Genomic DNA, 46,690 nt, shown 5'->3' with positions numbered 1-46,690 from the left:
GAGCGAAGCGAAATCGCGAAGCGACGCGACGCAGGAGCGCCCTTGAGGGACCGGCCCGACACGGAAGGACGATGGGACAGCCGGGAAACCCCCAAGGCCTCTCTGGTTCCGCCCGGCCTGGACCCCGAACCGTCCCCCGCCCCCGACGCACCGCCGAGGGGGCGGGTGGGCAGCCCCCGCCCCGGAGCGGGGCCCGAGGGGGCGAAGGCCCGCACCCGCATGAGCCCGTACACCCGCCCCCGCCCCCACCCCTCACCCCCGCGTGAGCGAGAGCGCGTAGCGGCGGCCGAGGTGGGTGCCGCCGGGGAGGAGGAAGGTTTCCTCCAGGGTCATGCCGAGGCGTTCCGCCACCGCGATGGAGCGGGCGTTGGTGTCGTTGATCATTGACACGACCCGGGGGACCCCCGCCGCCCGGACCCGTTCCAAGGTGGCCAGGGCGGCGGCGTACGCGTAGCCCTTGCCCCATGCGGAGCGGGCCAGGCGCCAGCCGATCTCCAGCTCGCCGACCGGGCCCCACGCCTTCTCCGCCGGCCACGGCTGGGCGCCGGTGAAGCCGATCACCTCGCCTTCCTCGTCAAGCAGCGTCCACAGGCAGTAGCCGAGCTGTGCGTCGTACATGCGCTGGCGCGCGGTGAACTCCTCGTACAGTGACAGCTCGGCCGGACCGCCGAGGAATTCCATGACCTCGGGGTCGTCGAAGACGCGGTGCCAGGCGTGCGCGTCCTCGTCGGTGGGCACGCGGAGCTGTACCACGGGGAGCGGCCGGGTCGGCGAGGTGGTCATCTGAGTCCTTTCGTGGATACGTCCGGCTTTAGCCGGGGGAGGAAACGAAACTCCTGCGCAGCAGGGCAATGGGCTGGGATTCGCCGCCAGGGCGGATCACAGCGCTCTGACCCGCAGGTTTGGTCTTTACCTGTTGTCGCACTAGTTTGTAATGCGTGCTGACCACCGACGTGAAGCGGGCGTTCAAGTACCGTTTCTACCCGACTGATGCGCAGGCAGCCGAGCTGTCGCGCACGTTCGGATGTGTCCGGAAGGTCTACAATCTGGCGCTCGCCGCCCGCACCGAGGCGTGGGCTCGTCAGGAGCGTGTCAATTACAACGCCACGTCCGCGATGCTGACGGCGTGGAAGAAGACCGACGGACTGGCCTACCTCTCCAACGTGTCTTCGGTCCCGCTCCAGCAGACGCTCCGGCACTTGCAGGGGGCGTTCACCAATTTCTTCGCGAAGCAGGCCAGGTACCCGCGTTTCAAGTCGAAGCGGAAGTCCCGGGCCAGCGCGGAATACACCCGCTCGGCGTTCAAGTTCCGCGACGGCCGGCTCACCCTGGCCAAGATGGCGGAGCCGCTGGACATCGTCTGGTCCCGTCCCCTCCCCGATGGTGTGGAGCCGACCACGGTGACCGTGTCCCGCGACAGCGCGGGACGCTGGTTCGTCTCGGTGCTGTGCGACGACCCGTCCGTGAAGCCGCTCCCCGCGGCGGACGCAGCGGTGGGCATTGACGTCGGCCTGGACCACCTCCTGACTCTCTCCACCGGGGAGAAGATCGCCAATCCCCGGCATGAACGCCGTGACCGCGCCCGGCTTGCGAAGGCGCAGCGGGTCTTGGCGAAGAAGGCCAAGGGTGACGGCGCCAACCGGCGCAAGGCCCGGCAGAAGGTCGCGAAGATCCACGCCCGGATCGGCGACCGACGCCGCGACCACCTGCACAGGCTGACCACTCGGCTCGTTCGTGAAAACCAAACGATCGTGATCGAGGACCTGACCGTACGCAACATGGTCAAGAACCGGAGCCTGGCCCGCGCCATCAGCGATGCGGCATGGACACAGTTCCGGAGCCTGCTGGAGTACAAGGCTGCTTGGTGCGGGCGGGAAGTGATCGCGGTCGACCGCTTCTTCCCCTCCTCCAAGCTGTGCTCCACCTGCGGCACCCTCCAAAAGAGGCTGCCGCTGCACGTCCGTACCTGGACATGCGAGAGCTGTGGCACGACCCACGACCGGGACGCGAACGCGGCGAAGAACCTTCTGGCCGCCGGACTGGCGGTGACAGTCTGTGGAGCTGGTGTAAGACCTCAACGGAGAACTCCGGGCGGGCAGTCGGTGACGAAGCAGAAACCCCCACGGCGCGAGCCGTAGGAATCCCCCTCGTTTACGAGGGGGAGGAAGTCAACAGGGCAGCCCTTCGGTTCGCGATCTCTCTCGCTGCATAGACTGCACATGTCCGGTGCCAATGGGCACCCTTTATCGAGTTATCGAGCCTTCGGGAGATCCCGCCGTGACCGAGCCCCTCTCCGAACACTCCGCGGACGTGATCGTCGTCGGGGCCGGGCCCGCCGGCTCGACCACCGCGTACTACCTCGCCAAGGCCGGACTGGACGTCCTGCTCCTGGAGAAGACGGCCTTCCCCCGCGAGAAAGTCTGCGGCGACGGCCTGACGCCCCGCGCCACCAAGCAGCTGGTGGCGATGGGCATCGACATCTCAGAAGAGGCCGGCTGGCTCCGGAACAAGGGTCTGCGCATCATCGGCGGCGGCCAGCGGCTCCAGCTGGACTGGCCGGAACTCGCCTCCTACCCGGACTACGGACTCGTCCGCAAGCGCGACGACTTCGACGAGACCCTGGCCCGCCAGGCGCAGAAGGCCGGCGCCCGGCTCTACGAGCGCTGCAACGTGGGCGAGCCCGTACGCGACCCCCGCACCGGACACATCACCGGCGTGCAGGCGAAGCTCGGCGAGGAGAAGACCCCGGTCACCTTCCACGCCCCGCTGGTCGTCGCCGCCGACGGCAACTCCTCCCGCCTCTCCCTCGCGATGGGCCTGCACCGTCGTGAGGACCGCCCGATGGGCGTGGCCGTCCGTACGTACTTCACCTCGCCCCGCCACGACGACGACTACCTGGAGTCCTGGCTGGAGCTGTGGGACCGGCGCGGCCCGCAGGACCGGCTGCTGCCCGGCTACGGCTGGATCTTCGGCATGGGCGACGGCACGTCCAACGTCGGCCTCGGCATCCTCAACTCCTCCGCCGCCTTCAAGGAGCTGGACTGGCGCGAGGTCCTCAAGGCCTGGTGCGCGTCCATGCCGGAGGACTGGGGCTACACCCCCGAGAACATGACGCAGCCGATCCGCGGCGCGGCCCTGCCGATGGCCTTCAACCGGCAGCCGCACTACACCAAGGGCCTGCTGCTCGTCGGTGACGCGGGCGGCCTGGTCAACCCGTTCAACGGCGAGGGCATCGCCTACGCCATGGAGTCGGGGCAGATCGCGGCCGACGTCATCGTGCAGGCGCACGCCCGGGCCACCCCGGCCCAGCGCGAACTGGCCCTGCACAACTACCCGAAGGTGCTGAAGGAGACCTACGGCGGCTACTACACCCTCGGCCGCGCCTTCGTGAAGCTGATCGGCAACCCGAGGGTCATGAAGATCGCCACGCAGCGCGGCCTGACGCACCCGGTGCTGATGCGCTTCACGCTGAAGATGCTGGCCAACCTGACCGACCCGACGGGCGGCGACGCGATGGACCGCATCATCAACGGCCTGTCGAAGGTGGCTCCGAAGGCCTGATCAGGGTTGTTCCGTGGGCCGGACCGGGTTTTCCCCCGGCCGGCCCGCTTCGGCGTCCGGGCCGTGGACCGTACGGACGCACCGGGCCATCAGCACCAGCCCGCACATCAGCAGCACCGCCGAGGCCGTCCAGCCGAAGCCCAGCGTGAGCGGGTGGCCCGGCTTCTGCCAGGGGCGGGCGGTGGTCAGCAGCCAGCCGCCGAACGCGAGGAGGCAGAGCCCGAGCGCGGCCGGAACGGCGGTCGAGCCGCCGGTGCCGTGGTACTCGTACGGCTTGGTGCTCACGGACCACCACCTCCAGGGTCGGGCTGCGGTCTGAGGGTCAGGCGCGCAGCCGCTATCTTCGCAGGGCCTCGGCCGGTTCGATACGGGCTGCCCGCCAGGCGGGATAGAGCCCGGCGAGCAGTCCGGTGACCAGCCCGGTGAGCGGGGCGGCGGCGACGGTGGCCGGGTGGATCACCGGGGTCCAGTCGCGGGCGAGGGAGACGGCGACCACGGTCAGCTCGCCCAGGGACGTGCCGACCAGCCCGCCGAGCGCGCCCAGGGTCGCGGACTCGGTGAGGAACTGGGCGGAGATGTGTCGGCCCCGTGCGCCGAGGGCCCGGCGCAGACCGATCTCGGCGGTCCGCTCCAGCACCGCGACCAGGGTGGTGTTCGCGATCCCGACGGCGCCGATGACCAGGCAGATCCCGGCGAGCAGCAGGAAGAGCGCGCTCAGGTCGGAGGTCACGCCGGAGCGCAGCATCCGCGGGTCGGGCGGCGGTACGGCCTTCAGGTACTCGGGATGGTCGGGGCGCAGTGCGAGCGGGGCGAGGTCGGCGACCTGGCGGGCGGCGCCGAGTTCGGTGGCGATCAGCATGCTCGCGGAGGTCGGCGCGGGCGGCCCCCACAACTCCTCCGCGGTGGCCCGGGGCACGAGCACCGACAGCAGGTTCTCCGGCTTGCGCTCGACGTCCGCGAGGATCCCGGCGACGGTGAAGGGCTCCTGGCCGATGTAGAGGGCGGGCCGGGTGGCGAGGGTGGTGATGCCGAGCCGTTGGGCGAGCCCGTCGCCGATGACGACCACGCGCTGTCTGCTCTGCTCGGCGAAATCGTCGTAGAGCCGCCCCTCCTGGAGGGTGGGGACGAGCGCGGCGACGGCACCGGGGGAGGCGGCGACGACGCTGATGCCGGTGGCGGCGTTGCCGCCGCCGGAGGGGAGGGCGCCGACGGTGGTCGTCGAGTCGAGCCGTACGGTCCACATGACGCCGGCACTGCGGATGCCCGCGACGGCGCGCAGCCGCTGTTCGGCGTCGGCCGGGAAGCCGGGGCCGGCGAACTCGTCCTGCCGCGTGGCGATGTCCTCGACGGTCACCTCGGTGGCGGTCAGGACGTTGAACCGGCTGTCGATCTGCGAGGAGATGGTGGCGGTCAGGCCGAGGACGGCCACGAAACTGCCGACGCCGAGCACCGTCCCGAGCGCGGTGAGCACGGCCCGCCCGGGGCGGCGGAGCATGCCGGCGACGGCCTCGGCGAGGGCGTCGCGTACGGACAGCCGGGTCGGCCGGACGGTGCTCACGTACGCAGCCGCCCGTCGCGGATGGTGACGGTACGGGCGCCGCGCCGGGCGACCTCGGGGTCGTGGGTGATGACGAGGACGGTCATCCCGGAGCCGTGCAGTTCGTCCAGCAGCCCCAGCACGGAGGCGGCATTGGCGGAGTCGAGGTTGCCGGTGGGCTCGTCGCACAGCAGGAGCGAGGGCCGTCCGACGAGGGCGCGGGCGATGGCCACGCGCTGGCGTTCGCCGCCGGACAGCCGCCCGGGAACGGCGCCGGCGCGGTGCCCGAGCCCGACCTGGTCGAGTGCCTCGCGGGCCCGTACGAGGCGCTGCGCGCGCGGTGTTCCGGTGTAGAGCATGGCGAGGGTGACGTTCTCCAGGGCGGACCGGTGGGGGAGCAGGTGGAAGGACTGGAAGACGAACCCGATGCGGCGGCCGCGCAGGGCGGTGCGCTCGCGGTCGGGGAGCGCGGCGGTGTCGATCCCGTCGAGGAGGTACCGGCCGCTGGTGGGGGAGTCGAGCAGCCCGGCGACGTTGAGGAAGGTGGACTTCCCGGAGCCGGAGGGGCCGACGACCGTGATGAACTCGCCGCGGCGGACGGTGAGTTCGCAGGGGTGGAGGGCTTCGACGGGGGGCGGGCCGGGGTAGGTGAGGCCGACGCCGCGGAACTCGATGACGGGGGCGTCGGGCTCCGGCTCCTCTTCCGCCCGGGGGCGGCGCGGGCGGGGGAACCTCACTTGGCGGTTCCCTTGCCCGGTCCCTTGCCCGGTCCCTTGTCCTTGGCCTCGTCCGTGGTCTTGTCCGTCCCCTTGTCCGGTCTCTTCGGGGCGGTGCCGATGACGACGCGCGCGCCGGGGGCGAGCTCGCCGCCCCTGAGGGGGACCACGGCCACGTAGCCGTCGCCGCTGGTGCCGGTCCGGACGGGGATGCGCCGCTGCGTGCCGTCGGCGGAGACGGCCGTGACGAGGGTCTGGCCGTCGGGGCTGGCGGAGACCGCGGTGACCGGGACCACGAGGGCCTCGCCGTCGGTGGCGGCGGACTCGATGGTCAGCCGTACGTCCTGCCCGGCGAAGGCGGCGGGCAGCGGCTGGTCGGGGTGGACCACCATCCGGTAGCCGAGGTCGGCGCCGCCGCCCTTGCCCTGGGAGCTCTCGCCCTGGCCGCTCTGCCCGCCCTGCTGTCCGTTCTGCTGCCCCGACGACTGGCCGGTGGACCGCTCGGTGGCGACCAGCGCCACCTTGCCGCGGGCGTCGGTGCCCGCGACCTCGGAGGAGACCACCACGGACATGCCCGCGCGCAGCAGCTGCTTCTTGTCCTCCTTGAGGTAGGCCTCGACGACGAGCTCACCCGCCGACAGCGTGAGCACCGACCCGGACACGGGGCCGCCGACGCGGCCGCCGACGGCGCTGACCCGGGCGGGAAAGGCGCCGAGGAACACGGTCTCGGAGGCGGGGAGCATCGGCCCGTCGGCGGTCTCCGCCGCCGTCAGCTTGGCCCGGGCGTCGTCGAGCGCCTGGCGGGCGCGCGTGAGGGACCGCCCGGAATCACCGGCACCGCCGGCACTCCCTCCGGCCGACTTCCCGCCGGCACCGCCGTCGGCGGCAGCGGCGCCGGGCTTGCCCCCGCTCGCGGTGCTGCCGGGCGAAGCGGTGGCCCCGGCTCCGGCCGCGGCCGCAGTACCGCCGGCCGTCCCGGCCGTCGTGGCCTGGCCGCCGCCGTGGGAGTTCTGGGCGTCGGCGGTGGCGTCCTCCAGGGCCCACTCGGCCGACCGTACGGCCTCCCGCGCGGCCTTCAGCGCCTCGCCGCCGTCCGCCACGGCGGGCAGCGGGTCGTACCCGATGGCGCGGTAGCGGGCGGCGAGCGCGGCCTTGGTGCCCGGGCCGAAGAAGCCGCTGCGGTCGGATCCGGTGCCGTGCCCGAGCTCCCGCAGCGCCTGCTGCAACTGCGCCACGTCGTCGCCGGTGGCGCCCGGCTTGAGGTCGCGGTAGACGGGCAGGGTCCCCTTGAGGGTGAACACGGGCCGCCCGGACACCTCGGCCAGCAGCTGCCCGGCGGCGACCGCGTCCCCCGCCTTGAGCGGCAGCTTGGTCACGACGGGCGTGCCCGCGCCTTCGCCGCCGCGGGGCTGCGGGGCCACGTCGACGCTCTGGTCGGCGACCACGGTCCCCCGCATCACCACCTTCTGCGCGAGCACCCGCCGCTCGACCTCGGCGGTCAGCGGCCCCTGCGCGGGCGGCCCGGTCTCGGCGGCCACCTGCGCGGGCGACTTCACCACGGCGGTGGCCAACAACCCCCCGACGGCCATGAGCACGGCCCCACCAACCACCCCGATCACAACCCGCCGGCCCCGCCTGAGCCCGCCCGATTCCGGCACGGCCTTCTGGTCGTCGGCGCCGTCCTGCTCGCCGCCGGTCACGTCCACCACGACGTCCTGCAGTTCACTCATCCGCCGAGGACCGCGTTGTCGGAGCCCCGGCTGGTCCTGCACTTCCTCATCGCGTCCATGTGCTTCGTCCTGAGTTCGACCGCCTGCTCAGGGGTGATGGCCTGCTCGTCGATGTTCCCCGTCACCAGGTCGGGGTCCGGGTACCAGGGGACACCCTGCCCACGCAGGCACTTGGACTCCGCACGGGCGGCGGCCAGCCTCTTCGGGTCGGCCGGCGGGGCGGAGGGCGCCGGCGGGACCTTGTCCTTGCACGCCTCCTGGGCCGCGGGGAGCTTCTCCTTCGCGGACGGATCGTCCTTGTCCACGCGGGGCGCACCGTAGTCGGTGTGGGTGAGCTTCACCCCGTTGTCCTTGAGGCAGTCGTAGTAGGCGATCTCCGCCGCGGTGGGCGGGGGGCTGTCACTGGCCTTGGGTTCCTCGTTACCGCCGCCGCACGAGATCAGCGAAAGGCAGCAGATGAGCAGCAGCGGTGCGAAATGGCGTGCGTGCACGACGAATTCCCTTGGGGCGATAGAAGCGGAAAATGCGCGACCGGCGCGGGGGTTGCGGACGGGCGGCGCCGCGGAGGGAGGATGGCGCGCACACGCGAATCGTGATCCTAAGGAGCGCTGCCCCATCCGAACAACCCCTGTCTCACGCTGCGTTGGGGCCGGATCCAGGGCCGGAGCCGGATCCCGGGCCGGGGCTATCTCGCGACCTTGCACTTCCTCAGCGCGTCCGTGTGGTCCCGCTTGAGGCTGGACCGTTGCTCCGGGGTCATTCCGGCATCGGTGAAATCGCCGGTGACCGGGTCGGGGTCCGGGTACCAGGTGACACCCTCGGCCCGCATGCAGTCGGTCTTCCGCTGCCCTGCCGCGATCACCTCAGGGGCGGCCTGCGAGGGGGAGGGCGGCGGAGGCATCTTGTCGGCACAGGCGTCCTCGGCCGCCTTGATTTGCTCGAACGGCTGAGACTTGTCCACGCGCGGCGCTCCGCCATCCTTGTGCTCGATCTTCAGGCCCCGGTCTTTGAGGCAGTCGTAGTAGGCGATTTCCTCCGCGGTGGGCGACGGGCTATCGCTGGCTTTTGGCTTGTTCTCGCCCCCTCCGCACCCGGTCAGGGAGACGCATATGAGGAGTAGAGGGGCCAGATAGTGCGCGCGCACGACAGTATTTCCTTGCGTCGGTAAAAGTGTGGCGGGACGCCCACGATGGAGTGCTGAGTCAGGGCGTCGGGCGATATTAGGTAGGCACAGTCGTGTTCCACAAGTCAACTGGTTGCCTTGGCATATGGCTGTCCATCAGGTGAGAAGTTGTTTGCCTGCATGCGCCTTGGGCTGTTGAATCCATGCCGGGCTGAACAGCCAGACCATCAAGTGCTGTTTGCCTGAGGTTTTTTCAATGAGACGACTCAAGGGGTAAATCATGAACAAGGCATTCCGCATGCTGGTGACCGGCTGCGCCGCCACGGTTTCGGCTGGCGTGCTTCTCCTGGCCGGCGCGGGACCTTCGGCGGCGTACGGCAAGGACGGGATCCTGGAAAACCAGGAGTTCGGCCTTTTCTACAACTCGGGCGGGGCGGGTTGTGTCTTCGACCTATACGGCGAGGACCTGAACTTCAACGACAACCATTTCAAGAGCGGATGCAACGGCGCCGGGCAGTCCGTGGACAACAACACCGCTTCCTACAAGAACTGGGACGTGTACGCCTGGAAGGTGGCCACCGACCCGAACATCGACGGCAACGTCGGCGAGATTCCGTCGAACTACGAGGGCAACGCCTCGTACAAGTTCAAGAACGAGATCAGCTCGTCCACGTACACCCTCCACCCCTGATCCGGATGGAGGGCCTTTCTGCCATGCGCGCCGCGTGGTACCGCCGGTTCGCCGCCGCTCCGGCGACCGTGCTGGTGGCCGTACTCGTTGCCGGATGCTCGGACTCCGGCGGCGAAGGCGGCAGGGGAGAGCCGGCACTCGGCCCCGTTGCCGTCAACCCGGCCACCGTCTCCATCTCGCTGCCCATGGACGCGTACACGGATTCCGAGGCAGAGGCCATCCGGATGGGCCGGGTCCAGGAGAGCCTGGTATCCCAGTGCATGGCCCGATACGGGTTCACGTACGAGGGGGTGTCCAGCTCCGAGTCCGCCGCAGGCGGGGTGTCGGCAGACCGGCATGCCTACCTCTTCGGGCTCGCCGATCCGGCGTACGCGGAGGCCCACGGGTATGACAAGACCGCGGGTCAGGGGCGGCCGGCCAAGCCGCAGGCTCCGAAGCTGAGCGGCGGCGCGTACACGGTCATGCATGGCGAACAGCCGGGAAAGGAGCGCGCCCCCGACGCGCTCAACGAGGAGGATGCCGCCAAGCTGGACAGTGGCATCGAGGTCGGCGGGCAGAAGGTGCCTGCCGGGGGCTGCGGGCGGGAGGGCTACCGCAAGCTGTACGCGCCGACCAAGGACAGCGTGGACCTGCTCTTCTCGTTCGGTCTGGCAGGGGAGGCGCACGACCGCTCCAAAGCGGACTCGCGCGTCGTCGAAGCCCTCCACCGATGGTCCGCCTGCATGGATAAGTCTGGCTATAGCGGGATCAAAAGCCCGTACGAGGTGATCGAGAAGCTGGGCCTGGAGAGCGACTTGGGCGGCCCCAAGGCCGTCACCGCCGCCAAGGCCGATGTCGCGTGCAAGCGCGAGGTGAACCTCGTCGGGATCTGGGCCGCCGTCGAGAAGGCGTACCAGGAGCGGCTCGTGGAGGAGCATGCCGAGACGCTCGCGCTGTACAAGAAGCAGCGCGAGGCCCGCTTCAGGCTGGCGGCGAGCCTGTCCTGAGCGCTTGGCGAGCGCTCGGCCTGAGCCCGGCCCGATGGCCTCGCGTAGGGCCGAGACAGCCCGAAGGGCCGGTACTCCGCCCCCGAGCGGGGGAGTACCGGCCCTTCGTGGCGCCCGTGGCGGCCGCGGGTGGCTCAGAGGACGCGGACGGCGCCCGTCGGCTTGTCGTAGCTCAGCGAGCGCTCGACGATGCCGGTGCTGGGGTTCTGCGCGCCGACGAACTTGCCGCCGCCGACGTAGATCGCGACGTGGTACGCGGAGCCGCGGGAGCCCCAGTACAGGATGTCGCCGGGCTGCAGGGCGCTCAGGGAGACCGAGGTGCCGGAGGAGGACTGCGCCTGGGACATGCGCGGCAGGGAGATGCCGGCCTGGCGGTAGGCGGCCTGGACGAGGCCGGAGCAGTCGAACGAGGACGGGCCGGTGCCGCCCATGACGTACGCCTTGCCGACCTGCGCGCGGGCGAAGTTCACGATGGCCGCGGCGGAGCCGGTGGCCGGGGCCGCCACGGAGGCGCCGGAGCCGTCGCTGGAGGTCGCGCCGGAGGACTGCGTCGACAGGGAGGCGCGGGCGCTGGAGCGGTTGGCGCGGTCGGCCTCGGCCTTGCGGGCGGCCTCCTCCTGCGCCTTCTTCTCGGCGTCGGCCTTCGCCTGGGCGTCTTCCTTCGCCTTCTTCGCCTCGGCGGCGGCGCCGGTACGGGCGCTCTCCTCCTGGGCGGTCAGTTCGCCCTCGACGGCGGCCGCGCGGGTGTTCTCGGCGGCGGTGGTGACGGCGGAGGAGACCTCGGCGGCCAGGTCCAGCTTGAGGACCGGCATCTCGAGCGTCGTCTCGGCCACGGGCTCGGCGGACGGGGACGCGCTCGCGGTGCCGGCCATGGCCAGGGTGCTGAGGACGCCACCGGCAACTCCGGCGCGGACCGCGAGCTTCGAGGCGCTGCGGCGGGGCTTCCGGTGGCTGGGTATGTGAGCGGTATGGGACATGAGGACAACCGCTATCAGGGGGTCCGGGGTCCCTTCAAGAAACGTGGTCTGCGCCACAGTTGTGCGCGAAGGGAACGAACCGGGCGCGCCGCGCTTCTTATTGACGCCGTAACGGGCGAAACGGACACGCCGTCACAAGGCTGTGATCATGGGGTTTCCGCAATAAGTCCGAATTGATCCTCCGCCTACCATCCCTCCGCACAGATGGCCAAGCCCTCTTTCGTCGCGGTGAATCGGGAGTGGCGCAGGTCACAGGAGAGTCACGCTGTGCGGGTGCTGTGGCCCGGTCGTGATCTCGCCGTGAACTGACCGTCGGGATTCGTGAACGGATGCACACGGGTGGCGGCCCCTCCGTCCCCTCTTCTGCCCCGCGTCCACCTCCGTACGCACCCCCTCCCCCGACCGGGCGACGCCGGTCCCTTTATCATTTCCGCACCCGTGTCGCCAATTTGCCTGCAAGGGCCACGATTTGATAGGGCGGCACCCCTCCTACCTGGGGTAACGAGGTCGGATGTCACCTTTGGTGATCATGTGGATGCTTCACGTACGAAGATCACCACTCATCGGACTTCATGATCGTTCGTCAGGTGGTGGAGATCACAAACTCGTTGTTGTAACCCGTGTCGCAGATCACAGAGCGGCGGGCATAAGATGCGCAGCAGTCCGGCTTGTGAACTGCCTCACATGCGCCGGCGGCGGTCCAACGGTCAAGGACGACTGGAAGGAGCGAGGAGCGTGAATGCGTACGCGCCCATCCTCGTGCTCGGCGCCCTCGGCGCAGGGTTTGCGATCTTCTCCGTGGTCATGGCCACGCTGATCGGTCCAAAACGGTACAACCGGGCGAAGCTTGAGGCGTACGAGTGCGGCATCGAGCCCACTCCGGTCCCGGCCGGCGGCGGCCGCTTCCCCATCAAGTACTACCTGACGGCGATGCTCTTCATCGTCTTCGACATCGAGGTTGTCTTCCTCTACCCCTGGGCCGTCACCTTCGACTCCCTGGGGATCTTCGGGCTCGTCGAGATGCTGCTCTTCGTGCTCACCGTCTTCGTCGCCTACGCCTACGTGTGGCGCCGCGGCGGCCTGGAATGGGACTGAGGGGCTGAATTTTCCATGGGACTGGAAGAGAAGCTGCCGAGCGGCTTTCTGCTGACGACCGTCGAACAGGCCGCGGGCTGGGTGCGCAAGTCATCCGTCTTCCCCGCGACCTTCGGCCTCGCCTGCTGTGCCATCGAGATGATGACGACCGGAGCGGGCCGCTACGACCTGGCCCGCTTCGGCATGGAGGTCTTCCGCGGTTCCCCGCGCCAGGCCGACCTGATGATCGTGGCGGGGCGGGTCAGCCAGAAGATGGCGCCGGTGCTGCGGCAGGTGTACGACCAGATGCCCGCTCCCAAATGGGTCATCTCCATGGGGGTTTGTGCATCTTCAGGCGGAATGTTCAATAACTACGCGATTGTCCAGGGCGTCGACCACATCGTCCCGGTGGACATCTACCTCCCCGGCTGCCCGCCCCGCCCCGAGATGCTGATGGACGCGATCCTCAAGCTCCACCAGAAGATCCAGGGCGGAAAGCTCGGCGTGAACCGGGAAGAGGCGGCCCGTGAGGCGGAGGAGGCGGCCCTCAAGGCCCTCCCCATCATCGAGATGAAGGGGCTGCTCCGGTGAGCGAGACCCGTGAACCCAACCCCGACAAGGAACTCAGCCGCCAGAACCTGCCCGGCCAGCGGGGGGACCACGGCGAGGAGGTCCGCGTCCAGCGCGGCATGTTCGGCGCCCGAAACGGCGGCGACACCTCCGGCTACGGCGGCCTCGTGCGCTCCGTACGCCTGCCCGGGGCGGCCGTCCGCCCGTACGGCTCCTACTTCGACGAGGTCGTCGACGAGCTCGAAGGCGCCCTGGAGGAGCAGGACCTGGTCCCGGAGAACGTGATCGAGAAGGTCGTCGTCGACCGGGCGGAGCTGACCCTCCACATCGCCCGCGAGCACCTCGTCCGCGTCGCCTCCACCCTGCGCGACGACCCGGCCCTGCGCTTCGAGCTCTGCACCGGCGTCAGCGGGGTCCACTTCCCCCAGGACAAGGGCCGCGAGCTGCACGCCGTCTACCACCTGCGCTCGCTCACCCACGGCCGGATCGTGCGGCTGGAGGTGTCCGTCCCGGACCGCGACCCGCACGTCCCCTCGCTCGTCCCCGTCTACCCGACCAACGACTGGCACGAGCGCGAGACGTACGACTTCTTCGGCCTGGTCTTCGACGGGCACCCGGCCCTCACCCGGATCATGATGCCGGACGACTGGCAGGGCTTCCCGCAGCGCAAGGACTACCCGCTCGGCGGCATCGCCGTCGAGTACAAGGGCGCCCAGATCCCGGCTCCCGACCAGCGGAGGTCGTACAGCTGATGTCAACGTCAAACCACGCCTCCTCCCGGGAGACCACCGAAGGCCTCGTCTACACCGTCACCGGCGGCGACTGGGACGAGATCGTCCAGTCCGCGGCCAAGGCGGACGACGAGCGGATCGTCGTCAACATGGGTCCGCAGCACCCCTCCACCCACGGAGTGCTCCGCCTGATCCTGGAGATCGACGGCGAGACGGTCACCGAGGCCCGCTGCGGCATCGGCTACCTCCACACCGGCATCGAGAAGAACCTCGAATACCGGAACTGGACGCAGGGCACCACCTTCGTCACGCGCATGGACTACCTGACGCCGTTCTTCAACGAGACGGCGTACTGCCTCGGCGTCGAGAAGCTCCTCGGCATCACCGACCAGATCCCGGACCGCGCCACCGTCATCCGCGTCCTGCTGATGGAGCTCAACCGGCTCTCCTCCCACCTGGTGTGCATCGCCACCGGCGGCATGGAGCTGGGCGCGACCACGATCATGATCTACGGCTTCCGCGACCGCGAGCTGATCCTCGACATCTTCGAGCTGATCACCGGCCTGCGCATGAACCACGCGTTCGTCCGCCCCGGCGGCCTCGCGCAGGACCTGCCCCCGGGCGCCGTGGACCAGCTGCGCGACTTCGTGAAGACCATGAAGAAGAACCTGCCGGAGTACGACAAGCTCGCCACCGGCAACCCCATCTTCAAGGCCCGCATGCAGGACGTCGGCTACCTCGACCTCACCGGCTGCATGGCGCTCGGCGCCACCGGCCCGATCCTGCGCTCCGCCGGCCTGCCGCACGACCTGCGCAAGTCGGACCCGTACTGCGGCTACGAGACCTACGAGTTCGACGTGCCGACCACCGAGACCTGCGACTCCTACGGGCGGTTCCTGATCCGCCTGGAGGAGATGCGCCAGTCGCTGCGGATCGTCGAGCAGTGCCTGGAGCGGCTGGAGCCGGGCCCGGTGATGGTCGCCGACAAGAAGATCGCCTGGCCGGCGCAGCTGGCGATGGGCCCGGACGGCCTCGGCAACTCGCTCGACCACATCCGGAACATCATGGGCACCTCCATGGAGGCCCTCATCCACCACTTCAAGCTGGTGACCGAGGGCTTCCGGGTACCGGCCGGGCAGGCGTACGCGGCGGTCGAGTCGCCCAAGGGCGAGCTCGGCGTCCACGTCGTCTCCGACGGCGGCACCCGCCCCTACCGGGTCCACTTCCGCGACCCGTCCTTCACCAACCTGCAGGCCATGGCCGCGATGTGCGAGGGCGGCCAGGTCGCCGACGTCATCGTCGCCGTCGCCTCCATCGACCCCGTGATGGGAGGCGTCGACCGATGACCGACATCTCATTGGGCATGCCGCAGCTTCCCGCCCCCGACTTCCCGGCCGACGTACGCGAGCGGCTCGAAGCGGACGCGAAGCAGGTCATCGCCCGCTACCCCGACAGCCGCTCCGCGCTGCTGCCGCTGCTGCACCTGTGCCAGTCGGAGGAGGGCTACGTCTCGCGCACCGGCATCCGCTTCTGCGCCGAGGTGCTAGGCCTGACCACCGCCGAGGTCACGGCGGTGGCGACCTTCTACACGATGTACCGGCGCAAGCCCTCCGGGGACTACCAGGTCGGCGTCTGTACGAACACCCTGTGCGCGGTCATGGGCGGCGACGCCATCTTCGAGGAGCTCAAGGAGCACCTCGGGGTCGGGAACAACGAGACCACCCCCGACGGCAAGGTCACCCTCGAACACATCGAGTGCAACGCGGCCTGCGACTTCGCCCCCGTGGTGATGGTCAACTGGGAGTTCTTCGACAACCAGACCCCCGAGTCCGCCAAGGCCATGGTCGACGACCTGCTGGCGGGCCGCGAGGTCGCGCCGACCCGGGGCGCGCCGCTGTGCACCTACAAGGAGACCGCCCGGATCCTGGCCGGTTTCCCCGACGAGCGCGAGGGCGCGGTCGAGGCCACCGGCGGCGCCGGCCCCGCCTCGCTGATCGGACTGCGCATCGCCCGCGGCGAGTCCCCGCACACCCCGATCGTGCACCCGCGCGGTGAGGCCACCACCGAGGGAGGGGAGTGATGTCCGTGTCGACCGAACTGAGCAAGAACGGCACCAGCCCGGAGAAGCTCCTCGCACCCGTCCTGTCGGCGTTCTGGGACGAGCCCGAGTCGTGGACGCTGGAGACCTACCGGCGCCACGAGGGCTACGAGGGCCTGCGCAAGGCCCTCGCGATGACCCCGGACGACCTCATCGCCTACGTGAAGGACTCGGGGCTGCGCGGACGCGGCGGCGCGGGCTTCCCCACCGGAATGAAGTGGCAGTTCATCCCGCAGGGCGACGGAAAGCCGCACTACCTCGTCGTGAACGCGGACGAGTCCGAACCGGGAACCTGCAAGGACATCCCCCTCCTCTTCGCCAACCCGCACTCCCTCATCGAGGGAATGATCATCGCCTGCTACGCGATCCGCTCGCAGCACGCCTTCATCTACCTGCGCGGCGAGGTCGTACCGGTCCTGCGGCGCCTGCACCTGGCGGTCCGTGAGGCGTACGAGGCCGGATACCTCGGCAAGGACATCCTGGGGAGCGGCCTCGACCTCGACATCACGGTGCACGCGGGAGCGGGCGCGTACATCTGCGGCGAGGAGACGGCACTGCTCGACTCCCTCGAAGGCCGGCGCGGTCAGCCCCGGCTGCGTCCCCCCTTCCCTGCCGTCGAGGGGCTCTACGCGTGCCCCACTGTCGTGAACAACGTCGAGTCCATCGCCTCGGTTCCCGCGATCCTGAACAAGGGCAAGGACTGGTTCAAGTCGATGGGGACCGAGAAGTCCCCCGGCTTCACGCTGTATTCGCTCTCCGGGCACGTCGCCGCACCCGGCCAGTACGAGGCCCCGCTCGGCATCACCCTGCGCCAGCTCCTCGACATGAGCGGCGGGATGCGCCCCGGGCACCGGCTGAAGTTCTGGACCCCGGGCGGCTCCTCCACCCCGATGTTCACCGACGAGCACCTGGACGTCCCGCTCGACTACGAGGGCGTGGGCGCCGCCGGCTCGATGCTCGGCACCAAGGCCCTCCAGTGCTTCGACGAGACCACCTGCGTGGTGCGCGCCGTGACCCGGTGGACCGAGTTCTACGCCCACGAGTCCTGCGGCAAGTGCACGCCCTGCCGCGAAGGCACGTACTGGCTGGTCCAGTTGCTCCGCGACATCGAGGCCGGCAAGGGCGTCATGTCCGATCTCGACAAGCTGAACGACATCGCCGACAACATCAACGGCAAGTCCTTCTGCGCGCTCGGCGACGGCGCGGCCAGCCCGATCTTCTCCTCGCTCAAGTACTTCCGCGAGGAGTACGAGCAGCACATCACCGGGAAGGGCTGCCCCTTCGACCCCAAGAAGTCGACCCTCTGGGCTGACACGGAGGTGACCGCATGACCGTCGCCACGAACGCTCCCGCCGGTGGCGGCGAAGCGGCCGTACCGCCGGAAGATCTGGTGTCCCTGACCATCGACGGCATCGAGCTGTCGGTCCCCAAGGGCACCCTCGTCATCCGGGCCGCCGAGCAGCTCGGCATCGAGATCCCCCGGTTCTGCGACCACCCCCTCCTCCCGCCGGCCGGCGCCTGCCGCCAGTGCATCGTCGAGGTCGAGGGCCAGCGCAAGCCGATGGCCTCCTGCACGATCACCTGCACCGACGGCATGGTCGTCAAGACGCAGCTGACCTCCGAGGCCGCCGACAAGGCCCAGCGCGGGGTGATGGAGCTGCTGCTCATCAACCACCCGCTGGACTGCCCGGTCTGCGACAAGGGCGGCGAGTGCCCGCTGCAGAACCAGGCGATGTCGCACGGCAACGCCGAATCGCGTTTCGAGGGCAAGAAGCGCACCTACGAGAAGCCGGTCCCGATCTCCACCCAGGTGCTCCTGGACCGCGAGCGGTGCGTGCTGTGCGCGCGCTGCACCCGCTTCTCCAACGAGATCGCCGGCGACCCGATGATCGAACTGCTGGAGCGCGGCGCGCTCCAGCAGGTGGGCACGGGCGAGGGCGACCCCTTCGAGTCGTACTTCTCCGGCAACACCATCCAGATCTGCCCCGTCGGCGCGCTGACCTCGGCCGCCTACCGGTTCCGCTCCCGCCCCTTCGACCTCGTCTCCTCCCCGAGCGTGTGCGAGCACTGCGCGGGCGGCTGCGCGACCCGGACCGACCACCGCCGCGGCAAGGTGCTGCGCCGGCTGGCCGCCGAGGACCCGGAGGTCAACGAGGAGTGGGTCTGCGACAAGGGCCGCTTCGGCTTCCGCTACGCCCAGCAGCGCGACCGCCTGGACACCCCGCTGGTCCGCAACGCCGCCGGGGTGCTGGAGCCCGCGAGCTGGCCGGAGGCCCTGGAGGCCGCCGCGAACGGGCTGGCCGCCGCGCGGGGCCGGGCCGGCGTCCTGACCGGCGGCCGGCTCACCGTCGAGGACGCGTACGCGTACGCCAAGTTCGCCCGGGTGGTGCTCGACACCAACGACATCGACTTCCGGGCCCGCGTGCACAGCGCGGAGGAGACCGAGTTCCTGGCCGCCACCGTGGCCGGCACCGGCAAGGACCTCGACGGGAGCGGGGTCACGTACACCTCGCTGGAGGCGGCGCCCGCGGTGCTGCTGGCGGGCATCGAGGCCGAGGAGGAGGCCCCCGGGGTCTTCCTGCGGCTGCGCAAGGCCCACCGCAAGCACAAGCAGCGGACCTTCGCCCTCGCCCCCTTCGCCACCCGCGGCCTGGAGAAGGCGGGCGGCACCCTGCTGGCAGCCGCCCCCGGCACCGAGCCCGAGTGGCTGGACGCACTGGGCTCCCGTACCGGCCTGGAGGCGGGCGGAGCCGTCGCCGCCGAGGCGCTGCGCGAGAAGGGCGCGGTCATCGTCGTCGGGGAGCGGCTCGCCGCGGTGCCCGGCGCGCTGACCGCCGCCGTACGGCTGGCCGGTGCGACCGGGGCCACGCTGGTGTGGATCCCGCGCCGGGCCGGGGAGCGGGCCGCCGTCGAGGCGGGCGCGCTGCCGTCCCTGCTGCCCGGCGGCCGCCCGGCCACCGACCCGCGGGCCCGCGACGAGGTCGCGACCGCCTGGGGCCTGGACGAACTGCCGCACCGCTACGGCCGCGACACCGGCCAGATCGTCGAGGCCGCCGCCACCGGCGAACTGTCCGCCCTGCTGGTCGCGGGCGTCGAGGTCACCGACCTGCCTGACCCGGCGCGCGCCCGGGCCGCCCTCCAGGAGGCCTTCGTGGTCTCCCTGGAACTGCGGCCGAGCGAGGTCACCGCCCACGCCGACGTGGTCTTCCCGGTCGCCGCCGTCGCCGAGAAGGCGGGCGCGTTCATCAACTGGGAGGGCAGGGTCCGGCCGTTCGAGGCCGCGCTCAAGCCCGACCAGATGACCCGCCGGCTCGCCCCGGCCGACGCCCGCGTGCTGCACATGCTGGCCGACGCGGCCGACCGGCCGATCGCGCTGCCCGACGTACACGCCGTACGCCGGGAGCTGGAGCGGCTCGGCCCCTGGGAGGGCGCGCTCGCGACCGAGCAGTCCACCGACCCGGTGCCGGCGCCCCGGCCGGGCTCAGGTGAGGCGGTCCTCGCGGGCCACCGGCTCCTCCTCGACCTGGGCCGCCTCCAGGAGGGCGACGAGGCCCTGGCCGGGACCCGGCACGAGGCCAGTGCCCGCCTCTCGGCCGCCACGGCCGCCGAGACGGGCGTCAAGAACGGGGACGTCCTCGCGGTCACCGGCCCGGCCGGCTCCGTGGAACTCCCGCTCCGGATCACCGAGATGCCCGACCGCGTGGTCTGGCTCCCGCTGAACTCCACCGGCTCCGGCGTCCTCGCCGACACCGGCGCCCGACCCGGCACCCTCGTCCGGATCGGCCCGGCCGGGGTCGGCCCGGCGGCCGACGAGGACACGGAGGTGCGGCCGTGACCGCCACCGCCCTGCCGCAACCCGCGCCACTGACCCACGTCCTTCGGCCGGGCGAAGCTCCGGCCCCCGCACGGGAGGTGCGAGCGTGACGAACCACCTCGCCCAGTTCGCGGCCCAGCCACACGTCCTCGCGGCCGAGGACCTCACCTTGTTCGGCCGCGACGTGTGGTGGCTGGTCCTGCTGAAGGCAGTGTTCTGCTTCGCCTTCCTGATGGTGACCGTGCTCTTCTCCATCGTGTGGGAGCGCAAGGTCGTCGCCTGGATGCAGCTGCGCATCGGCCCCAACCGGCACGGCCCCTGGGGCATGCTCCAGTCGCTCGCCGACGGCGTGAAGCTGATGCTGAAGGAAGACGTCATCGTCAAGCGGGCCGACAAGGTGGTGTACGTCCTGGCCCCGATCATCGCGGCGATCCCGGCCTTCATGGCCATCGCGGTGATCCCCTTCGGGCCCTCCGGCAACGAGGTCTCGATCTTCGGCCAGCGCACCACCATGCAGCTCACCGACCTGCCCATCGCGATGCTCTACATCCTCGCGGTGGCCTCCGTCGGCATCTACGGCATCGTCCTGGCGGGCTGGTCCTCCGGCTCGACCTACCCGCTCCTCGGCGGCCTGCGCTCCTGCGCGCAGATGATCTCCTACGAGATCGCGATGGGCGCGGCCTTCGCCTCGGTCTTCCTCTACTCCGGGTCGATGTCGACCTCGGCGATCGTCGAAGCCCAGGCGGACCGCTGGTACATCATCCTGCTGCCGGTCTCCTTCATCATCTACGTCATCACGATGGTCGGCGAGACCAACCGCGCCCCCTTCGACATGCCGGAGTCCGAGGGCGACCTGGTCGGCGGCTTCAACACCGAGTACTCCTCCATCAAGTTCGCGCTGTTCATGCTCGCCGAGTACGTCAACATGGTCACCGTCTCGGCGGTCTCGGTCACCCTCTTCCTGGGCGGCTGGCGGGCCCCGGCGCCGATCTCCACGTACTGGGAGGGCGCGAACCACGGCTGGTGGCCGATGCTCTGGTTCGTCATCAAGGTCCAGCTGCTCCTCTTCTTCTTCATCTGGCTGCGCGGCACGCTGCCGCGCGTGCGCTACGACCAGCTGATGAAGCTCGGCTGGAAGGTCCTGATCCCGGTCTCCGTGGTCTGGCTGATGCTGGTCGCCACCGTCCGCGCGCTCCGCAACGAGCAGTACGACTTCAGCCAGATCGTCCTCTACGTCGGCGGCGCCGTCGTGGCGATCCTGCTCCTCTCCTTCGTCGCGGACCTCTTCCGCGACAAGCGCGAGAAGGCGGCGGCCGCGGAGGCCGTGAAGGACACCGCGCCCTTCGACCCGCTGGCGGGCGGATTCCCCGTACCGCCCAAGCCCGGCCAGCACCTGGCACCCGTACCGCGCAGGCGGCCCCGCCACGAGCGGGAGCTGATTGTCAGTGGCGGGACGAATACTGACAGTGACCGAGAGGAGGGTGCTGAGAATGTCTGACGCGGACCAGAACGAGAAGAACGAGAAGTGGCAGAACCCGGTGGCCGGCTTCGGCGTGACCTTCAAGGCCATGTTCAAGAAGCGCCTCACCGAGCAGTACCCGGAGCAGCAGAAGACCACCGCCCCGCGCTTCCACGGACGGCACCAGCTCAACCGGCACCCGGACGGTCTGGAGAAGTGCATCGGGTGCGAACTGTGCGCCTGGGCCTGTCCCGCGGACGCCATCTACGTGGAGGGCGCGGACAACACCGAGGAGGAGCGCTACTCCCCGGGCGAGCGGTACGGCAGGGTCTACCAGATCAACTACGCCCGCTGCATCCTGTGCGGGCTGTGCGTCGAGGCGTGCCCGACGAGGGCGCTGACCATGACGAACGAGTTCGAACTGGCCGACGCCAGCCGCGAATCGCTCATCTACACCAAGGAGCAGCTGCTCGCCGGCCTCACCGAGGGCATGGTCGAGGCACCGCACTCGATCTTCCCCGGCACCGACGAGCAGGACTACTACCGCGGACTGGTGACGGGGGCCGCCCCCGGCACGGTCCGGCAGGTCGCGGTCTCGAAGGGTGAAGTGCCCGAGAACGGCCAGGCCGAGGAGGTCGACGCATGAGCGCCCTCGCAGCCGCCACCCTGACCTCCACGGGCGAGGCCATCCAGTTCTGGGTCCTCGGCACGGTCGCCGTCATCGGCGCCCTGGCCACGATCCTGATGAAGAAGGCCGTGCACAGCGCCCTCAGCCTCGCCGGGACGATGATCGTCCTGGCGGTCTTCTACCTCGCCAACGGGGCGTACTTCCTGGGCGTCGTCCAGGTCGTCGTCTACACCGGCGCGATCATGATGCTCTTCCTCTTCGTGGTCATGCTCGTCGGCGTCACCGCCGCCGACTCCCTGAAGGAGACCATCAAGGGCCAGCGCTGGCTCGCCGTCCTGTGCGGGCTCGGCTTCGGCATCCTGCTCATCGCCGGCATCGGCAACGCCAAGCTCACCCACTTCAACGGGCTCGGCCGGATCAACTCCGCCGGACACGTCGAGGGCCTGGCCCAGCTGATCTTCACCAAGTACGTCTTCGCCTTCGAGATCACCGGCGCGCTGCTGATCACCGCGGCCGTCGGCGCGATGGTGCTCACCCACCGCGAGCGCACCGAGCGGGCCGCCACCCAGCGCGAGCTGGCGGAGCGGCGCGTACGGGAGGGCGTGCAGCTCCCGCCGCTGCCCGCGCCCGGCGTCTACGCCCGGCACAACGCGGTCGACGTGGCCGGCCTGCTGCCGGACGGCACCCCGTCCGAGCTCACGGTCAACAAGACGCTGCGCGCCCGCGGCCAGATCCGGGACGTCTCCGGCGAGGCGCTGTCCGACCTCAAGGCACTGGAGCAGCGTTCCGCGGAGCGCCTCGGCCGCGATGCGCGTGAGGAGGCCTCGAAGTGAATCCGGTCAACTACCTGTACCTGGCGGCCCTGCTGTTCACCATCGGCGCGGCCGGAGTGCTGATCCGGAAGAACGCGATCGTGCTGTTCATGTGCGTCGAGCTGATGCTCAACGCCTGCAACCTCGCCTTCGTCGCCTTCTCCCGGATGCACGGCAACCTCGACGGCCAGATCATCGCGTTCTTCACGATGGTCGTCGCCGCCGCGGAGGTCGTGGTCGGCCTGGCGATCATCGTGTCGCTGTTCCGTACCCGCCACTCGGCCTCGGTCGACGACGCCAGCCTGATGAAGCTGTAAGGGGCGTTCACAGTGGAGAATCTGATTGCGCTGCTGGTGGCAGCGCCCCTGCTCGGAGCGGCGGTGCTGCTGTGCGGCGGCCGGCGCCTCGACAAGTCCGGCCACTGGATCGGCACCCTGCTCGCGGCCGTCTCCTTCGGCATCGGCGCGGCCCTGTTCGCCGACATGCTGGGGCGCGGCGCCGAGGACCGGGCCCTGCACCAGAGGCTGTTCAGCTGGGTGCCGGTGGAGGGCTTCCAGGCGGACATCGCCTTCCAGCTCGACCAGCTGTCGATGACCTTCGTCCTGCTGATCTCCGGGGTGGGCACGCTCATCCACGTGTACTCGATCGGGTACATGGAGCACGACGAGCGCCGCCGCCGCTTCTTCGGCTACCTCAACCTGTTCGTCGCGGCGATGCTGCTGCTGGTCGTCGCCGACAACTACCTCCTGCTGTACTTCGGCTGGGAGGGCGTGGGCCTCGCCTCGTACCTCCTGATCGGCTTCTGGCAGCACAAGCCCAGCGCGGCCACGGCCGCGAAGAAGGCCTTCCTGGTCAACCGGGTCGGCGACATGGGCCTGTCGATCGCGATCATGCTGATGTTCACCACCTTCGGGACCTTCGCCTTCGAGCCGGTGCTCGCGTCGGTGGGCAAGACCTCGGAAGGCACGCTGACGGCGATCGGGCTGATGCTGCTGCTGGCCGCCTGCGGCAAGTCGGCGCAGGTCCCGCTGCAGTCCTGGCTCGGTGACGCGATGGAGGGCCCGACCCCGGTCTCGGCCCTGATCCACGCGGCGACGATGGTGACGGCGGGCGTGTACCTGATCGTCCGCTCGGGAGCCATCTTCAACGCGGCGCCGGACGCCCAGCTGGTGGTCACCATCGTGGGCGCGGTCACGCTCCTCTTCGGTGCGATCGTCGGTTGCGCGAAGGACGACATCAAGAAGGCCCTCGCCGGCTCGACGATGTCGCAGATCGGCTACATGGTCCTCGCCGCGGGCCTCGGCCCGATCGGCTACGTCTTCGCGATCATGCACCTGGTCACGCACGGCTTCTTCAAGGCGGGCCTCTTCCTCGGCGCCGGTTCCGTGATGCACGGGATGAACGACGAGGTCGACATGCGCAAGTACGGCGGGCTGCGGAAGTACATGCCCGTCACCTTCGTGACCTTCGGACTCGGCTACCTGGCCATCATCGGCTTCCCGGGCCTGTCGGGCTTCTTCTCCAAGGACAAGATCATCGAGGCGGCCTTCGCGAAGGGCGGCACCGAGGGCTGGATCCTGGGCGGAGCGGCCCTGCTGGGCGCGGCCATCACCGCGTTCTACATGACCCGCGTCATGCTGCTGACCTTCTTCGGCGAGAAGCGGTGGCAGCCGGCCCCGGACCCGGCCACGACCCCCGGTGTCGAGCCCGGCGTCGAGGCGCACCCCGGGGAGCTGCCGCATCCCCATGAGTCCCCGAAGTCCATGACCATCCCGATGATCGTGCTGGCCTTCGGGTCCGTGTTCGCCGGTGGCTTCTTCGGTTTCGGCGACCGGTTCCTGAAGTGGCTGGAGCCCGTCACCGGGCACGCGCACGGGCACCCGCCCATCAGTGCCATGACGGTGACCCTGTCCACCATGGTCGTCCTCGTCATCGGTGTCGGCATCGCCTGGGCCATGTACGGCCGGCGCCCCGTCCCCGTGGTCGCCCCCCGAGGGAGCTGGGTCACCCGGGCGGCCCGGCGGGACCTGCTCCAGGACGACTTCAACCACGTCGTGCTGGTGCGTGGCGGGGAGCACCTGACCCGCTCGCTCGTGTACGTCGACCACAGCCTGGTGGACGGGGTGGTCAACGGGACGGCCGCCTCGGTCGGCGGCCTGTCGGGCCGGCTGCGCAAGCTCCAGAACGGCTACGCCCGCAGCTACGCGGTCTCGATGTTCGGGGGCACGGCGATCCTGGTCGCCGCGACCCTGCTGATGAGGGCGGTGTGAAATGAGTTTCCCGCTTCTGACGGTGACGGCCGTGGTCCCCGCGGCCGGTGCGATCCTGACGGCGGCCGTCCCGGCCGCCCGCAGGACCGCCGCCAAGTGGCTCGCGCTGCTCTTCTCACTGGCGACACTGGCCCTGGCCGTGCTCGTCGCGGTCCGCTTCGAGCCGGGCGGCGACCGCTACCAGCTCACCGAATCCCGGGCCTGGATCGCCGACTTCGGCGTCCGCTACGAGCTCGGCGTGGACGGCATCGGGGTGGCGCTCATCGCGCTCACCGCGCTGCTGATCCCCTTCGTGATCGGGGCCGGCTGGCACGACGCCGACCCCTTGGAGACGCACTCTTCGCGCTGGCGGCCTACGCAGGGCTTCTTCGCCCTGATCCTGCTGGTCGAGGCGATGGTGATCATCTCCTTCGAGGCCACCGACGTCTTCCTCTTCTACATCTTCTTCGAAGCCATGCTCATCCCGATGTACTTCCTCATCGGCGGCTTCGGAGACCGGGCGCACTCCGGGACCGATGAGAACGCGGCCGCGCAGCGCTCGTACGCGGCGGTCAAGTTCCTCCTCTACAACCTGGTCGGCGGCCTGATCATGCTGGCCGCGGTCATCGGCCTCTACGTGGTCGCCGGAAACTTCTCGCTCCAGGAGATCGCCGAGGCCCGCGCCGCGGGCACGCTCGACATGGCGACCAACACCGAGCGGCTGCTTTTCCTCGGCTTCTTCTTCGCCTTCGCGGTGAAGGCCCCGCTGTGGCCGCTGCACACCTGGCTGCCGAACGCGATGGGCGAGGCCACCGCCCCGGTCGCCGTCCTGATCACCGCGGTCGTCGACAAGGTCGGCACCTTCGCGATGCTCCGCTTCTGCCTCGGGCTCTTCCCCGAGGCCAGCAAGTGGGCCACGCCGGTGATCCTCGTCCTGGCCCTCATCAGCATCGTCTACGGCGCGCTGCTCGCGGTCGGCCAGCGGGACATCAAGCGGCTGGTCGCCTACGCCTCGATCTCGCACTTCGGCTTCATCATCCTGGGCATCTTCGCGATGACCTCCCAGGGGCAGTCCGGGGCGACGCTCTACATGGTCAACCACGGGATCTCGACGGCCGCGCTGATGCTGGTGGCCGGCTTCCTGATCTCGCGGCGCGGCTCGCGGCTCATCGCCGACTACGGCGGCGTCCAGAAGGTGGCCCCGGTCCTCGCCGGCACCTTCCTGATCGGCGGCCTCGCCACCCTCTCCCTGCCGGGGCTCGCCCCCTTCGTCAGTGAATTCCTGGTCCTGGTCGGCACGTTCGCCCGGTACCCGGTCGTCGGCATCATCGCCACCATCGGCATCGTGCTCGCCGCGCTCTACACGCTGGTGCTCTACCAGCGCACGATGACCGGCCCCGTGAAGGAGGAGGTCCGCACCATGCCGGACCTGCGCCTGCGGGAGGTGCTGGTGGTCGCCCCGCTGATCGCCCTGCTGATCGGGCTCGGCGTGTACCCGAAGGTGATCACCGACATCGTCAACCCGGCGGTGGAGCACACCCTGTCGGATGTTCAGCAGACGGACCCCAAGCCTGAGGTAGCCGTCGAGGCCAAGAACGGGGAGGGGGCGAAGTGAGCACCACGACTGCTGCCCACAGCCTGTGGACACTGGCGGCCGAGGGGCCGGTCGACCGGATCCCGGCGCCCGTCATCGAGTACGCGCAGCTCGCGCCCACGCTGATCGTGGTGGGCGCGGCGGTCCTCGGAGTCCTCGTCGAGGCCTTCATTCCGCGCAAGTCCCGCTACTACGTCCAGGTGTTCCTCGCGGTCGCCGCGCTGGCCTCGGCCTTCGCGGCGGTCGTCGGCCTCGCGGCCGGCGGGTACGGCTCCACCAAGGCGCACATCGCCGCGATGGGCGCCATCGCCGTCGACGGCCCGGCGCTGTTCCTGCAGGGCACCATCCTCCTGGCCTCTATCGTCGCGGTCTTCACCTTCGCCGAGCGGCGCCTCGACCCGGCCGCGCACGGCAACCGGGTGGACTCCTTCGCCGCCCAGGCGGCGTCCGTACCGGTCAGCGAGAGCGAGAAGGCCGCCGTCAAGGCGGGCTTCACCACCACCGAGGTCTTCCCGCTGGCCCTGTTCGCGATCTCCGGGATGCTGATCTTTCCGGCGGCCAACGACCTGCTGACGCTGTTCATCGCCCTGGAGGTCTTCTCCCTCCCGCTGTACCTGCTCTGTGCCGTCGCCCGCCGCCAGCGGCTGATGTCGCAGGAGGCCGCGGTCAAGTACTTCCTGCTGGGCGCCTTCTCCTCCGCCTTCCTCCTCTTCGGCATCGCGCTGCTCTACGGGTACGCGGGCTCGGTCTCGTACGCGGTGATCGCCGACGTGGTCGACGGCACGGTCTCGAAGATCGACCCGGCGCTGGCCTCCACCATGGGCAACGACGCGCTGCTGCTGATCGGCGGCGCGCTGATCCTGATGGGCCTGCTCTTCAAGGTCGGCGCGGTCCCCTTCCACATGTGGACCCCGGACGTCTACCAGGGCGCCCCGACCCCGGTCACCGGCTTCATGGCGGCGGCGACGAAGGTCGCCGCGTTCGGCGCGCTGCTCCGTCTCCTCTACGTGGTCCTGCCCGGACTGCGCTGGGACTGGCGGCCGGTGATGTGGGCGGTGGCCATCGTCACGATGCTGGCGGGCGCGGTCATCGCGGTCACGCAGACCGACGTCAAGCGCCTGCTCGCCTACTCCTCGATCGCTCACGCGGGCTTCATCCTGGCCGGTGTGATCGCGACCTCGGCGGAGGGCGTCAAGTCCGTCCTCTTCTACCTGGGCGCGTACTCCTTCGTGACGATCGGCGCCTTCGCCGTGGTCACGCTGGTGCGGGACGCGGGAGGCGAGGCCACGCACCTGTCCAAGTGGGCGGGTCTGGGCCGTCGTTCACCACTCACGGCGGCGGTCTTCGCCGTCTTCCTGCTGGCCTTCGCGGGCATCCCGCTCACCTCCGGCTTCGCCGGGAAGTTCGCCGTGTTCAAGGCGGCGGCGGAGGGCGGCGCAGGGGCGCTGGTCGTGGTCGGTGTGATCTCGTCCGCGATCGCCGCGTTCTTCTACATCCGGGTGATCGTCCTGATGTTCTTCAGCGAGCCGAAGGCCGACGGCCCGACGGTGGCCGTGCCCTCGCCGCTGACGATGACCACCATCGCAGTGGGCGTCGCGGTGACCCTGGTCCTGGGTCTGGCCCCGCAGTACTTCCTGGACCTGGCGGGCCAGGCGAGCGCCTTCGTCCGCTGACCCGGTCCGCGCACGTGCCAGGGCCCGGCCCCCTTTCTCAGAGGGGCCGGGCCCTTCGCCATGCCGGTGCGGATCAGTGGCCGTGTGGGTGCGCGGGTGCGGGCTTCGCCGGGGAAGGGGGCTTGGCCGGGCAGGTCAGGGCCGGGTTCCAGTTGTGGAAGCGGCCCGCCGGATTCTTCGCGTACGCCCACATGTGGAGGTCGTAGTGCTTGGGCATGCCCTTCCAGTGGCCGGGCATCGGGCCGTCGAAGGGCAGCCCGAACATGCTCGGCCGGTCGTCGGTGGTCTTGAGGTCCTGGTCCCGGTCGGTGTACATCCACTCCACGGTCTGCAGCTCGCGACGGCCGTGGCGGTCCTTCTCGGTGCTGTAGAGGAGCGCGGTCGGCCGGCTGGGGTCCATCGAACCCCAGTTGGCCTGCTTGACGTAGTGGTAGCCCATGGAGCCCACCCCGAAGGGGTTGGTCATGCACTCCTCGCCGTGCGGGAGGTACCCGTCCTTGAGGGCCTCCTGCTCGTCCACGTACTTGGCCGTCACCGCGATCGCCGTCGCCATGTCCTGCATGGCCTTGGCGTCGTGCGGGTCGGGGGCCGGCCCGTCGACCGCGTGGGCCGCGGGCGCCACGGTCAGGGCGAGGGACGCGGCGGCCGCGCACGTGAGGGCGGTCTTCAAACGGAGTGCGGGCATGGCGGCTCCTCGCGGTGGGGTACGGCGGTACGCAGGTACGGGCCTCCCGGTCCGTCCGTCCACCATCCCGGCCCCTCCCGCCCGGCGCACGCGGCGCGCCTCCGAACGGGCGTCCCGCCGGCGGCGGGGTGACCGGAAGCTCCGCCACCCCGCCGATCAAGGGGTGGACTACCGCGATCCCACGATGCGGCCGGTGACCTCGCCGAGGCCCACGCGCGTGCCGTCGGCCCCGGGGGCCCACGCGGTGAGGGTGACGGTGTCCCCGTCCTCCAGGAAGGTGCGCTTGCCGTCGGCGAGCTCGATGGCGTCGCGGCCGTTCCAGGTGAGCTCCAGCAGCGAGCCGCGCTGGCCGACCTCGGGCCCGCTGACCGTGCCGGAGCCGTACACGTCACCGGTGCGCAGGGAGGCGCCGTTGACGGTCATGTGCGCGAGCTGCTGCGCGGCCGTCCAGTACATCGAGGCGAAGGGCGGCTGCGCCACCTCCTGCCCGTTGATGGAGACGGTGATGCGCAGGTCGAAGCCGCCGGGGCGGTCGCCGGCGGAGTCGTCCAGGTAGGGCAGGAGCGGGAAGTCCCGTGCGGGCGGTGCCACCCGGGCGGCGTCCAGGGCCTCCAGCGGGGTCACCCAGGCGGAGACGGAGGTGGCGAAGGACTTGCCGAGGAAGGGGCCGAGCGGCACGTACTCCCAGGCCTGGATGTCGCGCGCCGACCAGTCGTTGAGGAGGAACAGCCCGAAGACGTGCTCCTCGAAGTCGCCGAGGGCCACCGGGCGGCCCAGCTCGGAGGGGGTGCCGACGACGAAGCCGACCTCGGCCTCGATGTCGAGCTTGACGGACGGGCCGAAGACGGGCGCCGGGTCGGTGGGCGCCTTGCGCTGCCCGGAGGGCCGCACCACGTCCGTCCCGGAAACCACGATGGTCCCCGACCGGCCGTGGTAACCGATGGGCAGGTGCTTCCAGTTGGGCGTGAGCGCGTCCCCGTCCGGCCGGAAGATCCGCCCGACGTTGGTGGCGTGGTGCTCGCTCGCGTAGAAGTCGACGTAGTCGGCGACCTCGTACGGCAGGTGCAGGGTGACGGCGTCGAGCGGCGTGAGGTGCGGTTCCACGGTGGGGCGGTGGCCCGGGTCGGTCACCCAGGCGGTCAGCGCGCGGCGCACGTCGCGCCAGGCGGTGCGCCCGGCGGCGAGCAGCGGATTGAGCGAGCCGTGGGTCAGGAGCCCGGCGTACGGGGACCCGAGCGCGACGGCGACGGCCCCCGCGTCAAGCACGTACCCGCCGATCCGCACACCGATCCGGCGCCGGTCCTCACCGGCGGTGGAGAAGACGCCGTACGGGAGGTTGTGCGGCCCGAACGGGTCGCCCTCGGGGACATCGAGGGGGCTCTGCTGGGGCATGGGGTGCTGCCTCGCTTTCGACGCGGTCCGGGGGTGTCCCGGGGGCTTGTTGACACGTTACGTGGCTGACGGGGCCTGTGGGAGGCCGGATTCGGGCGCTATTTGTAGGACTTGTCCAAAGGGGTCCGTATCCTTGGCGCCGTGACTTCCGCCCTCCCCTATGCCTTGATCGCCACTGACCTGGACGGGACTCTGCTGCGTGCCGGGGACACCGTCTCCACCCGTTCGTACGCCGCGCTCGCGACGGCCCGTGCGGCCGGGGCCCAGCACATCATCGTCACCGGCCGGCCGGTTCCGCAGGTCCGGCATGTCCTGGACGGTCTTGGGTACTCGGGGCTCGCGGTGTGCGGGCAGGGCGCGCAGGTGTACGACGCGGCGCGCGGGTGCCTGTTGCACTCCGTGTCCATGGACCGGGAGCTGGCCGAGGTGGCCCTCGGCAAGATCGAGGCGGAGATCGGCGAGGTGTACGCGGCGGTCAACCAGGAGGGCATCGACGCGGAGATGCTGATGGGTCCGGGCTACCGGATGCCCCACCCGCACCTGCCGACGGTAAGGGTGGGACGGCGCGCGGACCTGTGGGCTTCGCCGATCAACAAGGTGCTGCTGCAGCACCCGCGGCTGGACGACGACGAGCTGACGCGGGTGGCGCGGGCGGTGGTCGGGGACCTGGTGAACGTGACGATGGCGGGGGAGCACACGGTGGAGCTCCAGCCGCCGGGCATCGACAAGGCCAGTGGCCTCCGGCGGGCGGTGGAGGTCCTGGGGCTGTCCGGCTCGGCGACGATCGCCTTCGGCGACATGCCGAACGACATCCCGATGTTCGCGTGGGCGGCGCACGGGGTGGCCATGGCCAACGCGCACCGCGAGCTGGTGGCCGTCGCCGACGAACTGACCCTCTCGAACGAGGCCGACGGTATCGCGGTGGTCCTGGAGCGGTTGTTCGACTGACCGCCGGTTCCGGGGGCTCCGCTCACGCACCCCCGCGCCTCAAACTCCTCCAGCTACCGCTGGGAGGGGCCCCAGGCGAGGCTGGATTTGGCTGACCTCGGCCTGCAAGTGCGCGCGGCGCAACCTTGTGCCCAGGCGGGCTGGATTGCCCGCAGGGCAATTCCAGCCCCGCCGGCGTTTGAGGCGCGGGGTCCGGGGCGGAGCCCCAGGGCCGCCCGCCAGGGCGGTCAGCCCGCCGCGCGCGGCAACCGGCGTTCCCACGTGCGGTGGAAGACCACCTCGGTGCCCTCGCGGCAGATCACCTCGTTCGAGGTCAGGAAGCCGCCCTCGTCGCACGAGATCTCGGAGCGGGTCTCGACGCGCGCGTCCCACGCCAGGTCGGGCCGGTGCAGCCGGATCCGCCACTCCGAGCGTGCCCGCGCCGACAGCGGATCCGCGTCCTGGATCTCGTACGACTCCGCCGCGTCCTCGCCGAACTCCAGGCCGTCCGGGTACACCCGCGTGCCCCCGTACCGCGGGTCCACCTCCAGCCGCCACGTCCCGCGCGCGACATCCCGTACGACCACCCGCTCCGGACGCGGTTCGTCCAGCGTCTCCGGGAAGGCCACCCCCAGCGGCTCCGCCTGCTCCGGCGCCTCGAAGATGATCCCCTCGTCCGCGGCGGACGGCGCCCGCACCGGCAGGGTCAGCTCGCTGCCCGCCGGGTCCAGGGTCCAGCCCGCCTCCGAGCCGGCCCGCGGCCAGATCCACGGCCAGTAGGCGGAGGACAGGGCCAGCCGGATGCGGTGCCCCGGCGCGAACGCGTGGCCGATGCCGTTCAGCTCGAAGGTGACGTCCTCGTACGAGCCCACCGGCCACGGCACCGCCCGGTCCCGCCCCTCCCGCGCGGACAGGTTCAGCGCGCCCCGCGTGACCAGGGTGGAGGACCCGTCGGGAGCCACGTCGCACAGCCGGGCCACGACCTGCCCGTACGGCACGTCCAGCCGCAGCCGCACGGTCACCGAGGGCCGCCCCAGGATCTCCACCGGCTCCCCCTCCGCCACCGGGAACTCGAAGCAGGCCGACTTCGCGTCCTCCTCCCGCTGGTCCGGCGGCAGGTCGGCGTCGTTGCCGAAGGGGAAGAACCGGCCCGCGTCCAGCCCGGTGTGCTGCGGGGAGGCGACGGCCACCGGCGCGCCCTGGAGCCCGTACACGACGGGGATGACGGACGCCGACGGCCAGGCCTTGTCCCCGACCCACCGGCCCGGCAACTCCTCGTACACCGTCGCCGGCGGGTGGGAGTCGCTGATCCAGGAGCGGAGCAGCGGTTCGTCCATCACGCCGTTGTCCACGCCCTTGAGCCAGTGGTCCCACCAGCGCAGGGTCTCCTGGAGGAAGCCGATCGCCGGCCCCGGCGGCAGCCCGCGGTCCGGGTACTGGTGGGACCACGGCCCGATCAGCCCGCGGACCCGGGTGGAGGGGAGGGCGGAGACCAGCCGGAGCACGGTGTCCCGGTAGGGGTCGTGCCAGCCGCCCACCGCGAGCACCGCCGCGCCGATCGCCCCGTAGTCCTCGCAGACGCTGCCGTGGCGCCAGTAGTCGTCGCGGGTCTGGTGGGACAGCCAGGTGTGGATCAGGGGTTCCACTGCCTCCAGCCGGTCCAGCCACTGCCGCCGCCAGCCGTCCCCCGCGTACAGCGGGTCCGGCGGGCGGGAGGCGAAGGCCAGCATGGTCGCCGCCCACGCGTGCATGTCCACGGCCAGCACCGAGCCGCCCATGTAGTGCACGTCGTTGTCGTACCGGTCGTCCGTCGAGCAGACGGTGACGATCGCCTTCAGCGGCTCGGGGGCCAGCGCGGCGATCTGGAGGCTGTTGAAGCCGCCCCAGGAGATCCCGAACATCCCCACCGACCCCGTGCACCACGGCTGTGCCGCCAGCCACTCCACCACCGCGACCCCGTCGGCGAGCTCGCGGGCGTCGTACTCGTCGCCGGGCAGGCCCCCGCTGCAGCCGTGGCCGCGTACGTCCACCCGTACGGAGGCGTAGCCGTGCCCCGCGTACCAGGGGTGGCGCTGCCAGTCGCGGGGCGCGGTCCAGTCGGTGAGCCGGTACGGGAGGTACTCCAGCAGCGCCGGAACGGGCTCGTCGGTCACCGGGCGCCAGACACGGGCGTACAGCTCGACGCCGTCGGCCAGCGGGATCCGGACGTCCTCGCGGGTGGTCCCGTACGGGTAGTCGGTGCGGATGATCATGGGCGAACCACCTCAACGGGCCTCAGTGGACGGGGTGCATCGTGCGCCGCAGCCACGGCGCGAGGGCGATCACGGCCAGGGCCACCGCCACCGCGATGCCGCCGTTGACGCCGAAGTAGACGGGGTTGGACACCTCGCCGTAGACCTTGACCACCTGCGCCTGGATGCCGTTGGCCAGCGCCAGGGAGAGGAACCACAGGGCCATGGTCTGGCTGCTGAAGGCCTTGGGGGCGAGCTTGGTGGTGGCCGACATGCCGGAGGTCTCCAGGAGGATGTCGCCGAGGCCGAGCAGCAGGTAGGAGCCGACGATCCACCAGGCGGCCATCCGGTACGCGTCCCCGCCGTGCCCGGAGGTCGGGATGATCATCAGCAGGAAGGACAGGCCGCTCAGGAGCACCCCGATGGCGATCTTGTTGGAGGCGTGCGGCTGGCGGCGGCCCATGCGGACCCACAGCGCGGCGACGACCGGGGCGAGCGCCACCTCGAAGGCGCCGAGCGCGGAGGCGTACCAGCTCGCCGGGAAGTGGAAGCCCAGGATCTCGGTCCGGGCGTTCGTCGAGGCGAGCAGCATCATCGTCGAGTAGGCCTGGAAGAGGATGAAGTTGAAGGCGACCGAGGCCAGGAAGAGGACCACGTACGGGCGCAGCCGCCCGCGCTCCTCGGAGGTCACCCGGGGGCTCCGGAACATGATCGCGAAGTAGACGACCGGGGCGATCACGGAGACGAGGGTGAGGAGGTCGACGAAACGGCCCATCGTCAGCCAGCCGGCGAGCGACAGCACGGTGGCGAGCACGGCGAAGGAGAGGCAGCCGCCAATGATCTTCGTCACGGCGGAGCGCATCGCGGCGGGCGCGAGCGGGGCAGCATCATTTACAGGCGTCGCGGAATGCTTGCGTCCGGCCAGATGGCGGCGACCCAGGACGTACTGGACCAGGCCGGCCGTCATGCCGATGGCGGCGGCGGAGAAGCCCCAGTGCCAGCCCTTGTGCTCGCCGAGCCAGCCGGTGATCAGCGGTCCGGCGAAGGCGCCGATGTTGATGGCCATGTAGTAGAGCGCGAAGCCGGCGTCGCGCCGGTCGTCGTCCGTCCGGTAGAGCTTGCCGACCATGCTGGCCACGTTCGGCTTGAGCAGGCCGGTGCCCGCGCTGATCAGGCCGAGGCCGACCCAGGTCATGGCGGCGGTGGGCACGGCCATGGCGTAGTGGCCGCAGGCGATGAGGATGCCGCCCCAGAGCACGGCCCGGTAGGAGCCGAGGATGCGGTCGGCGAGCCACCCGCCGGCGACGGAGACGAGGTAGACCATGGTCCCGTAGGCCGCCGAGACGGAGGCCGCCGTGCCCGGGTTCATCCCGAGTCCGCCGTTCGCCACCGCGTCCGCGAAGTAGAGGACGAGGATGGCCTGCATGCCCAGGAACGAGAAGCGCTCCCAGACCTCCAGCCCCGACAGGGTGGCGAGGCCCCGGGGATGGCCGAGGAAGGCGTGGTCGTCGCGGGATGGCGGCTGGTCCGCCTCGGGATCCGCGGGTTCGTCTATAGCGGTCGTCATTCTGGACAAAACGTATTCTCCGGTTGTTTCGGCTCCTCATGAACATACCGGTGCGCTTCGGGCGGTGCGCGAGTCGCGACCGGACGGGCGCTCTCGGTGATCGAAAACAGACCCGATACGCTGGCTTGAGTGATGGCAGCGACACATCGACAATCCAGGTGATCGTCAGCGTGATCGTCAGCAGACAGGAGTACCCCTCGTGACCGTCGTCGGGCCGTTCGGACTGAGCGTGCGGGACCAGGCTCTTGAGACCGATGTCCAGGCCGGACTGGCCGCCGTCGAGGCGGGTCTGCTGGAAGCCACCAAGAGCGAAGTCCCCTTCATCACCGAGGCCGCACAGCATCTGGTGCGTGCCGGTGGCAAGCGTTTCCGCCCGCTGCTCGTGATGCTCGCGTCGCGGTTCGGCGATCCGTACGCGCCCGGCATCGTGCCCTCCGCCGTGGTGGTGGAGCTCACGCACCTGGCGACCCTCTACCACGACGACGTCATGGACGAGGCGGACGTACGCCGTGGGGTGGAGAGCGCCAACGCCCGCTGGGGCAACTCGGTGGCCGTCCTGACGGGTGACTTCCTGTTCGCCCGCGCCTCGCACATCCTGGCCGACCTCGGACCCGAGGCCGTCCGCATCCAGGCCGAGGCCTTCGAGCGGCTGGTGACCGGCCAGATCCTGGAGACCGCCGGGCCGCGCGACGGCCGCGACCCCGTCGAGCACTACCTCGACGTCATCGCCGGCAAGACCGGCTCGCTGATCGCGGTCTCCGGCCGGTTCGGTGCGCTGATGTCCGGCGCCGACGAGTCGGTCGTCGACATCCTGACCCAGTACGGCGAGCGGCTCGGCACCGCCTTCCAGCTCGCCGACGACGTCCTGGACATCGCCTCCGACGCGCACGAGTCCGGCAAGACCCCGGGCACCGACCTGCGCGAGGGCATCCCCACCCTGCCCGTGCTGCGGCTGCGCGAGATGGCCGCCCGCGACGGGCGAGCGGAGGACCTGGAGCTCGTGGCGCTCCTGGACGGTGACCTGACGGACGACGCCCGCCACGCCGAGGTGCTGACCAGGCTGCGGGCGCACCCCGCCCTGGAGCAGGCCCGCCGCGACACCATCCGCTACGCCGAGGACGCGCGGGCCACGCTCGCGCCGCTGCCGGAGTGCTTCGCGAAGTCGGCTCTGGAGGAGCTGTGCGACGCGGTGGTGCACCGGGCCGGCTGACGCCCCGTCCGGTACGGCCGCCGCGGCGGCCCCTGCCGCAAGAGAGAGGAACGGGCCCTTCCGCCCCGTCGACCCCTACGGGTCGGGGGAGGAGGGCCCTTTCCGTGTCATCCCAGGGTCGTACGCGCAGTTGATTCCGGGGGCTGACGCCCGCGCGCCGCCGATTTGGTCAGATGGAGTCATCAACCCCACCAGATCGGGTGAGCGCGGCGACACGGGGGTCGCCGCCGTCGACACAGAGGGCAGGGCACTGACATGGCAGCGAACACGAAGACTTCTCGCAAGGTCGCCCGGTACGCCGTACCGGTCGCGGTGGCAGGTGTGGCCGCGGCGACCGTCGCGATGGTCCCGGCCTTCGCCAACGCCGGCGGACCCGACCTGCCGAAGGTGACGGCGCAACAGCTGATCGAGAAGATCGCGGCCTCGGACGTACAGGAGCTGTCCGGAACGGCCCGGATCAGCACCGACCTGGGCCTGCCGAAGATCGCGAACGGCCTGCTGGGCGGCGGTGGCGTCGCGACCGGCTCCGCCAACCCGGAGGAGAAGGTGGCGCAGCTGGCGAGCGGTACGCACACCTTCCGCGTCGCCGCCGACGGCCCGGACCGCCAGAAGCTCACCTTCCTCGACGGCAAGGACGAGTACAGCCTCATCCACAACGGCGACGACGTGTGGGGCTACGCCTCCAAGTCGAACGAGGTCTTCCACGAGAAGAACGCCGGACAGGGCGAGCACAAGGCGGGCGACCGCCTCGCCGCCTCGCCGCAGCAGCTGGCCCAGGACGTCCTGAAGGCGGCCGGTACGACCACGGACGTCAGCGTCGGCGACACCGCGCAGGTGGCCGGGCGGGACGCCTACCAGCTGGTCCTCAAGCCCAAGCAGGGCGGTTCCACGGTCGGTTCGGTCCAGATCGCGGTGGACGCCAAGAACGGCGTGCCGCTGCGGGTGCAGCTGCTGTCCTCCCAGGGCGGCAAGCCGATCGTGGACGCGGGCTTCACCCAGGTGGCCTTCAGCAAGCCGTCCGCGGACACCTTCGCCTTCACCCCGCCCAAGGGCGCGAAGGTGAGCGAGGGTACGGGCGAGCCCGGCAAGGGCCGGGAAGGCGACCACTTGAAGGCGCTGGAGTCCTTCCCGGGGCTCGGCGGTCTGACCGGCGGAGCCGGCGACAAGGGCGAGGTGAAGGTGCTCGGCGAGGGCTGGGCCACGGTCGCGCAGATCAACACCGGCGCGGAGAAGGGCCTCAAGGACCTGGAGAACGACAAGAACGCCCCGAAGGAGGCCAAGCAGTTCCTGAGCATGCTCGGGGACAAGGTCACCGGGAAGTTCGGCGAGGGCCGGGTCCTGTCGACCCGTCTGGTCAACGCCCTGATCACGAATGACGGCAAGGTCTACGTCGGCGCGGTCACCAAGGACCAGCTGGTGAAGACGGCGGACGCCGCGAAGTAGTCGAGAAGCGGCCGCAATTCGGCCCCAATCGGCACAAGGGTGGCCCGGGACCTGTGTCCCGGGCCACCCTTGTGCCGTTCCCCTCCTGCGTACAGCACCCCCGCTGTACGGTGGATGTCATGTCGAGACACGTCACCATCCGCCTGGACGAAGAGTTCCATGAACGCCTGAAGGCGCGCGCGGCGGCGCTGGGCACGACGGTCACCGCGTTGATCACCGAGGTCACGGAACGCGAACTGGACGACGACCGGAAGAACTTCCTGTCCGGCATCGAGGAGTTCGCCGACCACTGGGGCTACTTCCAGGAGCGGTTCGGCAATTGAAGATCACCATGGAGTGGGCCTGGACCGCTCTGGCCCACCATCTCCCGTCCGATCCCGCCGTATGGGACCCCTCCGGGGTGGCCGCCGCGGTCGCCCGGCACCAGAACGACCTCGTCCTGGTGCCCGAACAGCCCGCCCCGGACACCGCGTGGCGGGCCGCCGCGTTTCTGCACACCCTCGCGGTGTGCCCGGCGCTGGAATCGCCGATGAACGAGTTCTACGCGGCCGCCGCGACCCGCTCGTACCTGCGCGTGGCCGGGGCCAGGCAACTGCCCTCGCCGGAGGTCCTCGGCGATCTGGTCGAGGCGGCGAAGCTGGGCCGCGCGGACATCTCGGCGGTCGCCGAGGAGCTGCGGGCCCGCATACAGGAGCCGCTGTCCGCCTCCTCGCTACCGGCCCGCACCGAGGACGCGTAGCACCACGGGGGCCTCGTCGGGGTGCAGTCGCAGCTCGGTGGCCCCGTCCTCGGAGCGGAAGGCGACGCTGAGTTCGTCGGCCGAGACCGCCTCCAGGGGCGGGAAGTCCACGGGCGGCGCCGTGGTGGCGCCTTTGGTGCACCAGCGGGCCGGCCGGCCCGGTTCCAGCTCCAGGTGACCCTCGGTCCACCGGCCGTCGGTCAGTTCCCGGTCGCGCAGATCGCAGGGGATCCGCACGGTGCCGCCCCGCGCGTGGTCCGACAGGCGCCTCAACCGCCGCCGCTTCCGCACCAGCAGGGCGGGGTTGACGGCGGCGGCGGCCTCGGCGAGCAGGCTGAACAGGGCGGCGATGATCTCCGGCATGGTCCGATCAGACCACGCCGGGGCCCTAGAGGACTAGACCAGTTGGGGCGTGTCTCCCGAAGGCGTCACCTAGAAGGTGATCTTCCAGCTGTTGATGTAGCCGACGTCCTGGGCCGCCGCGTCCTTGACCCGGAGGTTCCAGACCCCGTTCGCGACCTCGCTGGAGGCGTTGACCGTGTACGACTGCACGAGGTTGTCGGCGCTGCCGCCGGAGCGGTTGTGCAGGTTGTAGACCGTGCCGTCCGGGGCGATCAGGTCGACCACCAGGTCACCGCGGTAGGTGTGGACGATGTTCACGTCGACCTTGGTGGTGGCGGGCGCGTTGCCGGCGACACCGGAGACCGTGATCGGCGAGGACACCGCGGCGGCCGGGGAGTCCGGGATGTTCACGTCCGTCGTGTTCTCGAAGGACGGGCCGGGCGGGACCGGGGTGGCCGCGCCGAGGTTCCAGATCGCGTAGGCGATGGCATCGGCGTTGCGGTCCAGGGCGGTGTCGTTGATGTTCGACAGCGAGTCGCAGGAGGAGTGGTAGCAGCGGTCGAAGGCCTGACCGGAGGTGCCGCCCCACTTCTGCGCCTGGGCCGCCGTCTTGGTGTAGTCGGCGCCGGAGAACAGGCCGCCGACCGGTATGCCGGCGCTCTTGAAGGGGGCGTGGTCGGAGCGGCCGTCGCCCTCCGTCTCGATCTCGGTCGGGATGCCGAGGCCCGCGTAGTAGTTCTTGAACGTCTGCTCGATGGTCGGGTCGTCGTCGTAGACGAAGTAGCCCGGGTTCGGCGAGCCGATCATGTCGAAGTTCAGGTAGCCGGAGATCTTCGCCTTCTCGGCGGCCGGCAGGTTGTTGACGTAGTACTTCGAGCCGATCAGGCCCAGCTCCTCCGCGCCCCACCAGCCGAAGCGCAGGTGCTTCGTCGGCTGGAGGCCCGCCCGGGACACGGCGAGCGCTGCCTCCAGGACCGCCGCGCTGCCGGAGCCGTTGTCGTTGATGCCGGCGCCTGCGGACACCGAGTCCAGGTGCGAGCCGGACATCAGGACCGAGTTCGGGTCGCCGCCCGGCCAGTCGGCGATCAGGTTGTAGCCGGTGGCGCCGCTGGAGGTGAAGGTCTGCAGGGTGGTGGTGAAGCCCGCCGCGTCCAGCTTGGCCTTCACGTAGTCGATCGAGGCCTTGTAGCCGGCCTTGCCGTGCGCGCGGTTGCCGCCGTTGTTGGCGGCGATCGTCGAGAGCTGCGACAGGTGGGCCTTGACGTTGGCCAGCGGAATGTCGGGCGGCGTCGGCGCCGCGGTGACCGCCGTGGGGGCGGCGAGTGCGGCGGGAGTGGTGGCGGCGAACAGGCCCGCGACCGCGAGGGCGGTCACGGCAGCGAGGCGCCGGGAGACGGACAGGCTCATGTGGGGGCTCCGGGATTCCGCGGGGATGAGACGGAACGAGTGGGGATAGAGCAGGTGAGCGTTAGTGCGTCTGTGCGAGCCTGATGTTCAGTGAGAGTGTGACTATCCGTCAAGACCAGAATTCGGTCAGGGTAGTTCGGAAAACGGACGATCCCCGCTACTGGGGGCACCTCCCAGCGGTAGCTGGGGGAAGGTTCCGTAGCGGGGATCGTGAGGGTCGAGTGGGCGCTGTGGCGCCGTCCTCTACGCGGGCTCGCGGGCCGGCGCCCCGACCGCCGGGGCCGGCATGTCGAGCCGGGCCCGGGACTGCCGCGCCGTACGCAGCGCGTCCCAGGTCAGGACGGCGAGCGCGGCCCACACCAGCGAGAAGCCGGCCCAGCGCTCGGGCGGCATGGCCTCGTGGAAGTAGAGGACGCCGAGCCCGAACTGGAACACCGGGGCCATGTACTGGAGCAGTCCGAGGGTGGACAGCGGGACCCGGATCGCCGCGGCCCCGAAGAACACCAGCGGGACCGCGGTGACCAGCCCGGTCGCGGCCAGCAGGAGCGCGTGGCCGACGCCGTGCGCGGCGAAGCTGGACTGGCCCTGCGCGCCCAGCCACAGCAGGTAGCCGAGGGCGGGCAGGAACAGCACGGCGGTCTCGGCGGTCAGCGACTCCAGCCCGCCCATGTTGAGCTTCTTCTTGATCAGTCCGTACGTGGCGAAGGAGCAGGCCAGGATCAGCGAGATCCACGGCGGCCGCCCGTAGCCGATGGCAAGCACCAGCACGGCGATGAAGCTGATGCCGACCGCCGCCCACTGCGCGCGGCGCAGCCGCTCACCCAGCGCCAGCACGCCGATCGCGATGCTGACCAGCGGGTTGATGAAGTAGCCGAGGCTCGCCTCGACGACATGGCCGTTGTTGACGGACCAGATGTACAGGCCCCAGTTCACGCTGATGATCGAGGCGGCCAGCGCGGTCAGCCCCAGCTTGCGGGGCTGGCGCACCAGCTCGGATATCCAGCCCCAGCGGCGCAGCGCGAGCAGCGCCAGCCCGACCACGGCCAGGGACCACACCATGCGGTGGGCGAGGATCTCGACCGCCCCGGAGGGCATGAGCAGCGGCCAGAAGAGGGGAACGAGCCCCCACAGTCCATACGCGCCGAATCCGTAGAGCAAACCCGTGCGCTGCTCGTTCTCCGCCTTCACGGGGCCTCCTGTACGACATCCAGCCAACCTCACGACCGTAGCGCCGTGCGCGCCGTATGTCATGCCCGTTTTATGGAGATACTCATGACATCTTCAGGGGCTTGCATCCGGCCCCGCCGGCGTTCGCGGCCGAGCCCGCCGCAGGCGGCCGGCTCAGGCGAGCGCCGCGGCGATCGCCTCGGATACCGGGGTCGTGGGCCGGCCGATGAGGCGGGCCAGGTCCCCGCTGGTCCCCGCCAGCCGGCCGCGCGCGATCGCCGCGTCCACGTCGACGATGATCGCCGCGAAGCCCTCGGGCACCCCGGCGCCGGTCAGGACCGCGGTGTGCTCCTCGGCCGGTACCTCGGCGTACGCGATCTCCTTGCCGGACTGCGCCGACAGCTCGGCCGCGTACTCCGCGAGGCTCCAGGCAGTGTCGCCGGAGAGCTCGTAGACCTGGTTCAGGTGGCCCTCGCCGGTGAGCACCACGGCCGCGGCGGCCGCGTAGTCGGCGCGCGCCGCCGAGGCGACCCGGCCCTCGCCCGAGCTGCCGACGATCGCGCCGTGCTCCAGGTGGGCGGCCAGGTCGCGCGTGTAGTTCTCGTGGTACCAGCCGTTGCGCAGGAAGGTGTACGGGATGCCGGAGTCGAGGATGGCCCGCTCGGTGGCCCGGTGCTCGGCGGCCAGCTCGAAGTCCGCCTCCGGCCCGCCGAGGACGCCGGTGTAGGCGAGCTGCGCCACGCCCGCGGCCTGCGCGGCCTCCAGTACGGCGGTGTGCTGGGCGACGCGGCGCCCGATCTCGTTGCCGGAGATCAGCAGGACCCGGTCGCCGGCCCGGAAGGCGGCGGCCAGGGCGGCCGGGTCGCCGTAGTCGGCGACGCGGACCTCGATGCCGCGCTCGGCCAGGTCGGCGGCCTTGTCCTTGTCGCGGACGACGGCGGCGACCTCGTCGGCGGGGACCCGCTCCAGCAGCTCGTCGACGACGAGACGGCCGAGGGCTCCGGTGGCTGCGGTGACGACGATGCTCATGATGCTCTCCTCGTTGGGCGGGAACGCCATCTTACGGTAAGCGCTAACTTTTGGAAAGTGCTCACTGGGAGATAGCGTGGCGCAGACGCACCGAAGCCCGGATCCGATGGGGGATCCGGGCTTCGTGCGTGCCGTGCGCGCCGGTCAGCCGACGACCGTCCAGGTGTCGTTGCCGTGCAGGAGGGCGCCGAGGTCGCCCTTGCCCTTCTGGTCGATGGCCGTGTCGAGCTGGTCGGCCATGAGGGTGTCGTAGACGGCCCGCTCCACGCTGCGGAAGACGCCGATGGGGGTGCGGTGGAGGGTGTCGGGGTCGGCCAGCCGGGACAGCGCGAACGCGGTCGTGGGGCTGGCGGCGCCGGAGTCGTGGACCAGGATCCGCGACTCGTTCTCCGGGGTGACCTCGACGACCTCCAGGTCGCCGGTGGCGGGGTCGCGGACGACGCCCTTGTGGCCGCCCGCCCCGAAGCGGATCGGCTGCCCGTGCTCCAGCCGGATCACGGCCTCCTGGGCCTGCTCGTTGTCCTTCAGCACCTCGAAGGCGCCGTCGTTGAAGATGTTGCAGTTCTGGTAGATCTCCACCAGCGCCGTGCCCTGGTGGTCGGCGGCCTGGCGCAGCACCTCGGTGAGGTGCTTGCGGTCCGAGTCGATGGTGCGCGCCACGAACGAGGCCTCGGCCCCGATCGCCAGCGAGACCGGGTTGAAGGGCGCGTCCAGCGAGCCCATCGGGGTGGACTTGGTGATCTTGCCGAGCTCGGAGGTGGGGGAGTACTGGCCCTTGGTCAGACCGTAGATCCGGTTGTTGAAGAGCAGGATCTTGAGGTTGACGTTGCGGCGCAGGGCGTGGATGAGGTGGTTGCCGCCGATGGACAGCGCGTCGCCGTCACCCGTCACGACCCACACCGACAGATCGCGGCGCGAGGTGGCCAGGCCGGTGGCGATGGCCGGGGCGCGACCGTGGATCGAGTGCATCCCGTAGGTGTTCATGTAGTACGGGAATCGGCTGGAGCAGCCGATTCCGGAGACGAAGACGATGTTCTCCTTCGCCAGCCCCAGCTCGGGCATGAAGCCCTGGACGGCCGCGAGCACCGCGTAGTCGCCGCAGCCGGGGCACCAGCGGACCTCCTGGTCCGACTTGAAGTCCTTCATCGACTGCTTGGCCTCGGCCTTGGGCACCAGGGACAGCAGGTGCGGGGAGTCGGTCACCTCAGTCATTGATGGCCTCCTTGAGGACCTTCGCGAGCTGCTCCGCCTTGAAGGGCATTCCGTTGACCTGGTTGTACGACTGGGCGTCGACCAAGTACCTCGCCCGGATCAGGGTGGCCAGCTGCCCGAGGTTCATCTCCGGCACCACTACCTTGTCGTAACGCTTCAGGACCTCTCCGAGATTCCTCGGGAAGGGGTTCAGATGGCGCAGGTGGGCCTGCGCGATCGGGTCGCCCGCGACGCGCAGCCGGCGCACGGCGGCGGTGATCGGGCCGTACGTGGAGCCCCAGCCCAGGACGAGCGTGCGGGCCCCGTCCGGGTCGTCGACCTCCACGTCCGGCACCACGATGCCGTCGATCTTGGCCTGCCGGGTGCGGACCATCAGGTCGTGGTTGGCCGGGTCGTACGAGATGTTGCCGGTGCCGTCCTGCTTCTCGATGCCGCCGATGCGGTGTTCGAGGCCGGGGGTGCCGGGGACGGCCCACGGGCGGGCCAGGGTCTCCGGGTCCCGCTTGTAGGGCCAGAACACCTCTGTGCCGTCGGCGAGGGTGTGGTTCGGGGCGGTCGCGAACTGGATCTTCAGATCGGGCAGGTCCGCCACGTCCGGGATCCGCCAGGGCTCGGATCCGTTGGCGAGGTAGCCGTCGGAGAGCAGGAACACCGGGGTCCGGTAGGTCAGCGCGATCCGGGCCGCGTCCAGGGCTGCGTCGAAGCAGTCCGCCGGGGTACGGGGCGCGACGATCGGGACGGGGGCCTCGCCGTTCCGGCCGAACATGGCCTGCAGCAGGTCCGCCTGCTCGGTCTTGGTCGGCAGACCGGTGGAGGGCCCGCCGCGCTGGATGTCCACGATCAGCAGCGGCAGCTCCAGCGAGACCGCCAGGCCGATCGTCTCCGACTTCAGGGCCACACCGGGCCCGGACGTGGTGGTGACGCCGAGCGCGCCGCCGAAGGCCGCCCCCAGCGCCGCGCCGATGCCGGCGATCTCGTCCTCGGCCTGGAAGGTCCTTACGCCGAAGTTCTTGTGCTTGGACAGCTCGTGCAGGATGTCCGAGGCCGGGGTGATCGGGTACGAGCCCAGGTAGAGCGGCAGATCCGCCTGCTGGGAGGCCGCGATCAGCCCGTAGGAGAGTGCGAGGTTCCCCGAGATGTTGCGGTAGGTGCCGGTGGGGAAGGCCTTGGTGGCCGGGGCGACCTCGTAGGAGACGGCGAAGTCCTCGGTGGTCTCGCCGAAGTTCCAGCCCGCCCGGAAGGCGACGATGTTCGCCTCCGCGATGTCCGGCTTCTTCGCGAACTTCTGCCGCAGGAAGGCCTCCGTACCCTCCGTCGGCCGGTGGTACATCCAGCTCAGCAGGCCCAGCGCGAACATGTTCTTGCTGCGCTCGGCCTCCTTGCGGGTCAGCCCGAAGTCCTTCAGCGCCTCGACCGTCAGCGTCGTGAGGGGCACCGGATGCAGGCTGTAGGCGTCCAGCGAGCCGTCTTCCAGCGGCGAGGTCTCGTAGCCGACCTTGGCCATGGGGCGCTTGGTGAACTCATCGGTGTTGATGATGATCTCCGCGCCGCGCGGCACGTCCGCGATGTTCGCCTTCAGGGCGGCCGGGTTCATCGCGACCAGCACGTTCGGCGCGTCGCCGGGGGTCAGGATGTCGTGGTCGGCGAAGTGGAGCTGGAAGGAAGACACGCCCGGGAGGGTTCCGGCGGGCGCCCGGATCTCGGCGGGGAAGTTCGGCAGCGTCGAGAGATCGTTGCCGAAGGACGCCGTTTCCGAGGTGAACCGGTCACCGGTGAGCTGCATACCGTCACCGGAGTCACCCGCGAATCGGATGATCACACGATCGAGACGGCGCACTTCCTTGCCGCCCGGGCTCGCCGGAGTGCGCTGTCCGCCGACAACCGCACCCCCAGCCCCGTCGGCCTGCTCGGCTGGGCTACTGACCTGGCTGGTCACTGAACTGGACCTCCTTCGAGGCGTGGGCACCCCCACAAGACCCACCCTACGTCCGCAGGATGAGCATCCCAGGGGGTGACCACATTCTGGACCGTCGGCCCGCCCCTTGAGACGACCGACCGGTATGCCGTAACTGCCGTATCTGACAGATTGTCAGTTGATCAAGATTTCAGGTAGGTGAGAACGGCCAGAACACGCCGGTGATCCCCATCACTCGGCGACAGGCCCAGTTTCATGAAGATGTTGCTGACGTGCTTCTCCACCGCGCCGTCACTGACGACGAGCTGCTTCGCAACCGCCGAATTGGTACGGCCTTCGGCCATCAGCCCGAGCACCTCGCGCTCCCGCGGGGTCAGCCCCGCCAGCACGTCCTGCTTCCGGCTGCGGCCGAGGAGCTGGGCGACCACCTCGGGGTCGAGGGCGGTACCGCCCCGGGCCACCCGGACCACCGCGTCCAGGAATTCCCGTACCTCGGCGACCCGGTCCTTGAGCAGGTACCCCACCCCGGTGCTGGAACCGGCCAGCAGTTCGGTGGCGTACTGCTCCTCCACGTACTGCGACAGCACCAGCACCCCGATCCCGGGGTGGTCGCGCCGCAGCCGTACGGCAGCCCGTACGCCCTCGTCGGTGTGCGTCGGCGGCATCCGTACGTCGGCCACCACCACATCCGGCAGCGCGTCCTCCGCCGCCAGGTCCGCCACCGTCTTGATCAGGGCTTCCGCGTCCCCGACGCCCGCAACGACGTCATGCCCCCGGTCGGTCAGCAACCGGGTCAGGCCCTCGCGCAGCAGCACTGAATCCTCGGCGATGACCACCCGCACCCTGTCTTCCACGATCCCGCAGCTCCCGCGTCCACTCGTTCCCGCACTCCCTGTCTCAGCCAAGCATCCCAGCCTGAAGGCCGGATAAAGGCGGAGCCGGGACAACGAGTGTGCGCAGGGCGGAAATTCGGCCTCGTTGGCGTTTGAGGGGCGGAGCCCTGGTCTTGTGCCCGAGCCTGCCCACTCGGGCGGGAAATCCAGCCTCGCCGGCGTTTGAGGCGCGGGGCTCGGGGCGGAGCCCCGTTCTTTGAGCCGCACCTGCGTACTCGGGCGGGCGATTCCAGCCTCGCCGGCGTTTGAGGCGCGGGGCTCGGGGCGGAGCCCCGTTCTTTGAGCTGCACCTGCGTACTCGGATGGGCATATCCAGCCCCGCCGGCGTTTGAGGCGCGGGGTCCGGGGCGGAGCCCCAGGGCGCGGCGCCCCAGCCGAACACGGACGGGAGTCCCGCGGCTCAGCGCCGCCCAGCGCCCGCCCCCGTGCGGTCGCGCCACGGCAGCTCGGCGGTCACCGTGGTCCCCCCGCCGGCGGGGGAGTCCACCACCAGCACCCCATCCACGGC

The 46,690-nt window shown here is 70.4% G+C and carries 42 protein-coding genes; 23 read left to right on the top strand and 19 right to left on the bottom strand.

Annotation, left to right across the window (positions count from 1 at the left end; genetic code table 11):
- Positions 1-252: 252 nt before the first annotated feature.
- Positions 253-783 carry a GNAT family N-acetyltransferase gene (locus ACGFYU_RS36590; RefSeq protein ID WP_393831624.1) on the bottom strand — a complete coding sequence of 177 codons (531 nt, stop codon included), beginning with the start codon at positions 781-783 and terminating at the stop codon, positions 253-255.
- A 155-nt stretch (positions 784-938) separates the two neighbouring features.
- Between ACGFYU_RS36590 and ACGFYU_RS36585 the strand changes: the two genes are divergently transcribed.
- Positions 939-2,138 (top strand): RNA-guided endonuclease InsQ/TnpB family protein, encoded by a 1,200-nt coding sequence (locus ACGFYU_RS36585; RefSeq protein ID WP_393831623.1) that lies wholly within the window; start codon positions 939-941, stop codon positions 2,136-2,138.
- Positions 2,139-2,277: 139 nt separating this feature from the next.
- On the top strand, positions 2,278-3,561 hold the full coding sequence (locus ACGFYU_RS36580) for a geranylgeranyl reductase family protein (RefSeq protein ID WP_393831622.1): 1,284 nt from the start codon (positions 2,278-2,280) through the stop codon (positions 3,559-3,561).
- Here the strand turns inward: ACGFYU_RS36580 and ACGFYU_RS36575 are convergent, their stop codons facing one another.
- The 6 genes from ACGFYU_RS36575 to ACGFYU_RS36550 all read right to left on the bottom strand — a co-directional run bounded on the left by ACGFYU_RS36575 (position 3,562) and on the right by ACGFYU_RS36550 (position 8,688).
- Positions 3,562-3,846, bottom strand: coding sequence for a hypothetical protein (locus ACGFYU_RS36575; protein ID WP_393831621.1), 285 nt, complete (start codon positions 3,844-3,846; stop codon positions 3,562-3,564).
- A 52-nt stretch (positions 3,847-3,898) separates the two neighbouring features.
- Entirely contained in the window at positions 3,899-5,119 is a 1,221-nt protein-coding gene (locus tag ACGFYU_RS36570) for an ABC transporter permease (RefSeq protein ID WP_393831620.1), read from the bottom strand.
- Positions 5,116-5,835 carry an ABC transporter ATP-binding protein gene (locus ACGFYU_RS36565; RefSeq protein WP_393831619.1) on the bottom strand — a complete coding sequence of 240 codons (720 nt, stop codon included), beginning with the start codon at positions 5,833-5,835 and terminating at the stop codon, positions 5,116-5,118. The genes ACGFYU_RS36570 and ACGFYU_RS36565 overlap by 4 nt, the downstream gene beginning before the upstream one ends.
- Positions 5,832-7,544, bottom strand: a complete 1,713-nt coding sequence (locus ACGFYU_RS36560) for a peptidoglycan-binding protein (RefSeq protein ID WP_393831618.1) — start codon at positions 7,542-7,544, stop codon at positions 5,832-5,834. The genes ACGFYU_RS36565 and ACGFYU_RS36560 overlap by 4 nt, the downstream gene beginning before the upstream one ends.
- Positions 7,541-8,035, bottom strand: coding sequence for a hypothetical protein (locus ACGFYU_RS36555; protein ID WP_393831617.1), 495 nt, complete (start codon positions 8,033-8,035; stop codon positions 7,541-7,543). The genes ACGFYU_RS36560 and ACGFYU_RS36555 overlap by 4 nt, the downstream gene beginning before the upstream one ends.
- A 194-nt stretch (positions 8,036-8,229) precedes the next feature.
- On the bottom strand, positions 8,230-8,688 hold the full coding sequence (locus ACGFYU_RS36550; RefSeq protein WP_393831616.1) for a hypothetical protein: 459 nt from the start codon (positions 8,686-8,688) through the stop codon (positions 8,230-8,232).
- Positions 8,689-8,947: 259 nt separating this feature from the next.
- Here ACGFYU_RS36550 and ACGFYU_RS36545 point away from each other — a divergent pair, with 259 nt between their 5' ends.
- On the top strand, positions 8,948-9,358 hold the full coding sequence (locus ACGFYU_RS36545) for a hypothetical protein (protein WP_393831615.1): 411 nt from the start codon (positions 8,948-8,950) through the stop codon (positions 9,356-9,358).
- Positions 9,359-9,381: 23 nt separating this feature from the next.
- Positions 9,382-10,344, top strand: coding sequence for a hypothetical protein (locus tag ACGFYU_RS36540; RefSeq protein WP_393831614.1), 963 nt, complete (start codon positions 9,382-9,384; stop codon positions 10,342-10,344).
- A 134-nt stretch (positions 10,345-10,478) separates the two neighbouring features.
- Here the strand turns inward: ACGFYU_RS36540 and ACGFYU_RS36535 are convergent, their stop codons facing one another.
- Positions 10,479-11,321, bottom strand: coding sequence for a C40 family peptidase (locus ACGFYU_RS36535; RefSeq protein ID WP_393831613.1), 843 nt, complete (start codon positions 11,319-11,321; stop codon positions 10,479-10,481).
- Between the two features lie 735 nt (positions 11,322-12,056).
- On the opposite strand from ACGFYU_RS36535, the gene ACGFYU_RS36530 reads away from it, so the two are divergent.
- The 14 genes from ACGFYU_RS36530 (at position 12,057) to nuoN (ending at position 28,023) form a co-directional block, all read left to right on the top strand.
- Positions 12,057-12,416, top strand: a complete 360-nt coding sequence (locus tag ACGFYU_RS36530; protein ID WP_008738438.1) for an NADH-quinone oxidoreductase subunit A — start codon at positions 12,057-12,059, stop codon at positions 12,414-12,416.
- 15 nt (positions 12,417-12,431) lie between these two features.
- Positions 12,432-12,986 carry an NADH-quinone oxidoreductase subunit B family protein gene (locus tag ACGFYU_RS36525; RefSeq protein ID WP_031145921.1) on the top strand — a complete coding sequence of 185 codons (555 nt, stop codon included), beginning with the start codon at positions 12,432-12,434 and terminating at the stop codon, positions 12,984-12,986.
- The gene (locus ACGFYU_RS36520; RefSeq protein WP_393831612.1) at positions 12,983-13,717 is read left to right on the top strand and encodes an NADH-quinone oxidoreductase subunit C; all 735 of its coding nucleotides are present in this window, start codon (positions 12,983-12,985) and stop codon (positions 13,715-13,717) included. The genes ACGFYU_RS36525 and ACGFYU_RS36520 overlap by 4 nt, the downstream gene beginning before the upstream one ends.
- Positions 13,717-15,042 (top strand): NADH-quinone oxidoreductase subunit D, encoded by a 1,326-nt coding sequence (locus tag ACGFYU_RS36515; protein WP_393831611.1) that lies wholly within the window; start codon positions 13,717-13,719, stop codon positions 15,040-15,042. Before ACGFYU_RS36520 ends, ACGFYU_RS36515 begins: the two co-directional genes overlap by 1 nt.
- Positions 15,039-15,776, top strand: coding sequence for an NADH-quinone oxidoreductase subunit NuoE (gene nuoE / locus ACGFYU_RS36510; protein ID WP_393831610.1), 738 nt, complete (start codon positions 15,039-15,041; stop codon positions 15,774-15,776). The genes ACGFYU_RS36515 and nuoE overlap by 4 nt, the downstream gene beginning before the upstream one ends.
- Positions 15,776-17,125, top strand: coding sequence for an NADH-quinone oxidoreductase subunit NuoF (gene nuoF / locus ACGFYU_RS36505; RefSeq protein ID WP_393831609.1), 1,350 nt, complete (start codon positions 15,776-15,778; stop codon positions 17,123-17,125). The genes nuoE and nuoF overlap by 1 nt, the downstream gene beginning before the upstream one ends.
- Entirely contained in the window at positions 17,122-19,629 is a 2,508-nt protein-coding gene (locus ACGFYU_RS36500) for an NADH-quinone oxidoreductase subunit G (RefSeq protein ID WP_393831608.1), read from the top strand. Before nuoF ends, ACGFYU_RS36500 begins: the two co-directional genes overlap by 4 nt.
- A gap of 85 nt (positions 19,630-19,714) precedes the next feature.
- Entirely contained in the window at positions 19,715-21,106 is a 1,392-nt protein-coding gene (gene nuoH / locus ACGFYU_RS36495; RefSeq protein WP_393831607.1) for an NADH-quinone oxidoreductase subunit NuoH, read from the top strand.
- The gene (gene nuoI / locus ACGFYU_RS36490; protein ID WP_393831606.1) at positions 21,099-21,713 is read left to right on the top strand and encodes an NADH-quinone oxidoreductase subunit NuoI; all 615 of its coding nucleotides are present in this window, start codon (positions 21,099-21,101) and stop codon (positions 21,711-21,713) included. Before nuoH ends, nuoI begins: the two co-directional genes overlap by 8 nt.
- The gene (locus ACGFYU_RS36485) at positions 21,710-22,528 is read left to right on the top strand and encodes an NADH-quinone oxidoreductase subunit J (protein WP_393831605.1); all 819 of its coding nucleotides are present in this window, start codon (positions 21,710-21,712) and stop codon (positions 22,526-22,528) included. The genes nuoI and ACGFYU_RS36485 overlap by 4 nt, the downstream gene beginning before the upstream one ends.
- Positions 22,525-22,824: an NADH-quinone oxidoreductase subunit NuoK gene (nuoK, locus tag ACGFYU_RS36480; protein ID WP_030864698.1), complete on the top strand. Its 300-nt coding sequence runs from the start codon at positions 22,525-22,527 to the stop codon at positions 22,822-22,824. Before ACGFYU_RS36485 ends, nuoK begins: the two co-directional genes overlap by 4 nt.
- Positions 22,825-22,836: 12 nt before the next feature.
- Positions 22,837-24,777 (top strand): NADH-quinone oxidoreductase subunit L, encoded by a 1,941-nt coding sequence (gene nuoL, locus ACGFYU_RS36475; protein WP_393831604.1) that lies wholly within the window; start codon positions 22,837-22,839, stop codon positions 24,775-24,777.
- Between the two features lies 1 nt (position 24,778).
- Entirely contained in the window at positions 24,779-26,371 is a 1,593-nt protein-coding gene (locus ACGFYU_RS36470) for an NADH-quinone oxidoreductase subunit M (protein WP_393831603.1), read from the top strand.
- Positions 26,368-28,023, top strand: coding sequence for an NADH-quinone oxidoreductase subunit NuoN (gene nuoN, locus ACGFYU_RS36465; protein WP_393831602.1), 1,656 nt, complete (start codon positions 26,368-26,370; stop codon positions 28,021-28,023). Before ACGFYU_RS36470 ends, nuoN begins: the two co-directional genes overlap by 4 nt.
- A 73-nt stretch (positions 28,024-28,096) precedes the next feature.
- Here nuoN and ACGFYU_RS36460 read toward each other — a convergent pair whose 3' ends face one another.
- Positions 28,097-28,708: a hypothetical protein gene (locus tag ACGFYU_RS36460; RefSeq protein ID WP_393831601.1), complete on the bottom strand. Its 612-nt coding sequence runs from the start codon at positions 28,706-28,708 to the stop codon at positions 28,097-28,099.
- 168 nt (positions 28,709-28,876) lie between these two features.
- A complete protein-coding gene (gene fahA, locus ACGFYU_RS36455; RefSeq protein WP_393831600.1) occupies positions 28,877-30,100 on the bottom strand; it encodes a fumarylacetoacetase in 1,224 nt (407 codons plus the stop codon).
- A 141-nt stretch (positions 30,101-30,241) separates the two neighbouring features.
- On the opposite strand from fahA, the gene ACGFYU_RS36450 reads away from it, so the two are divergent.
- A complete protein-coding gene (locus ACGFYU_RS36450) occupies positions 30,242-31,048 on the top strand; it encodes a Cof-type HAD-IIB family hydrolase (protein ID WP_393831599.1) in 807 nt (268 codons plus the stop codon).
- A 227-nt stretch (positions 31,049-31,275) separates the two neighbouring features.
- On the opposite strand, the gene ACGFYU_RS36445 is transcribed toward ACGFYU_RS36450, so the two are convergent.
- Positions 31,276-33,279 (bottom strand): CocE/NonD family hydrolase, encoded by a 2,004-nt coding sequence (locus ACGFYU_RS36445; protein ID WP_393831598.1) that lies wholly within the window; start codon positions 33,277-33,279, stop codon positions 31,276-31,278.
- Between the two features lie 22 nt (positions 33,280-33,301).
- Complete coding sequence (locus tag ACGFYU_RS36440) at positions 33,302-34,825, bottom strand: peptide MFS transporter (protein WP_393831597.1); 1,524 nt, start codon at positions 34,823-34,825, stop codon at positions 33,302-33,304.
- Positions 34,826-35,024: 199 nt separating this feature from the next.
- On the opposite strand from ACGFYU_RS36440, the gene ACGFYU_RS36435 reads away from it, so the two are divergent.
- The 4 genes from ACGFYU_RS36435 to ACGFYU_RS36420 all read left to right on the top strand — a co-directional run bounded on the left by ACGFYU_RS36435 (position 35,025) and on the right by ACGFYU_RS36420 (position 38,217).
- Positions 35,025-36,035 (top strand): polyprenyl synthetase family protein, encoded by a 1,011-nt coding sequence (locus tag ACGFYU_RS36435; RefSeq protein ID WP_382649276.1) that lies wholly within the window; start codon positions 35,025-35,027, stop codon positions 36,033-36,035.
- Between the two features lie 255 nt (positions 36,036-36,290).
- Positions 36,291-37,478, top strand: coding sequence for an outer membrane lipoprotein carrier protein LolA (locus ACGFYU_RS36430; RefSeq protein ID WP_393831596.1), 1,188 nt, complete (start codon positions 36,291-36,293; stop codon positions 37,476-37,478).
- Positions 37,479-37,597: 119 nt separating this feature from the next.
- On the top strand, positions 37,598-37,801 hold the full coding sequence (locus ACGFYU_RS36425; protein ID WP_251055898.1) for a ribbon-helix-helix domain-containing protein: 204 nt from the start codon (positions 37,598-37,600) through the stop codon (positions 37,799-37,801).
- Entirely contained in the window at positions 37,798-38,217 is a 420-nt protein-coding gene (locus ACGFYU_RS36420) for a hypothetical protein (protein WP_393831595.1), read from the top strand. Before ACGFYU_RS36425 ends, ACGFYU_RS36420 begins: the two co-directional genes overlap by 4 nt.
- Here the strand turns inward: ACGFYU_RS36420 and ACGFYU_RS36415 are convergent.
- From ACGFYU_RS36415 to ACGFYU_RS36385, 7 genes are all read right to left on the bottom strand, one after another.
- A complete protein-coding gene (locus tag ACGFYU_RS36415) occupies positions 38,191-38,580 on the bottom strand; it encodes a hypothetical protein (protein WP_393831594.1) in 390 nt (129 codons plus the stop codon). The genes ACGFYU_RS36420 and ACGFYU_RS36415 overlap by 27 nt on opposite strands.
- Positions 38,581-38,649: 69 nt before the next feature.
- On the bottom strand, positions 38,650-39,966 hold the full coding sequence (locus ACGFYU_RS36410; RefSeq protein ID WP_393831593.1) for a M28 family metallopeptidase: 1,317 nt from the start codon (positions 39,964-39,966) through the stop codon (positions 38,650-38,652).
- 243 nt (positions 39,967-40,209) lie between these two features.
- Positions 40,210-41,154 carry an EamA family transporter RarD gene (gene rarD / locus ACGFYU_RS36405; protein ID WP_393831592.1) on the bottom strand — a complete coding sequence of 315 codons (945 nt, stop codon included), beginning with the start codon at positions 41,152-41,154 and terminating at the stop codon, positions 40,210-40,212.
- A gap of 153 nt (positions 41,155-41,307) precedes the next feature.
- Positions 41,308-42,162: an SDR family oxidoreductase gene (locus ACGFYU_RS36400; protein WP_393831591.1), complete on the bottom strand. Its 855-nt coding sequence runs from the start codon at positions 42,160-42,162 to the stop codon at positions 41,308-41,310.
- A 144-nt stretch (positions 42,163-42,306) separates the two neighbouring features.
- Positions 42,307-43,374, bottom strand: a complete 1,068-nt coding sequence (locus ACGFYU_RS36395) for a 2-oxoacid:ferredoxin oxidoreductase subunit beta (RefSeq protein WP_393831590.1) — start codon at positions 43,372-43,374, stop codon at positions 42,307-42,309.
- Positions 43,367-45,310 carry a 2-oxoacid:acceptor oxidoreductase subunit alpha gene (locus ACGFYU_RS36390; RefSeq protein ID WP_393831589.1) on the bottom strand — a complete coding sequence of 648 codons (1,944 nt, stop codon included), beginning with the start codon at positions 45,308-45,310 and terminating at the stop codon, positions 43,367-43,369. The genes ACGFYU_RS36395 and ACGFYU_RS36390 overlap by 8 nt, the downstream gene beginning before the upstream one ends.
- 161 nt (positions 45,311-45,471) lie before the next feature.
- Complete coding sequence (locus ACGFYU_RS36385) at positions 45,472-46,131, bottom strand: response regulator transcription factor (protein WP_030653505.1); 660 nt, start codon at positions 46,129-46,131, stop codon at positions 45,472-45,474.
- Positions 46,132-46,690: the final 559 nt, after the last annotated feature.

Source organism: Streptomyces sp. NPDC048337 (genome assembly GCF_043201175.1).
In the GTDB taxonomy this organism is placed as follows: Bacteria; Actinomycetota; Actinomycetes; order Streptomycetales; family Streptomycetaceae; genus Streptomyces.
The sequence above is the reverse complement of the archived record's forward strand: the minus strand, read 5'-3'. Positions and strand labels throughout refer to the sequence as shown.

Bases quoted from the DNA above. Each gene is read 5' to 3' on its own strand.
- ACGFYU_RS36470 (WP_393831603.1), top strand. From the start codon at position 24,779: ATGAGTTTCCCGCTTCTGACGGTGACGGCCGTGGTCCCCGCGGCCGGT.
- ACGFYU_RS36425 (WP_251055898.1), top strand. From the start codon at position 37,598: ATGTCGAGACACGTCACCATCCGCCTGGACGAAGAGTTCCATGAACGC.
- ACGFYU_RS36430 (WP_393831596.1), top strand. From the start codon at position 36,291: ATGGCAGCGAACACGAAGACTTCTCGCAAGGTCGCCCGGTACGCCGTA.
- nuoE (WP_393831610.1), top strand. From the start codon at position 15,039: ATGACCGACATCTCATTGGGCATGCCGCAGCTTCCCGCCCCCGACTTC.
- ACGFYU_RS36410 (WP_393831593.1), bottom strand. From the start codon at position 39,966: ATGAGCCTGTCCGTCTCCCGGCGCCTCGCTGCCGTGACCGCCCTCGCG.
- ACGFYU_RS36545 (WP_393831615.1), top strand. From the start codon at position 8,948: ATGAACAAGGCATTCCGCATGCTGGTGACCGGCTGCGCCGCCACGGTT.
- ACGFYU_RS36535 (WP_393831613.1), bottom strand. From the start codon at position 11,321: ATGTCCCATACCGCTCACATACCCAGCCACCGGAAGCCCCGCCGCAGC.
- ACGFYU_RS36540 (WP_393831614.1), top strand. From the start codon at position 9,382: ATGCGCGCCGCGTGGTACCGCCGGTTCGCCGCCGCTCCGGCGACCGTG.
- ACGFYU_RS36415 (WP_393831594.1), bottom strand. From the start codon at position 38,580: ATGCCGGAGATCATCGCCGCCCTGTTCAGCCTGCTCGCCGAGGCCGCC.
- ACGFYU_RS36515 (WP_393831611.1), top strand. From the start codon at position 13,717: ATGTCAACGTCAAACCACGCCTCCTCCCGGGAGACCACCGAAGGCCTC.
- nuoF (WP_393831609.1), top strand. From the start codon at position 15,776: ATGTCCGTGTCGACCGAACTGAGCAAGAACGGCACCAGCCCGGAGAAG.
- ACGFYU_RS36485 (WP_393831605.1), top strand. From the start codon at position 21,710: ATGAGCGCCCTCGCAGCCGCCACCCTGACCTCCACGGGCGAGGCCATC.
- ACGFYU_RS36445 (WP_393831598.1), bottom strand. From the start codon at position 33,279: ATGATCATCCGCACCGACTACCCGTACGGGACCACCCGCGAGGACGTC.
- nuoI (WP_393831606.1), top strand. From the start codon at position 21,099: ATGTCTGACGCGGACCAGAACGAGAAGAACGAGAAGTGGCAGAACCCG.
- ACGFYU_RS36500 (WP_393831608.1), top strand. From the start codon at position 17,122: ATGACCGTCGCCACGAACGCTCCCGCCGGTGGCGGCGAAGCGGCCGTA.
- ACGFYU_RS36590 (WP_393831624.1), bottom strand. From the start codon at position 783: ATGACCACCTCGCCGACCCGGCCGCTCCCCGTGGTACAGCTCCGCGTG.
- ACGFYU_RS36395 (WP_393831590.1), bottom strand. From the start codon at position 43,374: ATGACTGAGGTGACCGACTCCCCGCACCTGCTGTCCCTGGTGCCCAAG.
- ACGFYU_RS36440 (WP_393831597.1), bottom strand. From the start codon at position 34,825: ATGACGACCGCTATAGACGAACCCGCGGATCCCGAGGCGGACCAGCCG.
- ACGFYU_RS36460 (WP_393831601.1), bottom strand. From the start codon at position 28,708: ATGCCCGCACTCCGTTTGAAGACCGCCCTCACGTGCGCGGCCGCCGCG.
- ACGFYU_RS36525 (WP_031145921.1), top strand. From the start codon at position 12,432: ATGGGACTGGAAGAGAAGCTGCCGAGCGGCTTTCTGCTGACGACCGTC.
- ACGFYU_RS36560 (WP_393831618.1), bottom strand. From the start codon at position 7,544: ATGAGTGAACTGCAGGACGTCGTGGTGGACGTGACCGGCGGCGAGCAG.
- ACGFYU_RS36400 (WP_393831591.1), bottom strand. From the start codon at position 42,162: ATGAGCATCGTCGTCACCGCAGCCACCGGAGCCCTCGGCCGTCTCGTC.
- fahA (WP_393831600.1), bottom strand. From the start codon at position 30,100: ATGCCCCAGCAGAGCCCCCTCGATGTCCCCGAGGGCGACCCGTTCGGG.